General features: G+C 40.2%; 49 protein-coding genes (1 of these 49 running past the window's edge). 5 read left to right on the plus strand and 44 right to left on the minus strand.

Annotated elements, in window-relative coordinates:
• The 16 genes from AAHB15_RS06065 to AAHB15_RS06140 all read right to left on the minus strand — a co-directional run.
• On the minus strand, positions 1-498 hold the 5' portion of the coding sequence (locus AAHB15_RS06065; RefSeq protein WP_342041995.1) for an amidohydrolase. Its footprint begins 690 nt before the window's first position; 498 of the gene's 1188 nt are visible here — the first part of the coding sequence; its start codon is at positions 496-498; its stop codon lies off the left edge, out of view.
• Between the two features lie 54 nt (positions 499-552).
• The gene (locus AAHB15_RS06070) at positions 553-768 is read right to left on the minus strand and encodes a hypothetical protein (protein WP_342041996.1); all 216 of its coding nucleotides are present in this window, start codon (positions 766-768) and stop codon (positions 553-555) included.
• A gap of 311 nt (positions 769-1079) precedes the next feature.
• The gene (locus AAHB15_RS06075) at positions 1080-2015 is read right to left on the minus strand and encodes a dipeptidase (protein WP_335572997.1); all 936 of its coding nucleotides are present in this window, start codon (positions 2013-2015) and stop codon (positions 1080-1082) included.
• An 84-nt stretch (positions 2016-2099) separates the two neighbouring features.
• Positions 2100-2555 (minus strand): SRPBCC family protein, encoded by a 456-nt coding sequence (locus AAHB15_RS06080; protein WP_335572998.1) that lies wholly within the window; start codon positions 2553-2555, stop codon positions 2100-2102.
• A 75-nt stretch (positions 2556-2630) separates the two neighbouring features.
• Positions 2631-3488, minus strand: a complete 858-nt coding sequence (locus tag AAHB15_RS06085) for an urease accessory protein UreD (RefSeq protein ID WP_342041997.1) — start codon at positions 3486-3488, stop codon at positions 2631-2633.
• On the minus strand, positions 3449-4060 hold the full coding sequence (gene ureG / locus AAHB15_RS06090; RefSeq protein ID WP_335573000.1) for an urease accessory protein UreG: 612 nt from the start codon (positions 4058-4060) through the stop codon (positions 3449-3451). Before ureG ends, AAHB15_RS06085 begins: the two co-directional genes overlap by 40 nt.
• A 25-nt stretch (positions 4061-4085) precedes the next feature.
• The gene (locus tag AAHB15_RS06095; protein WP_335573001.1) at positions 4086-4772 is read right to left on the minus strand and encodes an urease accessory protein UreF; all 687 of its coding nucleotides are present in this window, start codon (positions 4770-4772) and stop codon (positions 4086-4088) included.
• Positions 4765-5211: an urease accessory protein UreE gene (ureE, locus tag AAHB15_RS06100; RefSeq protein WP_335573002.1), complete on the minus strand. Its 447-nt coding sequence runs from the start codon at positions 5209-5211 to the stop codon at positions 4765-4767. Before ureE ends, AAHB15_RS06095 begins: the two co-directional genes overlap by 8 nt.
• A gap of 26 nt (positions 5212-5237) precedes the next feature.
• Positions 5238-6950, minus strand: coding sequence for an urease subunit alpha (gene ureC / locus AAHB15_RS06105; protein WP_342041998.1), 1713 nt, complete (start codon positions 6948-6950; stop codon positions 5238-5240).
• The gene (locus AAHB15_RS06110; protein ID WP_098527380.1) at positions 6940-7275 is read right to left on the minus strand and encodes an urease subunit beta; all 336 of its coding nucleotides are present in this window, start codon (positions 7273-7275) and stop codon (positions 6940-6942) included. Before AAHB15_RS06110 ends, ureC begins: the two co-directional genes overlap by 11 nt.
• A gap of 180 nt (positions 7276-7455) precedes the next feature.
• A complete protein-coding gene (locus AAHB15_RS06115; RefSeq protein ID WP_098527381.1) occupies positions 7456-7758 on the minus strand; it encodes an urease subunit gamma in 303 nt (100 codons plus the stop codon).
• Between the two features lie 18 nt (positions 7759-7776).
• Positions 7777-9180: an allantoinase AllB gene (gene allB, locus AAHB15_RS06120; RefSeq protein WP_335573004.1), complete on the minus strand. Its 1404-nt coding sequence runs from the start codon at positions 9178-9180 to the stop codon at positions 7777-7779.
• Positions 9181-9187: 7 nt separating this feature from the next.
• Positions 9188-9727: a (2Fe-2S)-binding protein gene (locus tag AAHB15_RS06125; protein WP_335573005.1), complete on the minus strand. Its 540-nt coding sequence runs from the start codon at positions 9725-9727 to the stop codon at positions 9188-9190.
• Entirely contained in the window at positions 9718-12009 is a 2292-nt protein-coding gene (gene pucD, locus AAHB15_RS06130) for a xanthine dehydrogenase subunit D (RefSeq protein ID WP_335573006.1), read from the minus strand. Before pucD ends, AAHB15_RS06125 begins: the two co-directional genes overlap by 10 nt.
• 16 nt (positions 12010-12025) lie before the next feature.
• Positions 12026-12898, minus strand: a complete 873-nt coding sequence (locus AAHB15_RS06135) for an FAD binding domain-containing protein (RefSeq protein WP_335573007.1) — start codon at positions 12896-12898, stop codon at positions 12026-12028.
• Positions 12891-13955, minus strand: a complete 1065-nt coding sequence (locus AAHB15_RS06140; protein WP_335573008.1) for an XdhC family protein — start codon at positions 13953-13955, stop codon at positions 12891-12893. The genes AAHB15_RS06135 and AAHB15_RS06140 overlap by 8 nt, the downstream gene beginning before the upstream one ends.
• A gap of 441 nt (positions 13956-14396) precedes the next feature.
• Here AAHB15_RS06140 and AAHB15_RS06145 point away from each other — a divergent pair, with 441 nt between their 5' ends.
• Together AAHB15_RS06145 and ade are read left to right on the plus strand one after the other, a co-directional pair.
• On the plus strand, positions 14397-14867 hold the full coding sequence (locus tag AAHB15_RS06145) for a nucleoside deaminase (RefSeq protein ID WP_335573009.1): 471 nt from the start codon (positions 14397-14399) through the stop codon (positions 14865-14867).
• A gap of 24 nt (positions 14868-14891) precedes the next feature.
• A complete protein-coding gene (gene ade / locus AAHB15_RS06150) occupies positions 14892-16628 on the plus strand; it encodes an adenine deaminase (protein WP_335573010.1) in 1737 nt (578 codons plus the stop codon).
• A 37-nt stretch (positions 16629-16665) separates the two neighbouring features.
• On the opposite strand, the gene AAHB15_RS06155 is transcribed toward ade, so the two are convergent.
• The 7 genes from AAHB15_RS06155 to AAHB15_RS06185 form a co-directional block, all read right to left on the minus strand.
• Complete coding sequence (locus AAHB15_RS06155; protein WP_335573011.1) at positions 16666-17637, minus strand: bile acid:sodium symporter family protein; 972 nt, start codon at positions 17635-17637, stop codon at positions 16666-16668.
• Complete coding sequence (locus tag AAHB15_RS06160) at positions 17631-17831, minus strand: hypothetical protein (protein WP_342041999.1); 201 nt, start codon at positions 17829-17831, stop codon at positions 17631-17633. Before AAHB15_RS06160 ends, AAHB15_RS06155 begins: the two co-directional genes overlap by 7 nt.
• A 378-nt stretch (positions 17832-18209) precedes the next feature.
• Entirely contained in the window at positions 18210-19397 is a 1188-nt protein-coding gene (locus tag AAHB15_RS06165) for an AraC family transcriptional regulator (RefSeq protein ID WP_335573013.1), read from the minus strand.
• Positions 19398-19480: 83 nt separating this feature from the next.
• Positions 19481-21040 (minus strand): histidine ammonia-lyase, encoded by a 1560-nt coding sequence (gene hutH, locus AAHB15_RS06170; protein ID WP_335573014.1) that lies wholly within the window; start codon positions 21038-21040, stop codon positions 19481-19483.
• A 48-nt stretch (positions 21041-21088) separates the two neighbouring features.
• On the minus strand, positions 21089-22462 hold the full coding sequence (locus AAHB15_RS06175) for an MFS transporter (protein WP_335573015.1): 1374 nt from the start codon (positions 22460-22462) through the stop codon (positions 21089-21091).
• Positions 22463-22728: 266 nt separating this feature from the next.
• Positions 22729-23859: an N-methyl-L-tryptophan oxidase gene (solA, locus tag AAHB15_RS06180; RefSeq protein WP_335573016.1), complete on the minus strand. Its 1131-nt coding sequence runs from the start codon at positions 23857-23859 to the stop codon at positions 22729-22731.
• 736 nt (positions 23860-24595) lie between these two features.
• On the minus strand, positions 24596-24931 hold the full coding sequence (locus tag AAHB15_RS06185; RefSeq protein WP_446715847.1) for a YnfA family protein: 336 nt from the start codon (positions 24929-24931) through the stop codon (positions 24596-24598).
• Positions 24932-25096: 165 nt separating this feature from the next.
• On the opposite strand from AAHB15_RS06185, the gene AAHB15_RS06190 reads away from it, so the two are divergent.
• Both AAHB15_RS06190 and AAHB15_RS06195 read left to right on the plus strand, forming a co-directional pair.
• On the plus strand, positions 25097-25486 hold the full coding sequence (locus AAHB15_RS06190) for a hypothetical protein (protein ID WP_335573017.1): 390 nt from the start codon (positions 25097-25099) through the stop codon (positions 25484-25486).
• A 195-nt stretch (positions 25487-25681) separates the two neighbouring features.
• On the plus strand, positions 25682-27043 hold the full coding sequence (locus AAHB15_RS06195; protein ID WP_335573018.1) for an MATE family efflux transporter: 1362 nt from the start codon (positions 25682-25684) through the stop codon (positions 27041-27043).
• Positions 27044-27126: 83 nt separating this feature from the next.
• On the opposite strand, the gene AAHB15_RS06200 is transcribed toward AAHB15_RS06195, so the two are convergent.
• From AAHB15_RS06200 to AAHB15_RS06220, 5 genes are all read right to left on the minus strand, one after another.
• Positions 27127-28794 carry a glycoside hydrolase family 13 protein gene (locus AAHB15_RS06200; protein ID WP_335573019.1) on the minus strand — a complete coding sequence of 556 codons (1668 nt, stop codon included), beginning with the start codon at positions 28792-28794 and terminating at the stop codon, positions 27127-27129.
• 35 nt (positions 28795-28829) lie between these two features.
• Entirely contained in the window at positions 28830-29798 is a 969-nt protein-coding gene (locus AAHB15_RS06205) for a sugar phosphate isomerase/epimerase family protein (RefSeq protein WP_144563328.1), read from the minus strand.
• Positions 29799-29893: 95 nt separating this feature from the next.
• Positions 29894-30922, minus strand: coding sequence for a Gfo/Idh/MocA family protein (locus AAHB15_RS06210; RefSeq protein ID WP_335573020.1), 1029 nt, complete (start codon positions 30920-30922; stop codon positions 29894-29896).
• A 1-nt stretch (position 30923) separates the two neighbouring features.
• Entirely contained in the window at positions 30924-31649 is a 726-nt protein-coding gene (locus AAHB15_RS06215; protein WP_342042000.1) for a ThuA domain-containing protein, read from the minus strand.
• A 113-nt stretch (positions 31650-31762) separates the two neighbouring features.
• Positions 31763-32524: a sugar phosphate isomerase/epimerase family protein gene (locus tag AAHB15_RS06220; RefSeq protein WP_335573022.1), complete on the minus strand. Its 762-nt coding sequence runs from the start codon at positions 32522-32524 to the stop codon at positions 31763-31765.
• A gap of 126 nt (positions 32525-32650) precedes the next feature.
• Here AAHB15_RS06220 and AAHB15_RS06225 point away from each other — a divergent pair, with 126 nt between their 5' ends.
• The gene (locus AAHB15_RS06225; RefSeq protein ID WP_335573023.1) at positions 32651-33424 is read left to right on the plus strand and encodes an AraC family transcriptional regulator; all 774 of its coding nucleotides are present in this window, start codon (positions 32651-32653) and stop codon (positions 33422-33424) included.
• Positions 33425-33764: 340 nt separating this feature from the next.
• Here the strand turns inward: AAHB15_RS06225 and AAHB15_RS06230 are convergent, their stop codons facing one another.
• From AAHB15_RS06230 to AAHB15_RS06305, 16 genes are all read right to left on the minus strand, one after another.
• A complete protein-coding gene (locus AAHB15_RS06230; RefSeq protein ID WP_335573024.1) occupies positions 33765-34841 on the minus strand; it encodes a Gfo/Idh/MocA family protein in 1077 nt (358 codons plus the stop codon).
• A gap of 150 nt (positions 34842-34991) precedes the next feature.
• Entirely contained in the window at positions 34992-35819 is an 828-nt protein-coding gene (locus AAHB15_RS06235) for a carbohydrate ABC transporter permease (protein WP_098530819.1), read from the minus strand.
• Positions 35820-35861: 42 nt separating this feature from the next.
• Positions 35862-37091 (minus strand): carbohydrate ABC transporter permease, encoded by a 1230-nt coding sequence (locus AAHB15_RS06240; protein ID WP_335573039.1) that lies wholly within the window; start codon positions 37089-37091, stop codon positions 35862-35864.
• Between the two features lie 208 nt (positions 37092-37299).
• Positions 37300-38613 (minus strand): ABC transporter substrate-binding protein, encoded by a 1314-nt coding sequence (locus AAHB15_RS06245; RefSeq protein WP_446715845.1) that lies wholly within the window; start codon positions 38611-38613, stop codon positions 37300-37302.
• Positions 38614-38624: 11 nt separating this feature from the next.
• Positions 38625-39638 carry a LacI family DNA-binding transcriptional regulator gene (locus AAHB15_RS06250; RefSeq protein WP_342042001.1) on the minus strand — a complete coding sequence of 338 codons (1014 nt, stop codon included), beginning with the start codon at positions 39636-39638 and terminating at the stop codon, positions 38625-38627.
• A 307-nt stretch (positions 39639-39945) separates the two neighbouring features.
• Positions 39946-41031: a Gfo/Idh/MocA family protein gene (locus AAHB15_RS06255; RefSeq protein ID WP_335573026.1), complete on the minus strand. Its 1086-nt coding sequence runs from the start codon at positions 41029-41031 to the stop codon at positions 39946-39948.
• Between the two features lie 225 nt (positions 41032-41256).
• Positions 41257-45048, minus strand: a complete 3792-nt coding sequence (locus tag AAHB15_RS06260; RefSeq protein WP_335573027.1) for a GH32 C-terminal domain-containing protein — start codon at positions 45046-45048, stop codon at positions 41257-41259.
• Between the two features lie 59 nt (positions 45049-45107).
• The gene (locus tag AAHB15_RS06265) at positions 45108-46232 is read right to left on the minus strand and encodes a Gfo/Idh/MocA family protein (RefSeq protein ID WP_335573028.1); all 1125 of its coding nucleotides are present in this window, start codon (positions 46230-46232) and stop codon (positions 45108-45110) included.
• A gap of 159 nt (positions 46233-46391) precedes the next feature.
• A complete protein-coding gene (locus AAHB15_RS06270) occupies positions 46392-47867 on the minus strand; it encodes a glycoside hydrolase family 32 protein (protein WP_335573029.1) in 1476 nt (491 codons plus the stop codon).
• A complete protein-coding gene (locus tag AAHB15_RS06275) occupies positions 47867-48853 on the minus strand; it encodes a carbohydrate kinase family protein (protein WP_335573030.1) in 987 nt (328 codons plus the stop codon). Before AAHB15_RS06275 ends, AAHB15_RS06270 begins: the two co-directional genes overlap by 1 nt.
• A 94-nt stretch (positions 48854-48947) precedes the next feature.
• Positions 48948-50582 carry an ABC transporter substrate-binding protein gene (locus AAHB15_RS06280; protein WP_335573031.1) on the minus strand — a complete coding sequence of 545 codons (1635 nt, stop codon included), beginning with the start codon at positions 50580-50582 and terminating at the stop codon, positions 48948-48950.
• Positions 50583-50621: 39 nt separating this feature from the next.
• Complete coding sequence (locus AAHB15_RS06285) at positions 50622-51506, minus strand: carbohydrate ABC transporter permease (RefSeq protein ID WP_222429641.1); 885 nt, start codon at positions 51504-51506, stop codon at positions 50622-50624.
• A 24-nt stretch (positions 51507-51530) separates the two neighbouring features.
• Positions 51531-52433 carry an ABC transporter permease gene (locus AAHB15_RS06290; RefSeq protein ID WP_335573041.1) on the minus strand — a complete coding sequence of 301 codons (903 nt, stop codon included), beginning with the start codon at positions 52431-52433 and terminating at the stop codon, positions 51531-51533.
• Positions 52434-52675: 242 nt separating this feature from the next.
• A complete protein-coding gene (locus AAHB15_RS06295) occupies positions 52676-54007 on the minus strand; it encodes an ABC transporter substrate-binding protein (protein ID WP_335573032.1) in 1332 nt (443 codons plus the stop codon).
• Positions 54008-54043: 36 nt separating this feature from the next.
• Positions 54044-55636 (minus strand): response regulator transcription factor, encoded by a 1593-nt coding sequence (locus AAHB15_RS06300; protein WP_342042002.1) that lies wholly within the window; start codon positions 55634-55636, stop codon positions 54044-54046.
• Entirely contained in the window at positions 55611-57407 is a 1797-nt protein-coding gene (locus AAHB15_RS06305) for a sensor histidine kinase (protein ID WP_335573034.1), read from the minus strand. Before AAHB15_RS06305 ends, AAHB15_RS06300 begins: the two co-directional genes overlap by 26 nt.
• Between the last annotated feature and the right edge of the window lie 264 nt (positions 57408-57671).

The raw sequence follows: 57671 nt of genomic DNA on the forward strand, positions 1-57671 counted from the left end.
TAAATGAATCCCGAAAATATGATCTAAATCATCCAGTAAACCTGATTTAATCATCCCTATTGCACCTCCAGGCGGTACCTCCTCAGCAGGTTGATGAATAATTTTAATCTTGCCAGGGATTTCATCCTTGAGTTGAATTAAGCAGTCAGCAAGAATCATCAGATAAGCGGTATGTCCATCATGAGCGCAAGCATGCATGACACCTGGTTTTTTTGATTTAAACGGTACATCTGTTTCTTCAAAAATTGGCAGCGCATCAAAATCAGCACGCAGCCCAATTGTTTTTCCAGGTTTTCCACCTATAATGGTCAGGATAAGGCCATGTCCGCCGCCAACATTGGTTTGTACTTCGACATCTTTACCTTTATAAAACTCTTCAATAAATTTACTTGTATTTTCTTCTTCAAATGAAAGTTCAGGATTTTCATGAAGATATCGACGAATTTCAATCATTTCTTTTTTACGCTCTTCTAACATTTTCATCAATTTGTCTTTCATCTTCTTTTTCCCTCCATTACATTCTTACTCATTTTAGTACGACTAATGGAAACATTAACCGGCCTTTTTGTTGAGTATATTTTCTTTATGTTCTTTTCCTGCATTCTTGGGAACCATTAGCACGATAGAGAATATAGAAAGGATACCAAAAATGACATTGACAATAACTCCTCCTGCTGCAGCAGCTTCTATACTAGCAGCATTTGCAATGGCACCATAAACTGCTGCAGAAATGGCAACACCGAATGCTCCTCCAAGTGAGCTTGCCATTTTGTAAACCCCTGCAGCCTCCTAAACTCCATGTTTTGTAAGTGCAATTGAAAGCCCTCTACGTTTTCCATTCCTTGCCATCTCTTCGTCTGGTCTGTTTTGAACCTGTGTCAAATATTATATTTAAATAACGACATTTATAAAAACTGCTTGAGATGTATTATGTTTACTATATCCTTCGTTTATTTTAAAGAAACAGCCCTTTCCCAAAAAATAGATCGGCAGTTGGGTTAAAAAAGAACAAAAAAGCTTCAAACCCTTCTCTCTCAAGGGTTTGAAGCTCTTAAAATGATGACCTGTTTTAATCCAAATTAACGCCCAATTCCCGGACGGTGATTAAGAAAGTTTTCGCAGGCAAAGCCTCTTACCTCTTCCTCTTTAAAATGCTTCAACAATTCATTAATCAGATTTTGACTCTTAGAGGCATCTTCCAAATTCTTGACAAAGGCAGTAATACCATCAAAATCAGAACCCAAGCCAATTTGCTTCACGCCGCCTAGGGAACAAAAATGATCAATGTGTTTGACCAAATCTGAAATAGTCACTACTCCACTTTCCTTAATAAACGGAGGATTATAAACCACATGGACCAATCCGCCTCGCGTAAACATAGCCTTCGCCTGTTCGTCCGTTAAATTCCGAGGATGGTTACAAAGAGCGCGGGCATTGGAATGGCTAGCAATCGGATACCTTGCTAATTCAATCACATCCCAAATTCCTTTGTCACTCAGATGAGATACATCCGTAAGAATTTGATGTTGATTATTAAACTCAACAATCTCCTTGCCAAACAGAGTCAGCCCTCCTCCGCGCGGTTCCCCGGCACCATCTGCAGCAAGATTTGCTTGGTTCCAAGTCAATCCCACCGACCGAACTCCTAACTGGTAGAGAATATGAAGCTTAGCCAAATCATTTCCGATGGCATCTACACCCTCAAGTGTTAACATCGCTCCTATCTGCCCAAGCTTCAAACGGTCAAAGTCCGACCACTCTTTGATATGGACCATATCTGGATTACGGCCGAGAACTTCCTTATAAAAATAATCAATTTGCTCAAGAGCGACCTGAAACTTCTGATCGCCTTTAATATCCGGCTCAATAAAGATGGCAAAGCATTGGACTTTGACCTGGCCGGCTTGTAACCGTTTTTTATTGGTATTGAGTTCCTTTGCATCAGCAAATCGTAAGGAGCCCTTTGCTTCTTGGAGTTTCATCAAGGCATCGCAATGCAGATCAATAATATTCATATTTTCCAAACTCCTTTTTATGAAGATTTTACCATAACAAAAAAAGGTCAGATATAAAAATATCTAACCCGATTAATAGCGGCTTTAGTTTTCCTCCGCCATCTTTTTCACTTTCGGCAGAACCTTATCCCAAATTTCAGCGCTGGCATCTCGATAGATTTGACCATCTGCCATCGCCGAAAAATCACCTTGGAGAATATGAAGGGTCGTCTTGCCTTCCACTTCATCTAATTGAAAGGTAATTCCATCTTGCTCAGTAACCTTTGGTCTTTCTGCCATTCGAACATCAAAGACAGTAAAACGGAGAAGTTTGTTTCGCAGGGCAGCGGTTACATTCCCTTCAACAATTACAGTTCCGTCCTGGCCTTTCCAATAGACTGGACTTCCTAACTCCCAAGTTGACTCTAGATGAAACTCTGGCCCACCGCTTGAAAACTCGACTGCCCACTGACGATTTAATTCACTAATTGTTAAGACATCCCAAACCTTTGATGCAGGTGCATTAATTTCAATTGTCTTGTCCACAAATAATTTAGTCATCTGGCCCTCCAAAACTGGTAAAGTATTATTTCTATTATAAAGGAAAAATCGGCGGTGGTCCAAACCACCTGCCGATTAATATTTTCTTAGAAAAACAGGATCTGTTTTCAATATGTTCCGTCGGATGGTTTCATGACAGATGGATTGGACCTTTTCAATCCCCTGTGTCGAATTTGCTAAAACTCTCACCGCAAAACCCGGAACGCCCAGCATCGATATTCCGATTCTAGCATCCAGGTACTCATCAAACCTTTCTTGCAGTTCCTCAACCGCAGCTGAATTAATCCGATGATCAATAACGATCAAAGACCCAAAATGAGTATAACCCTCCATCATGCCAACCCCGTCAATATCTTTGTCGGGTTGTAATTTAACATGATCAAAAAGTATCAATCGATCCCCCATGTAAATTTCCATTTTTGACTGGAGGAAGTCATATTGAAAAAGAGTTCCATCAGGAGCCCAGCCCGGGGTAAAAATGTCCGAGCAAAGGAACGAAGCATCTACCTCCATCTTCACCACCATCGTCTGCTTAAAACGAGCGTTCTGATAGGCGATGACAGGGTCTGGCAAATACTCTAAAACACTTCCATTTTTTAAATAGATATTCGTCTCTTGAAAAGCCGGTCGATTTCGTGTTTTATAAATTTTAGTAGAGGATTGGGTTGTCACAACCGCGCTTGCTGCTTCTTCCACCCCAATATTGATTTTATAAGTATCCCCGTCAACGTAGCCTCCACCGGGATTCATGATATAAAAATAGGCCTCGCCGCTTGTGGTAAGGTAAACGGGTCTAGTGATTTTAAAAGCCCCCTCGGAATACGAGTCCTTTAAAATGGTGCGATTCCCTTTTTTGGAAGCTATCAGGCTTAGGTATCCAGTCCACATTTCACCTAGCCCAATCCTACTAACAACGTATTCCTTTTTATCCAATCAATTACCTGGTCAAGGCCTGTATCAGTTTTTAAATTCGTAAAAATGTATGGTTTGGTGCCTCTAGCTGCCTTCGTATCTGATTCCATGACCTCCAAACTCGCCCCCACATACGGTGCCAAATCAATCTTGTTGATAATAAACAGATCTGATTTAATCATCCCTTGGCCGCCTTTACGCGGGATTTTTTCCCCCTGGGCAACATCAATTATGTAAATAGAGAAATCGACCAGTTCCGGACTAAAGGTAGCAGCCAGGTTATCCCCTCCGCTCTCGACAAAAATAATCGAAAGGTCAGGATGTTTTTCCTTTAATTCATCAATCGCAGCAAAATTCATCGATGCATCTTCCCGTATCGCGGTATGCGGACAGCCTCCTGTTTCCACGCCAATTATTCGGTCTCCTGGCAGCACACTATTTTTAATTAAAAATTGGGCATCTTCCTTTGTGTAAATATCATTCGTTACGACAGCCATTTTAAATTCTTCATTTAGATGTCTCGTTAATCGCTCGACCAGCATGGTTTTTCCTGCTCCAACCGGCCCGCCAATTCCTATTCGAATGGGCTCCATCTTCTCCCCTTCTTTCTTTTATTTTTTAGGACATAAATAACCGTACATGCAGCCTCTCATGACGCATTTGGGCAATTTCAATTCCAGGGGCAACTGCACCAAAATCATCATGATCCATTTTGTCTATTTGTTTTACCGTGTCTACAAGATAAGGCTGAAGCTCTAATAGAACTTGTTGACCCGCTGTTTGACCAAGCGGAATACCGCGTACCGCATTTTGAACTAGTGTGCCGACTGTGGAATATAGAAAGGTCAACATAATTTGATATTGGTCTATTTTTAAAAATTGACTAATAATCGCAAATACAATAGCAGGATGTCCATAGGCTTCACCTTGCTTTATTTTCATCTGATAATCTTCTAATACTGGAATTGAATATAAATCCCTGCCCATTTTAATCAGCCTTTCGCCAATTCTCCTATTAGCTTGGCTGGTTTCTTTAGGAATATTTTGTATATAAAGCTTTCGGTCGAGGGCCCAAACCTCCTCAATTTGATTCTGTCTTAAAGCATCAATAGCCAACCGGCAGGCGAGCCCATCAGTTGCAGCAAGTTGTTTTTCTAAAAACATTCTAATCCAACTAAAGCATGTTTCTTTATCATGAATCATGCCTTCCTGTATATAGGTTTCCAGACCAAATGAATGGGAAAAGGCTCCTGAAGGAAAGTTCGAATCGCCAAATTGCAGCAAAGTTAATAGCTGGTTATCCATGATGATGACCGATATGACGGAAAGCCCTTTTTACTTTTCTTATTTGCCTTGAATACGGCACATCTAATTGTTCTAGGAGCTCCTGAACAAGGTAATCAAATTGGACGAGCATATCTTCACCTTCAAATTGAGCTGGCAGATGGCGGTTCCCGAGCTGATGGGCAATCTCCCCCATTTGCTTTATATTCGCAGGCTGAATCACCAGCAGGTCATCATTCATCACACTTATGACGATCATATTGTGTTCATCCATATATAATATATCGCCATCTATAAGATCTTTAGGCTCCTTTAAGCGAATCCCCACCTCTTTCCCATGGTCGGTAGTCACCCGCTGGATGCGCTTCACCAAATCATCGCTTGATAAATAGACCTTTTCAATATGCCTGCCAGAGGATGGGATATCCTCAACATTCCCAACGATTTGTTCAATAATCATTTTTATCCCCCTTTACTGATCCTCTTTTAAAATAAAAAGTAGCGCTGTGCCATCGGTAGAATCTCAGCCGGATCACAGGTCACAAGTTCCCCGTCCACCATGACTTCATAGGTTTGTGGATCCACATCTATTTTGGGCATTTCACTATTTAGCTTCATATCTGTCTTGCTTAAGTGACGAATTCCCTGGACCGGTTTGATGAGCTTTTTTAATCCGAGCTGCTCTGGAACACCAAGACTAATCGCTGCTTTTGACATAAAGGTAATCGAAGTAGAATATTTTGCTTTTCCATAGGAAGCGAACATAGGGCGGTATAATACAGGCTGCGGAGTGGGAATCGAAGCATTTGGATCGCCCATCAAACTGTGGGCAATCATACCGCCTTTTAGTACCAGTTCAGGCTTGACACCAAAAAATGCCGGATCCCAGATGACGAGGTCAGCCAGTTTTCCTGCCTCAATAGAACCAACCTCCTCCGCAATACCATGAGTAATCGCCGGATTAATCGTATACTTGGCAATGTAGCGTTTGACCCGAAAATTGTCGCCCACACCGGTATCCTCTGGCATCTTTCCTCTTTGCTTTCTCATTTTATCCGCAGTTTGCCATGTACGGGTAATGACCTCTCCCACACGGCCCATCGCCTGTGAATCGGAACTAATCATGCTGAATACGCCCAAATCATGGAGAATATCTTCAGCCGCGATCGTTTCTTTGCGAATCCTTGAATCGGCAAAGGCAATATCCTCCGGTACCTCAGGGTCTAGGTGATGGCATACCATCAGCATATCAAGATGTTCATCTAAGGTATTTTTTGTATAGGGACGGGTTGGATTAGTAGAAGACGGAAGAATATAGGGATAGCTGGCAACCTTAATAATATCAGGGGCATGCCCGCCTCCTGCGCCTTCCGTATGATATGTATGGATGACCCGCCCATTGATCGCTGCCAAGGTATCTTCGACAAACCCTCCCTCATTTAAGGTATCGGTGTGGATCGCGACCTGGACATCATACTGGTCTGCAACCCTAAGGCAATGATCGATTGCCGATGCCGTTGTCCCCCAGTCTTCATGAAGCTTTAGGCCAATGACCCCAGCATTAATTTGTTCAATTAACGGTTCTGGTGCTGACGCATTTCCTTTTCCTAAAAACCCCAAGTTCATAGGGAATTCCTCTGCTGCTTCTAACATACGATGGATATTCCATTCACCTGGTGTACAGGTTGTGGCATTGGTTCCAGTCGCAGGACCAGTGCCGCCTCCAATCATGGTCGTAATCCCTGAGGATAGGGCGGTTTCGATTTGCTGCGGGCTAATAAAATGAATATGAGCATCAATGCCGCCGGCCGTGACGATCATTCCTTCGCCGGCAATGACCTCTGTTGAGGCCCCAATAATCATATCCACTTTTTCCATCAGGAGCGGATTACCGCTTTTACCTATATCAGCAATCCGTCCATCACGAATCCCGATGTCCGCTTTATAGATTCCGGTATAATCGACGATAATGGCATTGGTAATCACAGTATCGAGCGCTCCGTCTGCTTGGGTTGCGAGCGGATGCTGTCCCATCCCATCCCGAATCACTTTACCGCCGCCGAACTTCACTTCATCGCCGTAAACGGTAAAGTCCTTTTCTATTTCAATAAATAAATCAGTGTCAGCAAGGCGGATGGCATCCCCTGTTGTGGGACCAAACATATCCGCATATTGCTTTCTCGACATTCTAAAGCTCATGATGTCCCTCCTTTTTAGTTTCTAGAGGACCATTTGTTTGATTATTTAATCCATAAACTTCGCGGCGGCCCGCGAAGGGAACGAGCTCTACTTCTTTTGCGTCGCCAGGTTCAAACCTTACAGCTGTGCCTGCAGGGATATTTAAGTGTTTGCCAAATGTTTGATCGCGGTCAAATTGCAGTGCTGCGTTTACCTCATAAAAATGAAAATGTGACCCTATTTGGATCGGTCGGTCCCCAAGATTGAGCACCATGACCATTGAAGCAGGCCTTCCTTGATTACAAATAATTGGGTCCTTTCTTAAGCGGTATTCACCTGGAATCATACTTTTCACTCCGTAAAATTAGGCGTATTGTAAATTTTTTACACTATTTGTAGAATAGTTTGGTTGTTTCGTAGAAATAATTTAATTTTTGTAGAATTGATCCTAGAAAACGTAGAAAACTCCCTTAGTTTCGTAGAATAACTCACTAATTTCGTTGAATAGCCCTAAAACTCGAAATTTCTATCGAATCGGTTGATGTACGGTTACTAGTTTTGTGCCATCAGGGAATGTCGCCTCGACCTGAATGTCCCGAATCATTTCAGGAATACCTTCCATGACATCTTCCGAGGCTAAAATTTTGGTCCCCGCACTCATTAATTCCGCAACCGATTTACCATCCCTTGCTCCCTCCATAATTTCGTACGTTATAAGCGCAACTGCTTCCGGATAATTAAGTTTTAAGCCGCGGTCCTTCCGGCGCCTCGCTAAATCGGCTGCCACCACGACCATTAATTTCTCCTGCTCCCTCTGGGTAAGTTTCATTCCTTTTACCTCACTCCCTTAGTTCAGGCAGACACCCATTTTGTCATTTGTTACTCCCTTTAGATCGTCATAAATCACCTTGCCACGCAGCATCGTCTTCTTAACCTTGGTTGAAAATAGCCGGCCCTCATAAGGGGAAAAGGCATTTCGAAATCCAAAAGACTCTTTTTCGGCAACAGTCGTTTCATCTAAACAGAAGAAGACTAAATCGGCATCTAACCCCGGACTAATTCTTCCTTTTCTTTCCTCAATCCCAAAGCGGTCTGCGACATTGGAGGTTCCTAAAGGGAAAATCTGTTTAAGAGGCACTCCACGTTTCAAAGCCTCATCCACCATTGCCAGCCACGTAAATTGAACTCCTTGGATACCACCCCAAGCTTCCCAGATCGAATCGGTTGACTTCATGGAATAAAGACATGGGGAATGATCAGACCCAATTGTGTCAATCATGCCATTTGCAATACAGTCCCATAATCCTTCGACAGCCTCACGTGGTCTTAACGGCGGTGCACATTTGAGAATCGCTCCCTCCCTGAGAAAATCCTCTTCATCAAAGATTAAATAGTGGGGGCAGGTTTCCACTGTTACGTTCAAGCCGCTTTTTTTAGCTTGCTCGATCAGACCGACAACTTTTGGTGAACTAATATGAACAAAATGAAGAGCTGTTCCATATTTGGCGGCAAGCTCTAACGCATAACTTACTGCCTTTTCTTCTGCCGAGATTGGTCTGCTCGCTAAATAAGCACTTCGTTCATTCAGCCATGGATGCTGTTTATTAAAAGCTATAAGTCTAGCAATATCCTTTTCCCATTCCGCGTGGAGGGCGAGTACTTTGCCATGGTCCTTTGCCGCTAGCATGGCTTGTTTCAATTCAGTGGGAGATAAGTATTGAAAGTCATCGATCCCACTTTCACTCATAAATGACTTCCAGGCAATCACTCCCTCACTCATTTGGGCTAATTCCTGTCTATTATTTAGGTTAGTACCAGTCATCCCGCCCCAGAGGGCATAATCGATATGGGATAATGACGTTAAATACTCTCTCTTATCAGTTAAATTTTGTAAGCTTATGGTAGATGGGGAACAATTTAGCGGCATATCAAAAATGGTGGTCGTCCCACCCATTGCGGCGGCACGGCTTCCTGTCTCAATCCCTTCCCAATCGGTTCTGCCTGGATCATTAAAATGAACATGGGCATCGATAAATCCGGGAACCACTATGCAGCCACTTGCATCGATAATGTTTTCAGCTATCTCAATCAACGGACCTGCTTCACTTTCCATAAGTGAGACAATCTTCTCGTCGATAATTTTAATGGTTACCTCACGAAATCCTTCTTCAGTAAAGACAAGGCCATTCTTTATCAATAGCTCTGTTGTTTTTTTATCCTCCTTAACTACTTCAGTTAGAGCTTTAGCCATCGGTCAATCACTCCTCGATGTTAGTAACCTGATTTTCTTTTAAGCTTGTAATCGCCTTTTCCACTGCACGAATGATTCCGCCATATCCCGTACAACGGCATAAATTCCCCGAGAGTGCTTCCTGTATTTGTTGTTTAGTAGGGCTGGGGTTTGAATCAAGCAATGCCTTAACAGCCATAATCATCCCCGGGGTGCAATACCCGCATTGAAATCCGCCCTCTTCTAAGAACGCTTTTTGAATCGGATGTAATTCATCCTCCTCTAGTCCTTCTATTGTATTAATGGAGGTATGGTTAGCCTGGTAGGCCAAAACCAGACATGAGTTAACCAATTGACCATTCATATGAACGGCACAAGCACCACAGCGGCCAATTTCACAGGATATTTTTGTGCCTGACAACCCTAAGTCTTCCCGTAAAATATCCAATAGCCTTGCTGCCGGTGCTGCCTCTAACTGATGGAGGACACCATTTATAGTAAGGGTAAGCTCTATTTTAGGGGCAGCTGTTGGCAGGTCAACACTCTGGATGACATGCTTCATATCCATGGTTTCATCTCTCCTAAACTGATAGATTTTAATAAAAATTCAGGAGAAACAGGCAGCTTATTCACCCAGCATCCCGTTGCATCATAAATCGCTCGAACAATCGCCGGCGCAACCGCAACCGTCCCAATTTCCCCTACCCCTCTTGGACCAAATGGGTCGCCCACCGCCAGTTTTTCAATCGCCTCAACATTCGTCTTGTAGGGAACATCACAAATGGTGGGAATAAAATAGTTGTCAAAGTTATCAGTTAGATAGATTCCCTTATCCATGACGGCTTCCTCCATCATGGTATAACCTAGGGCCATTACGCCTCCTCCTTCTATTTGACCTAGATATCCCAACGGGCTGACAACAGGGCCACCTGCTACCGCTTGGTCGATTGTACTCACCTTCACTTGGCCTGTTAACAAATCCACTTCTACGTGAGCGATTACAGCTGCAAAAGCATAAAGATAATGACTTCCTCCCACTGTTGCATCAGGACTCGTTGGAAAGTTAAACGAAGTGTGGACATTAATTGACCGGCCAGTTGGCATCTGATGCGCCAGCTGGGCGAAAGTAATAAAAGGACCCGAAGCATCCATCTCTCCGGCCTTCCAGATTCCCCTTGGTCCCATTTGCAGCTGATCAGCAGAAATCCCTGTAATCATCTGTGCGAGTTCTAAAACTTGCTTCCGAAAGGAATCCTTCATTCTCATTAGTGCCTGCCATACCATACTTGTTGATCTTGAGGCAGTCGATGAACCGCTCACAGGTACCAAAGCGGTATCTCCTATAACAATCTTAATATCTTTTTCTGTACACTCGAATTCTTCTATTAGTAAGGTTTCAATCACGGCCAAAAGACCTTGACCACACTCTTCAAACCCGAAGGCGGCTTCAATTTTCCCGGCCTTTGTAAAAGAAAGCCGGCCGCCGGCAGGATCATTCCGGTCGATTCCAAGTCCGCCTCCATGCATCGTGAGGGCAATGCCAGTCCCTCTCACCTTCCATTTATCGAGTTCCTCCTGCTTCCACCTCTTGGATTTTTCAGCATGGGAACGTTCAATCGCTTGAAGGACATCTGATGCTCCATTCGTAGGAGCTATTTTTTGTCCTAATGGCCCAGGATCATCCGATTTCCTTAAATTCTTTAAACGGAATGTTACTGGATCCATATTCAACTTATTAGCAAGCCGGTCCATTTGCCCCTCTAATGCAAACGTGATCTGGTTTCCGCCAAAGCCTCGGAACTCACCTGATACGCCATTATTGGTAAAAACAGATAATCCCTCTATTTCCATATGTGGGATGATATAGGGACCTGGTGCATGCTCCACAGCAAAATCTAAAACGGCAGGACCTAAAGTGGCATACGCCCCAGTATCAGCGATAATTTTTACCTTATGGGCAAGAATATTCCCCTCTTGATCCACTCCCGTTTTCATCATAATGTTCATTGGATGGCGTTTAAGCCCTGCTCTGACCGATTCCTGTCTGCTGTTATGAATTTTGACAGGGCATTTTGTCGCTAATGCCAGTAATGCCCCATAAGGCTGGATATTTAATTCATCCTTTCCGCCAAAGGAACCACCCATTGGGCTTGAAACTACACGGATATCCGTTTCCGGCATATCCAGAATTCTTGCCAATTGAAACCGGTCCTTAAAACCATGCTGCGTACCTACATAAACGGTTAATTTTCCATCTGGTTCCGGGACAATCACTCCGCCCTCGGTTTCCATATAGGCATGCATTTGCCTTGGCAACTCGTAGGTTTCCTCGACTACAATTGCGCATGTTTGAAAAGCGGTTTCCACATCCCCTTTTTTAAAATAAGGATGATGCAGAATGTTGCCTCCTGGATGAAGAAGCGGTGCATCAGGCTGAAGAGATTTTTCGGGACTATCAACAACTGGCAGCTTCTTGTATTCAACCCGAATTAACCGTATTGCCTGCTCGGCGATTTCCTTTGTATCTGCCGCGACAGCAGCTAGAGCATCTCCGACATATCGGACGCGGTCTTCACATAAAACTGGCTGATCCGGAAAAATAAGTCCAAAACCATTCAAACCAGGAACGTCCTTGTAAGTGACAACAGCCCTAACACCTGGAAGTTGCTCTGCTTCATCGACCGAAATAGATAAAATCTCGGCATGCGGCTCCGTGCTTCTTAAAATTTTCCCATATAACATGTTAGGAAACGTTAGGTCTGTTAGGTATTTCATTCTGCCGGTCACTTTTTCGGGACCATCAGGACGTACCCTTCTTTTCAGCTCTGAAAGGCTAGTTTGTAATGCCATAAGATCCCTTCCTTTTCTAACCAGCAAAGCCAGCAATCTTTGAAACAATCATATTGGCAGCGACCGTTTTTTTATAATCTGCCGTCGTAAACGCATCTGTAGCTGCATTGAATTCATCTTTTATCTTTTGAAAAAGATTTTTTAAGAGTTCATTGGATAATTTGGAACCTTCCACTAATCTTTCAACCCCGGCCAGTCGTTGAGGCGGCGTTGTCCCTCCCCCCGCAGCAAGGCGAATGTACTCGACCTCCTTTTGTTCGTTGAGATGACAGCAGCCAGAGATGGTTACAATACTAGGTGTAAATGCTTCCCTGTATCCAAGCTTTTTATAAAAATAACTCTTCCTTTCAAACTCTTTATTGTCAGGAACATAAATGGCGGTAAGAATTGCAGCATTTGATTTACCTAGACAATCTGATAATCTTTTTAGTTTTGTTTTACCTTCATCATAAAAGGATAAGGTTGCATCGAGGGCCAAAAGGGCAGGAATTATGTCGCCAAATCCTCCCGCAATATTGCCGCCAATCGTTCCACGATTACGAACAGCCAGTGCTGCAACATTTCTTATAGCCTCTGCTAATAAGGGGATATTTTTTAAAAGTGAAGGGTGTTCCTTGCAAGCAGCTAGTGTGGTTAAAGCACCAATCCGGATACCAGCTTCTCCGTTAAAATTGGCTCTCTCACAACCTTGCAATTCTTTAATCTGTTCCAAACTAATTAAATGGCGGGGGCAATCCGTACCTTTTTGCCACTGAGTCTGCATGAGTGTTCCTCCCGCGATAAAGCTAGCAACTTCACCTAACTGTTTTTTTAATTGCCAGGCTGCTGCCAGATTATCCGGAAGCCAAACAGCTGGCGAGTTCAACATCGTTGCTCCCTGCTTACTCATTACTCGACCAGCTCCTTTCCATTACCATCTCAGGCCGCTTTGTCCGCTGTCTCTGAATTAGTTCCGCTACAATACTAACCGCAATCTCCTCTGGACCTTCCGCCCTTATTGGCAATCCAACGGGGCTCTTAATCTCCGGCGGTATTTCTCGGCCATCAAGCAAACGTTGCGTCCTAGCTTTTGAGCCCAGCACACCCAAATATCTTAATTTTTTACCTTTTAGAAGATGTAACAATTCTCGATCCTTTTGAAAATGATGTGTAAGGATGATGACAGAGTCTAAGCTGGATAAAGTCAGCATAGGCACCACTTCATTCGGAAAACCCACAATTAATTGATTAGCCTCCGAAAAATATTCTTCTTTACATAACGCCGAGCGCCAATCAGAGACAAGGACGGAAAAGCCTGCTTGAGCTGCCATATTAACTAATGGAATTACATCCCGGCCAGCCCCAAAAATAATTAACCGAGGCTTAGGTTCAAAGCAATGGATGTAAATATCAGCTGATAATTCTGGTAAATAAGAAATTCCACTTTTCGGTATTTTTTGATGTATATCATTTACGAGCCTTTTTATTTGCAGGGGTACTCTTCCGTGCCACTTTCCAAACAGCTGTTGATGATCTGTGATAAACAAATAGTCAGTAACTGAATTGTCTTTCGCTAATTTTTTTATCACCGTCACACGGTTCCCATTATCTAAATGGAACTTTAATTTACAGAGATGCTCACGAAGACAGGCATCAATCGGTTCCAAGAGAACACTTATTACACCGTTACAGCCTGCCCCCTGCCCCCATGACAGATCGTCTTCGTCCCTTAAATCATAAACAACGGTGTTTGTTTTTCTTTGGTTTATGACTTCTTGAACTCGAAAGGACAAATCCGTCTCAAGACATCCGGCACTTAGAAGACCTATTTGCGTTCCATCACCTCGAAACAGCGTGGAAGCCCCCTCTTTTCGATAAGCTGATCCTTCTACGCGAATAATCGTAGCAAGGACATCATCATTAGCAGACTCGACAATCGCGTCTAGAATCTCATGTATCCCATCCATACAAGACCCCCTTAAATTTATTTATTAATAGACCTCCTAAAAACAACCATGTTCTATCTCTCTAAAATTTGGGCTCAGTTGGATAGGTGAGAATATGTAACTAAGGAAAATGTTAACGTTTCTATCATCAGCTTTTCACTAATAATATCCAAAAGAGGAGATAGCTTCTACATTGGCGTCATATAATCTAACATAAAAAATTTTATTTATCAGAATTAGAAAGGCTGATCCTTTAATCTTTAACAGTTATATCGTTGGCATCCTTTCTTACGATGGCTATTTTGAAAAAGTCTGTCAGAAACCCTTACGACAAAGGAGAAAATATACGTGTGTTATAGAATAATATATCTCAAGCTTAAAAGGGAAAATCTTACTTTCCTATTACAAGGCATAAACCTTTAACGACAAACGTTTAATATAGAGACGATTGGGGAGATTATGATGTCAGCTGATAAATTTATGGTGGTAGCCATTGATGAGGCTCTAACCAATGTGATGACCTGTCATGGTGGACCATTTGGAGCTATAGTAGTAAAAGAGGGGAAAATTATTGGTAGAGGCCGTAATGAAGTTACAGCGTTAAACGATCCCACAGCCCATGCTGAGGTTCAGGCGATCCGCGAGGCCTGCCAAACTCTAAAAAGCTTTCAACTTGAGGACTGTGAAATCTATACGAGCTGCGAACCATGCCCAATGTGTATTGGCGCCATTTATTGGGCACGTCCAAAAGCTGTTTATTATGCCTGCACTAAAGAGGACGCAGCCAAAATCGGCTTCGATGATCAATTTATTTATGACCAGCTCGCATTACCTTTCGAAGCGCGAAAAATCCCTATGAAGCAAATTTTCCCCGCTAATGGCGACCTGCCGTTTAAAACATGGAAAAAATCACAAAATAAGGTGGAATACTAATCTGACAAAAAGAGGATGTTGAAGATGGAGAGAAATCAATTAGAAAGAAGAATCTCTGTGGCCTCTGGAAAAGAACCTGCAGATACCGTCATTAAGAATGGAAAAATTGTTGATGTATTTAACGGAGAAATAATGGAAGGTGACATTGCTATAGTTGACGGGTATTTTGCAGGGATTGGAGTATACAGTGGGAAAAACATCATTGATGCTAAAGGCTGTTATATTTCTCCAGCTTTCATTGATGGTCATGTCCATATTGAGTCCTCAACGGTTACAGCAAGGGAATTTGCTAAGGTCCTCCTCCTCCATGGGGTTACTACCATAATTGCGGATCCCCACGAAATTGCCAATGTTTCAGGGGTGACTGGCATTCAATATATGCTTAATTCAACTGAAAACCTTCCCTTTGACTTTTACTTTATGCTCCCCTCCTGTGTGCCGGCAACAGCCTTCGAACATTCCGGTGCCACACTTACGGCTGAGGATTTAAAGCCTTTTTATCAACATCCGCGAGTACTGGGATTAGCAGAAGTAATGAACTACCCAGCCGTGGTAAACGCCGAACAAGATATGGTCGGTAAAATATCTGACGCCAAACACTTGGGTAAAAAAATCGATGGCCATGCAGCAGGTCTAAAGGCTAATGACTTAAATGTATATATGTCTGCGGGCATTCGAACAGATCATGAAAGTACGACCACAGATGAAGCAAGAGATCGTCTTCGCAGAGGAATGTACTTAATGATTCGTGAAGGCACAGTTGCCAAAGACTTGAATCAGTTAATTTCTGTTGTAAATGAGCGTAACGCCCGCCGCTGTCTATTTGTGACAGATGATAAGCACCTAGATGACCTAGTTCACGAAGGCAGTATTGATCATAATGTTCGACTGGCGATTGCTTCAGGGCTCTCTCCCTTAACTGCTATTCAAATGGCATCCATTAATGCGGCAGAATGTTTTGGTCTTGAAGACAAAGGAGCCATTGCCCCTGGTTACAGGGCGGATTTCATCTTCTTTGATAATCTCGACACCATTCAGATCACCGATGTATATAAAGATGGTCGAGCAGTTGTTAAGAATGGGTTGCTAATCAGTGAACTAGGAAACGCAGATCCTTCGATATCAGTATCAATAAGAGAATCTGTCCGCTTTCATGAGCTTGAAGAGGATAGTTTTCAGATTCTTTTGAAGGAAAAGAAGGCAAATATTATTGAAATTATTCCTAACAGCCTGGTAACGATCCATCAAATTGAAGAAGTAGATACCTGTGAACTTGGTTTGTTTCGACCATCTAAAGAAAAGGATCAATTAAAGTTAGCCGTCATTGAACGCCATCATATGACAGGTGCAATAGGTTTGGGTATTGTAAAAGGCCTGGGCCTAAAATCAGGGGCGATCGCTACCACCATCGCCCATGATTCTCACAACCTAATCATTGCAGGCACTAATAATTATGATATGGTTGTTGCAGCTAACGCGATTAAAGATATGCAAGGTGGGATGGTTGTTGTTAATAAAGGGGAAGTAATTGCCTCATTAGAGCTTTCTATTGCAGGGTTGATGTCTGATCGCCCTTATCAGGAAGTGTACACTAATTTAAATGAAATAAATCTGGCTCTTCGAACGTTAGGAGCGAACGAGCACTTTAACCCCTTCTTAACGCTTTCCTTTTTATCACTGCCGGTGATTCCGGAGTTAAAGCTAACAGATCAAGGCTTATTTCAGGTTTCCACATTTAAGCATATTAGTAATGATGCATAGTAAAAAGCCAGTTTCTTCAAACTGGCTTTTTTAACATCTATAAAGCAATTGACTTCTGATTATTGACTTCCTTTTTACTATAAAAACGCTCAACAAAATGGCCATTTAACGAAGCCAGGATTTGCTGAAATAGCATCGCAACAACAACCGGTACCGCAACTGCTGCCGGAAAAAAGGAGACCGCTAATACTGCACCCGCACTAATATTTCTCATCCCGCCAGTAAACGTCAGTGTAATCACAGTACCCTGTCCCCTTTTCATTAATCGGCCTACAAAGAAGGAAAATAAGTAACCGGTTAAAGCGATGAAAAAGACAATTACTATAATGCTAACCAGCTTAAGATCAATATGTTTCAAATAAGGGGCAACGACCGACCCGTTCAACATCACAACAATACCTAAACAAATCTTTGAAAAAGGAGCAAGGCTTGGCCCTATTTGTTCTTTCACTTTCCCCTTTGATAGCTGGTTTAAAGTCATCCCGATTAATGACGGGATTACCACCATCCCCAACATACCTTTCATAATACTAATTGTATCCATCTCGACTTTTTGACCAATAAATAATGACAGGGTCAAGGGAACAATAATCGGAGATAATAACGTATCGATTAAAATAATCGATAAAACCAAGGGAATATTCCCTTTATAGATCGAAACCCAAATGAAACTCGTGACACCCGTTGGAATCACCATACCAAGAACAAGTCCTGTAATCGTGTATGCATCTCCTGCAAAAGCAACATGACCAATCCCCCAGGCCCATAGCGGCATAAGGACATGTAAAATCAACATCGCTAGGAATATAGGAAAGGGATGAATGATCACATCCTTTAATGATCGGAAATTAGAGCTTAAACTGCCTTCAAAGGTCATAAAGGCAAAAAACCATGGTATTAGATAAGAAAAATCCTTTATATACGTACTAAGAAGTACCCCTAGAATGACACTGACCGGAGTGATGAGTGGCATAATTTTGACAAGTCGCTTATTTAAACTTTTTAGCATATTAGACTCTCCTCCCTAACAAAGGATACCACAATTTCCTTGCAGGAAGGGTAATAATTAGACGTTGCCACTGAAACCTGATTTTTATCCAATACTACATCTAGCCAACCGAATACCTCTTGGTTAAAAAATATCAGTGCCCCGAATTGGCAGTGCTCTTCTGCTGAATCCTCTTCGGTAAACAACATAAACATCTTTTCTTCTCCGATTCCCACTCTAACACAAGCTACTGTCGCCTAGACGTTCCAAGGTGTTAGAAAAAAAGCATCTTATTCCCGGCTGAAATCAGCCTCCCCTAATGGAACCATTTTTGATTTCTTTACAATTTTAAAGCTAAAATATCCAAATAAGAATAAAGGTAGTCCAATATAAGAAACCAGAATCCCGTACCAGTCAATTTTGTCACCGATAAACGCCTGGTAATTGGTTCAAAGCATTGCCACTGCAGGCCGTACTGTTTAGAATGCTGGCGAAGAAGGTCGTTACACTATGGTGCCTTTGAGCCATTCGTTAGTCTTTTTCTCTGTGGTTTATCTTTCTTTAAGGTATGAGGCTGGACACCTAATAAATTTTTATATCTTCCTCTTTAACCGTCGATATTCCGTTGGGCTAGAATTCATATATTTTTTAAATACTCGGCTAAAGTAATTGGAATCATGGAAGCCCACTTGAATGGCAATTTCTTGTACAGGAAAATCCGTTTTTTCCAAATAAAATAAGGATTTATCAATTCTTAGCTTATTAAAAAATTCCATGGCACTCGTTCCAACTTCATTTTTAAAAAGATGGCTAAAATGATATCTGCTTAAATGACAATAATGGGCGATATCCTCTAAAGAAACATCTTTTTGAAGATTCTCTTTCATATAACGAATCGCATGCTTAATAATGGGTGAAACATCACGAATATATATTTTTTCTACCTGTTCGGTTAACCATTTTGCATATTTACTGACTTTTATTACAAATTTATCATATCGAATTGTTTGATACAGATCTTGAATCACATTTGCCGTATTGGTTAAAATCGAGACAGGACTTACTCCAGCTTCTAAAACAATTCTGGACATCATCATAAGCAAGTCAATTAACTCGGATTTAAAAACATCTTCATTATACTTATAAATTTCAGCAACCCTAATCATGATTCCTTTGATTTGGGTCACGGCCCCTTCTGTGTGCCCGATTCTAACTAAAGAAAATAGTTCTGACTTTTCTTTCGTTAAAGGGATCATTAAGGATTCAACCATTTTTTTTCTCATATCTGTGTGAAAAATTAATTTATTCCCTTGAAAAAATCTACCTGACATTGATTTTTTTGCCTCTTCATACGAACAATTTAGGTAAGATGGGTCATTATAAAAATCTCCTATACCAATCGAAACATGTATTCCAATTTTATCGGAAATTCTTTGAATCTCCTCTGCATGTAATAGGACTTCCCTCTTTCTATCCTGTATATTTACCCCATGAAAATCCAGTAAAAGTGCTAGAACCCCCTCTTCCGACCATGCCCATAAAAATGGAATAGGCAAGATGGTGTCTAATTCTTCTATAAGTTTTCTTCCAATATTGATTTTCCATTCAATCGGTTTTCCCTCAGCTAAATCTGGATAGCGATCCACCGAAACTAAAACCACTACATTGGGCTGAATTTTCACCCCAAACCTTTCTTGCAAATCCTTAAAAGGTGCCACATGTACAAAGGTTCCTGAAAGTAGTAACTGTGAAAAAGATATTTGTATCAGTTCTTCGAGCATATCCCAATTCCCCCAAATAACAATGGAAGCTATTCTACTCTAATAAAGATGAGTAAAAAAGCTTCCAATTATTATAGTCATTGTTACCAATCTAGTTTTCCAATTATCAATTCGATAGCGTTTAGGATTTCTCCTTCACGAATTAGGTTGGTAATAAATTGAATATCGGGATAAAAATATCGATCTTCTTCTACAGTCGGAACGACACTCCTGATCAGCTCATAAACCTTTTGGCTGGCGGGTGAAGGTTTTAAAGGGTGATGAAAATCCAAGGCTTGAACAGCTGCCATCAGCTCAAGTCCTAAAATATACTCCAGCTTTTTAGTTATTTGATAAGCTTTTTTTGCTGCAAAATAGGCAAAACTGACAACATCCTCTTGATTTGCACAGGTTGGCGTATTATCTACTGTTGCGGGATGAGCAAGAACCCTTATTTCATTAAGTAGCCCTGCTACTGTATACTGCGGAATCATGTAACCGCTATTTAAGCCTGGTTTTGCTACTAGAAAATTCGGAAGTTCACTTACATGAAAGTTGACGAGCCGATCTAACCTTCTCTCTGAAACCTTTGCGAGATTGGCCATTGCGATGGCTATCGTATCCGCATAGATACCGACAAATGTTCCATCAAAATTCCCTCCCATAAGGGCATCTCCTTGATCCTCTGTGGTAATCAGTGGATTGTCACTTGATGAGTTTATCTCATTACATATAGTAAATTCTGCATCTTTTAAAACCTTTTTTATAGCTCCGTGAACTTGAGGAATACATCTTAGGCTAAGAGCATCCTGTAATCGGTAATCCCGATATTTTTCGGCAATCTCACTGCCTTTCAGCATATTTATAATATTGCGTGCCGTGCCAGCCTGCTCTTCATGTTTCTTAACTGAATGGGTTCGTGGATTAAAGGCTTGAATGGTGCCCTTTAACGCTTCTAAAGACATGGCACCCACAATATCAGCTGTTTTTGCTGCTTGAATACTGTTATAGAGAGCTAATGAAGCTAAAGCTGTGACTGATGTCGTTCCACTTATAAGTGCTAATCCTTCCTTACAGCCCAATGAAACAGGCTGTAAACCAGCTTTTTCTAAAGCATCACTTCCTCGAATAAGCTCACCATTGTGCCATGCTTTTCCTTCCCCAATTAACACTAAGGCCATATGGGCTTCCGGAGATAAATATCCAACCGATCCTTCTCCAGGGGCAAAAGGAACAATTTGATGATTGAGTAGCGACCTTAAAAGTTCTAAAGTCGCTAACTTTACACCAGAGAAACCATTTCCTAAATTAACTAGAATCATGAATTGGATGGCTCTTACCACTTCTTTTTCTAACGGAGAACCAACAGATACTGCATGAGAACGAATGATATTTTTTTGAAGGGTCTCGGTATCTTCTGAGGAGATATTTTTTGTTATGTTACTACCAAATCCCGTTGTGACCCCGTAAATAACTCGTTCTTCATCCAAAAACTTTTCAATGACCGTTCGTGAAATATTTACCCGGTTACGGTAATCATGCGAAAATAAAACCTCTGCATCGTATCTAGAAACAGCAATGATTTCATTTATGGAAATTTCTCCATTGCCCAATGTAACTTTTTTTATTTCCCTTGGGTGGATGTTTGATTTGGTAGTAATCATTTTCCTTACTTACTCCTTTCGTGTTGCGATATAACCAAGAAATGAATGTTATCTTCCTATTTCAACACTCTTTCCCTCTCTATTTATGCTAAAATCAACATCTAGATTTGGATCACTCGCTTCATTCAAGCCAAGTGATTTCGTTTCTGGTGCCCATGCAATCGAGACAACCGTTCCGATTAATAAGATAACGGACATGGAGATCATCGATGTTGTCATTCCAAAGGAGCTTACACTAATCGGTAATAGAAATGTTCCAATTGCTGAACCGATTCGGCTTATCGCTGTAACAACACCAACGCCTGTACCGCGAATTTCCGTTGGGAATAATTCGGCTGGATAGACAAGTGTAAGATTTGAAGCCGCAGACATGACAAAGGTGAAAATGGAAAAAGCAATGATAGCAAAACCATGCGATCCTGCTGGTAGAAGACTTAAAATAAATAAGGATAGAGTCAAAATAATAAAGGTATAAATGGTAAAACCGCGGCGTGAGAGCTTCTCTGTACACCATAAACCAGCGATTGCACCAACAAGAAGGAATAGATTTAATAGCATATCAACCATAAAGGTTTCTTCAAATCCCAATTTTTCTAAAATTGTGGGAAGGAAAGTATAAATGGCAAAGTAAGGGACTACCTGACATACATAAAATAGGCCACCAAAAGCAGTCCGTTTCCAAAGATGTTTGTTGAAAAGATCCTTGATTCCATAATTAGTGGTGACTTCTTGCGCAATATTTTCCTCCATTACGGCATGAGGTCCAATATATTTTCTCACGATTTCTTTTGCCTCTTCTTCTCGGCCCATTTTTACAAGCCATCTTGGTGATTCAGGAGTTCCAATACGCATGACTAAAACAATTGCAGCAGGAAGCACTGCACTAACAAGCATCCAACGCCAGGAATCGGGGCCCATCTTTCCAAGGTAATATCCTATAACATTAGAAAGAACATAACCAACTGTCCATAAAACATTTAATGAGGATAATAGAATACCTCTGTACTTTCTGGGCGCAAATTCCGCAAGTAAAGTAGAACCTACTGCATAATCCCCACCAAGAGCAATACCAATTAATATCCGTATTATAAAAAGCGTTACTGGATCATTTACAAAAAATTGCAAAGCAGATGCTACTGTTATAATAACAAAATTGGATAAGAATATTTTCTGCCTTCCAATTTTATCAGAAAGCCCACCGAGCAAAAGGCTTCCAAAAAATAATCCAATTAAGGCAGAACTTCCAATTAAACCATTCCACAAAGGACTAAGATGCATTTGCGGACCAAGGAGGCTAAGAGCCATTCCAATTATCCCGAGAGCATATCCATCAGAAAAATTGGATCCAAAGGTCAGTGCTGTAATCCTTATATGAAACTTATTTAGCGGTGCGTCGTCCATCCTATAGGTTTGTTCATTCACCAGTAATTCTCCTCCCCAAATTTCGAATTTTCACATATTTGGTCTTGAATAAATTATTTAACGGCTCAATCTCTCCTCCTCTTAGTTAATTAATGCGCTTTCAATTGATTGAAAATTAAGTGATTAATCAATTAGTGTGATAAAGTGATTATATCTATATTTAAATCATTTGACTCTAGAGGATATTTCGATACATTAGCACATTATTGCTATTTTTATTAATCCTTTTTTCACTACATATAAATAGACGCACTTTAAGACGTCTACTACTTAAATCTCTTTATTGAAAAATTAGTTAGATCGTAATAAGATTTTCCTTTTGTAATTACCTGGCTAATTACCTCACCAACAACACTTGCAAATTTAAAACCATGACCAGAAAAACCAGCGGAAATAAACATATGTGGATACTCGGGATGCTGGTCTAAGATAAAATGTTCATCGGGCGTTACCGTATAGAAACATGTTTTTCCTGCTGCTAAAGGCCCATTCGCTGAAGGCATATATGTTCCTAAAAATGAATGAATCTCTTTTTCATCATTAGGCCCATGAGGTCTTACTGCTTCATCCGGGTCAACCTGTACTCCTCCATCGTGGCGGCCGATTTTAATTCCACTACTACCAATACTCGGAAACCCGTAATAATGGGCATATAGTAAATCAACCGTAAAAGCCGGGAATACACTAAAATCATATAATTCTGGGTCACACTTAAACCATGAAACAGTTTTCCTAATTGGCTGAAGCGGAAGATCCAATCCTAAATCATTTAACAGTTTCCCCGACCATGCACCTGCACTTACAACCACAAAATCTGTATGGTAGGCATTATTCGCTGTTCGAATAGTTGCTCCATTCGAATAAACTTCAATCTTTTCCACCTTTGTAAATGGCAGTAAGGTCATACCATTTGCCAGTCCTAAGTCTCTAAAAGCTTGGATGCATTGTTCACTAAACAAAATTCCTGACCTCGTTTCAAAGCAGCCGGTAAACCCTTCTGAGAATGTAAAACCGGGCCATCGATACGCCATTTCCTCACTTGATAAGACTTCAAAAGGCAAAGAATATTCCCTACCACTATTTATTGCTTCCTTTGTGAAGGAGGATCCTGGTGCTCCAGCGCATAGTACCCCTGTTTGCAAAAATAATTGCTTGTAAGATTCCTCCTGAAGTTGTTCCCATAATTCATGCGCTCTCAATACAAGTGGTACATACTGATTCCCTTCACCATACGCATGTCGAATAATTCTTGTTTCACCATGATGGCTACCCTTATCATGCGGTGGATTGTGAAGATCAAGAAGTAATGTTTTTATTCCTAACTTGGATAAATAATAACCAGCAGCCATTCCCATTGATCCCGCCCCAATAATAACCACTTCATAATGATTTCCCATATAAGCGCCTTCTTTCTTTAAATTTTCGTTATATAATTCTGTTTAAATTCATCCAATTTTTTTAAAATGATAAATATCTCCTACACTCTCTCTATATAGAAAGGAAAATCTCCCAATTTCTCTTGTTTTCTTCAAATTACGTAGTAATCCGTTTTAAATTCATTTGCAGTTTTGGTATAAAAGTGTATTCAAGGATGATTTTGGGAGCAAGGTAAAAAAAGACCTATAGCTACCAAACTACCCTTACCTAAAAGATGGGTAAAATGTTAAAGTATGGTCACACTGGTGGATCTCCACATTTCTCATTCTCACAGAGTCTTTGCTCCAAAATTCCTTCGTCCAACCTTTCCATGTGGTGGATGTCAGTCATTTGCCCGACAGGCCCCTGCCCATATTTTAGTTGTTTGACTGACTATTCCGTGCTTCAAATGTTTAAAACAATTAACCTACAACGCCCGGAATTTGTTCAAGCAGTTTATCTATATTAGATTCCAATTCTTCGAACTTTTCAATTATAAGTTCATATTTGTCTATTAAAGTGCAAAGCTCTAATTTTGCCATATCAGAACCCTTATGGAAATTAGGATTTTGTTTATCCCTCTTGAGTTCCGCATTATAATATCTCTTTCAAATTCAGTAAAGGCTGAGAAAAAAGTAAATATTAACGTATCTATCGGAGTATTATCAATAACACCTATATAGTAAAAATTCAGCGTTAATCGAAAAAAATACCATTTCAATGCCTAGGAGCCCAAAGTATCACCGTAACACCAATCAAACAGATCACCGCACCAATCCAATCGTATGTATCAGGTGTCTTTTTATCAATTCCCCATCCCCAAAGTATCGCCAGAATAATAAAGACTCCCCCATAGGCAGCATATACCCTTCCAAACGAGGGAAACTTTTGAAACGTAGGAATAACCCCGTATACCACTAATACAATTCCGCCAATAACTCCATACCACAATGGTTTGTCCTCACGCAGCCACTGCCAGATCAAATACCCCCCGCCAATTTCAGCTAGTCCAGCAAGAATGAATAATATAATAGCCTGACTAATCATCATCATCCCCTTTTTATCAATAAATTCGTTATTCGTTTTTGTTTCAACCAGCATGTAAATAGTACATGCTTTTTGTATTCCCCTTCCACCTATACACAATAGGAACAAAAGACCCTTTTATTTCATACTTTTATATTGCCTTGTTTTTTTGATTATGGAAGGAGCGTCAGCATGTACCACAACCCTTTTCATTATTCGGTTGTTCCTCATATGCCGGTTTATCCAATATATACTGTAAACTATTTAAGCCCCCGTTCCTACCCCCCCGTCAATACGAAGATATTTGAGGAATCAGTCAAAACGTATCGTCTGTTAATGGAGCAAGGAAGTATCCTGTTAGATCGGTTAGGAAATGCTCCGTTCGCAGGGAAAGTAATGGCTGCTGCACAACAAGGAAAAAATGCGGAAGTGGATCGATTAATTAAAACCATAGGACTAAAAATCCCTGTTATAGTGAAATTTACACCTACTGGCGTTACCTTCACCCTATCAACACTTGGTACTCAGCATGATCCGATCAACTGCTGTACTTTAACGATTGCAATGAAGTGGGGGTACTAAAACGTCAACATTGTTTCCAGTTTTGCTGACCGTTTCAACTAGGTGGTCAGCTATTTTTTCTTCTCGTCTTATACAAGCCTAATGCGAATATGGTAATAGAGACCCTTAAGAATTCCCACTATTTTTATAAGACTGTTGGGTGTACAATGGAATTTACATTTTAATAAGTTAATAGACAAAAGGAGTATAAGAAATTTGGAGGAAAAATCGTATAAATATAAAGAACAATCACTTTTTAGTATCTCTTGGCCACTGTTTATTGAACTCTTGCTGCATATGGGAATCGGTATCATCGCCACCTTCATGTTGGGCCATTATTCCGATTCAGCAGCTGCCGGTGTAGGGGTTGCCAACCAGCTTTTAAATATATTTATCCTCGTGTTTAATGTAACTTCGATTGGTGGTACAGTCTTAATCAGCCAAAGCCTTGGTGCAGACCGTTTAAAACAGGCCAGAGAGTTATCACGTACCATATTTGGACTAAACGTGTGGTTTGGTATCGTCGTGTCTGTCATCGTTTTTTTCTTTGGGAAACAGCTTTTACAACTTTTCGATATTCAAGGGAACGTATTTGATTACGGATTAACCTTTCTTCGGATTTGTGGTATTTCCCTCTTTTTTGAATCCATCTCCCTTGCGCTAAGTGCCGTCCTGCGGAGCCATGGGTATACAAAAGAATCTATGCTCGTCACGATGATGACTGATTTTATCAGTATTGTTGGAAACGTCTTGGCCCTCACAGGCATTTTTGGTTTACCGGTTACGGGGGTGACAGGGGTCTCCTGGGCCATTGTGCTTGCACGTGCCTTTGCGGTTATCGCTTTACTTTACCTTGTCTTTAATCGTCTCGCTTTAAACCTCACCATCAAAGATATTATAAGTGCGAAAAAAGAGGATATTAAAGGGCTGCTAGGGATTGGGATCCCCTCCGCAGGAGAGAATCTGTCCTACCAATTCTCACAGCTGATTATTACCAGCTTCGTTGTCTCCATGGGTACTGCTTCCCTAACGGCACGTGTATATGTGTTAAATATAAACTATATTTGTTTTCTGTTTACGGTCGCCATTGCCCAAGGGACACAGTTATTAGTTGCTAGATACATTGGCGGCAGGCAGTTTGACCAGGCTTTAAAGCGGGGGATTCGGACCTTAAAAATTGCCATGGCTGCCTCAACAGTAACATCCCTAATAATTGCCTTAATCGGATCGCCTATATTGGAGACTTTTACAAAAAATCCTGAAATTATTGCTGTGGGTCTGCCCGTCTTATGGGCAATCGTCTTTGTAGAACCCGGCAGGGCGATGAATATTGTTTTGATGGGTTCGCTTAAATCGGCGGGGGATGTCCGTTTCCCAGTGGTTATCGGCATCTTGTCGATGTGGGGCATTGCCGTTTCACTAAGTTACCTCCTTGGTGTCCATTATGGTCTGGGATTACTCGGTGTCTGGCTGGCTCAGGGTGCAGACGAATGGCTGCGGGGCTGTTTTGCATTAAAACGCTGGATGATGAAACCATGGGAACACAGGAAATTAGCAAAGGCGGAAATTTCTATTTAAGACAGCTAAATCTGAATAAAAGCTATCAAAAAAGACGCTTCGAGTCCGAATCGTCTTTTTTAATAGTGGGTTAAGGGACCTTATTATAAAAAATATACCCGTGTTTCATAAGGCATTAAGGTAAACTCTTTTCTTAATTTCTTGTCTGCTACATGATAATTATTTAATACTAGTTCAGAATTCGTGTAGGAGACACTTGCCGGCACTTTAAATCTTGTTGGTTTTTCACTAAAATTGTTAATCACAATCGCTTTTCGGCCGCCCTGACGGCGGGTGTAGACAAATAATCGCTTATGATTTGGTAACAGTAACTCATAGGTTCCATAAACAAACAGCGGGTTATCTTTCCGCAACTGAATCAACTTTTTATAAAAAGATAGAATTGAGTCAGGATCATTTATTTGAGACTCAACATTAATCTCTTTATAGTTTGGATTTACCCCTAACCATGTTTGATTAGCAGTCGTAAACCCTCCCATATTGGAAGCGTCCCATTGCATCGGAGTCCGAGCATTGTCACGGCACTGTTTCCAAATAATCTCCATAATCTCATCGTGAGAACGCCCTTTTGCCGTTTCCACTTTGTAATAGTTAACCATTCCAACATCATTATAATCTTCAATCGATGGGAACTGGACGTTAGTCATCCCAATTTCCTGACCTTGATAAATAAACGGTGTACCCTTCATCAGAAAGTATAACGCACCCAACATTTTGGCGCTTTCCTTCCAAAGCTTGCGGTCATTTCCCCAGCTAGAAACCCGGCGCGGCTGATCATGGTTTTCAATGAATAAGGCGTTCCATCCCTTACCTTCTAATCCTTTCTGCCATTTGGTCAGATTCTTCTTCAATGCACGTACATCCACACGGTCATCTGCATCCTTATCCCAGAGACCCAAGAATTCAAATTGGAAGATCATATTGAAGTACCCGTTGTCTTCACCGACCCATTTATCCGCATCGTCCAACCCAACACCGTTAGCTTCCCCAACCGTCATAATATCGTAGTTTTTAATCGTTTTTTGTGAGAATTCGGTTAGGAATTCATCAATCCCTTCCACGTTCATCATTTTCGGAAAGCATGGGACAAAGTCTAGATTCTCAGGGTTCGGCATATCGGGGAATCCCGGTTCTTTTTTTATGTGAGAAATCGCATCCACACGGAATCCATCTATTCCCTTATCGAGCCACCAATTGACCATGTCATATAATGCATTTCTGACCTCAGGGTTTTCCCAATTTAAATCCGGCTGGCGTGGTGAAAAGATGTGCATGAAATATTGTTCAGTTTCTTTATCATATCTCCATGCCGGCCCACTAAAAATGGATTCCCAGTTATTTGGTGCCTTTAAGCCTTTTCCATCTCGCCAAATGTACCAATCGCGCTTTGGATTATCCTTGGAAGAGCGGGACTCAATGAACCAAGGATGCTCGTCACTTGTATGATTAATAACCAAATCTAATATTAATTTCATCCCGCGTTGATGAACACCTTCAAGGAGCTCATCAAAATCTGCCATCGTTCCAAACTCGTCCATAATATCTTGATAATCGGAAATGTCATAGCCATTATCATCATTGGGAGATTTGAACATTGGCGATAACCAAATCACATCGATGCCAAGCTCTTTTAAGTAATCTAACTTGGAAGTGACACCCTTTAGATCGCCAATCCCGTCACCATTGCTGTCCACGAAGCTTCTAGGATAAACCTGATAGGCCACGCTTTCTTTCCACCACTTTTTATTCATATGGCACCTCTAATCTTAGATGTTTTTCTTAGGAGTTATACCCACCACATTTGCGAAACAGGCTGTTCAATTAAGACAGATTTCAAATTGTTTACAGCTCGCGTAAATCCTTCCTCTATAGACATGATTGGATCTTCATGCTCGATACTAACGACATAATCATAGCCATATGTGCGAAGGGCGCTCATCATGTCAGACCATTCTTTTAAACCATGTCCACAGCCAACCGAACGGAACGTCCACGCCCGCGAACGTACTTCTCCATATGGCTGCATATCTGTTAACCCATACATATTCACATTTTCTTGATCAATGTATGTGTCCTTTGCATGGAAATGATGGATTGCATTTTCTTTTGCTAAAATCTTAATTGCAGCTACAGGGTCAATTCCTTGCCACCATAAGTGACTTGGGTCTAAGTTAGCTCCAATCGCATCACAGGTTTCTTCACGTAATTTTAACAACGTATATGGGGTATGGACTAAAAAGCCGCCATGGAGTTCAAGCCCGATTTTCACATTATTATCCTTTGCAAACTGGCCAACTTCCTTCCAATATGGAATGAGCTTTTCTTCCCATTGCCACTTCAGAACATCGCCATATTCATTTGGCCAAGGGGTAACAGGCCAGTTAGGATACTTTGCACCTTCATGGTCGCCAGCTGTACCTGAAAAACAGTTAACAACTGGTACATTCAGTAACGATGCCAGTTTAATTGTTTTTATAAGTGTTTCATGTGAGCTTTGAGCAAATTCTTTTTCAGGAGAAATCGGATTGCCATGGCAGCTGAACGCACTGATGATTAATCCGCGGTCCTCCACTTTTTGAATATATTCACGTCTTGCATTTTCGTCTTCTAGCAGTAAATCTAAATCGCAGTGGTTGTTTCCAGGGTAGCAGCCGGTACCAATTTCAACAGCATGTAAGCCCGCTTTTTGAACAGTATCCAACATTTCCTCGAATGTTTTTTCAGCAAATAATACGGTAAAGACGCCTAGTTTCATATTAATTTCTCCTCACTTTTATTAACGTTATATCTATCACACTAAATAGTACAGAGTTGACCGCTATGTTTGCTGCCAACTCTAGTTTTTAATAGTTATCTTACTTTAACAATTTGCTTCGTTTCGTTTGACTTAAGTGCTCCTAGAATTACATCTAGTGATTTCATTCCTTCTTCACCAGTTACAGCAGGCTCTTCATCTAGCAGAATAGCATTTACAAAATGTTCGATGACATGGGTATTGTTTTGACCACCCGCATCATTTGATTGAATTTTCCCTAGTTCATATTTCACTACTTCGCCATTGCTATATTGAACAACAAGAGAATTTATTGGATCATCTTCTAAGCGAAGGATTGCCTTCTCACCGTAAATAATGGTAGAGTTATCTTCCTTGCTGGTATAAGCCCAGCTGGCGGCAAGTGTACCGATGATGCCGCTTTCTGTTTTCAATACACAAACGGCATTATCATCCACATCAGCAAAATCCTTTGCATTCGTTTCAACAAAGGCACCCACTTCAACAATTTCTTCCCCTAATATATACCGCAATAAATCGGTTTTATGGACACCTAAGTCACCCATAGCACCGACAAACGCTTTTTCTTTTTCGAAAAACCAGCTTTCTTTTCCGTCTACACTCCAGCCTTCAGGGCCGCCGTGACCAAACGCTGTACGGAAGCTGTAAATTCTGCCGGCTTCTCCGTTTGCAATCAACTGGCGGGCTTTTTGATGGGATGGAACAAAACGCTGATTATGACCAATCATTAATTTTTTGCCGTTTTTTTCAGCTGCTGCAATCATCGCTTCAGCTTCTTCTTTAGAGGTTGCCATTGGCTTCTCGCAAAGGACATGAAGACCTGCCTCTAAAGCAGCAATGGTGATAGGAGCATGGAGATAGTTTGGTGTACAAACACTTACCGCGTCCACCTCACCACTTTTCAGCAACTCGTTATAATCTGTATAGGAAAGAACAGCGTATTTTTCGGCTACTTCGATTGCCCGCTCTTGATTGATATCGCAAACGGCTGTAAGCTCTACATTTGGATTTACTTGATATTCTGGTAAATGACGATGCTGGGCAATACTGCCGCACCCGATTACACCTACTCTGATCTTTTTCATATTAGTTTCCTCCCTTAATTTCCTCTAGTGGTTTAGCATTTCCGTATACCGGCCGTTCTCGTTTAACTGGCTGCGCCCATTTAACAGCGTTAATAATCACTCGCTGAATTTGTTGATTATGATAGGTAGGATAGGTTTCATGACCTGGTCTGAAATAAAATACTTTTCCGTTTCCGCGCTTGTATGTACAACCGCTGCGGAATACTTCGCCGCCTTCAAACCAGCTAGTGAAAATTAGTTCATCTGGCTGCGGGATATCAAAATGCTCCCCGTACATTTCCTCATGCTCTAACTCGATATATTCAGGGATTCCTTCTGTAATTGGATGACTCGGACTTACGACCCAAAGGCGTTCCTTTTCGCCCGCTTCGCGCCATTTTAAATCACAGCTTGTTCCCATTAAGGTCTTAAAAATTTTCGAAAAATGCCCGGAGTGAAGGACGATTAGCCCCATTCCATCAAGGACGCGCTGGCGGACCTTCTCAACGATTTCATCGTTTACTTCACTATGAGCGACATGCCCCCACCAAACTAATACATCTGTGTTATTTAAAACATCATCCGTCAAACCATGTTCGGGCTCATCAAGAGTAGCTGTTCTTGTATCAAAGCCTTCAGACTTAAGGAATTCAGCGATGGCTCCATGGATACCTTTGGGATAAATATCCCTTACGACTGGATCTTTTTGTTCATGACGGTTTTCATTCCATACAGTTACGTTCAACATGTTTGGACACTCCTTCTCGTTGTTCACTTTATCTATTATTTTAGAGAATACCAGAATAATTGAAACTGCTTACATTGACAAATAGGGTGAAAAATATTGAACAAAATTATTTACTAGAGACGCGGAAGCTTTGTTTTCAAATAATTGATACTAATTTCAATACTTTCAAGTGGTGTACGCCGGCTAGCATCCTGCTCTACAACCCACCATTGAATATCAACTTGTTCGCCCTTATTAAGCACAGCTTCTAGGTCAACGCCGCCTGTGCCAAGTTCAGCGAAGAATTGTTCTTCATCGGTCGTCATATCTTTCAAGTGAATTAACGGTGTTCGATTTTGATATCGTTCTATCCACTCTGCCGGCTTTTGGCCCGCTTTAGTCAGCCAGTACACATCAAGCTCTGCTTTTACCATGTCAGGGTTTGTTTCTTCAAAAATCGCTTCAAGTGCCATTCTGCCATCAGATAAGCGCTCAAGTTCAAAATCGTGATTATGATAGCAAAGGGAAATCCCTTCTTGACGACAAATCTCACCCGCATGTTCTAAAAACGAAATAAGGGCTATGTAGTCACTTTCACTGCGTCTATCTGGCATTAAATATGGACAAACAACATACTTACTTCCTAATATCTTTTGATCTTCAATGACCTGTGCCAGATTGTTTTCTAACTGGTCAAGCGGCACATGACAGGCAGCTGTTTTAAGTCCAAGCTCATCTAATAACTCTTTTATTTCCATCGGAGTTAATCCATGGTAACCAGCAAGTTCAACACCATCAAAGCCAAGCTCTGCCACTTTTTTTAGGGTACCTGCAAAATCTTTTGCACTTTCTTCCCTTAATGTGAACATTTGTACCGCTACTGGAATTTTTCTCATCCTTAGTCCTCCATTTCTAGAAACCTAGCTTATTTGATTACATCTTATATTTTATTTCTACTACTAAACATAGATGATATAATTAAAACATCTACTATTCTGCTATCTTTTTCGAAGAGGAAAATTATGACCACAAACATACTTTTTTGCGGCTATTCCTATCATACAAAGGGATATCACTCCCAACATAAATCCGGATACCCATCCTATCTTTTTCGACTACAAACAGAAGGGCTATGCGAGGTAGTCGTAAAAGGAACCAAAATGGAACTTAAGAAGGGGGATCTCCTTCTAATTAAACCAGGCGATCATTACGAACTACTTGTCAATGAAGGGCAAATTAGCGGAGACTATCACATCGGATGCGAGGGAGCCTGGCTCGACGAATGGTGGAACCGTTCCGCTAAGCCTCCCGTTTCCCGTATTGAACTGGATGAAAAACTGCTGCTCCTATGGCGTCAGATTATAATTGAAAAAAGGCGTCCTGGTTCCAATCAGAATGAGGAACTTGCAGACTATCTGGTCCGGGCACTTTGTTTAACGCTTGAACGTGCTGTCAGTGAAACAGTCCCTTCCTTTCATTATCCATATCCAGTTACACGGATGATGAGGTACATTGAGGAGCATGCGACAACTCAGTTTAAAGTTGAGGATGTAGCACGCCATTCAGGACTGAGTGTCTCCCGGTCGGTTCATCTTTTTAAAAGCAGTGTGGGAAAAACCATCATGGAATACACTCAGGAAATCCGCTTATCCGCTGCCCTTGAACGGATGAAGTACACTGCACTAACACTCGAACAAATCGCTGAAGACTGTGGTTTTGGCACCTATCCCTATTTTCATAGAGTGTTTAAAAAGAAGTATGGTGTTGCTCCTGGTATGTACCGCCGGCTTGAATAATATATAAGAAAAGCGCAAGGCGCTTAGACTTCGGCGACAAGCACAAGACGAGCCGGCTGAAAGGTTGTTCTTTAACCTTTTGGACGGATTGATCTAAATGTGGAGGCGACTGTTCTGGGACTCTAGGCTAAGACGCACTCTGTAAGAAGGCGTTTTTTCCTTCTTCAGGGGGTGGCTTAGACTTGCGTCCCAAGGAGCCGCAACTGGATAAGCTTGTGACCTCGAGCCGATGGCGCCTGGAGCTGGACAATTCTCGAAGGCGAAATTTATACTTTCTTATCTTTTGAAAAGGACTAGAATACACCAGTTTTCTAGCCCTTTCCATTTCTTATTAACTAACTTAATTCAATTTTGAAGGTACAAGATCAAAGTCTTTAATGACTTGGTTAGTTTCGGCTGATTTAAAAATCGTTTCCATTAATCGTAGGACACGTAAAACTTCCTCGTTTTTCACGATTGGTTCGGCATTCCCTGCGACTACTGAAACAACATTTTCATAAAAGCTTTCCATTGTTTTTTCTACTTTAGGTAAATCAGATGTACTCACAGCTTTTTCAGACGGAGGTGCCATTGTCTTCGTTAAGCCCTGTCCAGCTTTAATCGGTTTAGGGGCTTCTACTTCGCCCAGAGTCTGAGTGACAATTTTACCATTAATATCCCAATCGTTAATGACTACTGTACCTTTGGTTCCTTTTGTATACCAACGCGGAAGTTGAATGAAGTTGGTTGTTCCAACCTCTATCAATGAAGTGATACCGTTTTCAAATGTAATAAACACCTGAAATCCATCATCTACCTCGTCCCCCAAAATGTAACTTAAATTAGCAAAGACACTCGTAATCTTGCTATCAACCATAAATAAGAGCTGATCTAATAAATGGACACCCCAGTCAAGAAGCATCCCACCGCCATATTCTTTCAAGTGACGCCAGTCTCCAGGAATACCATTTGCTCCTTGAACCCGTGATTCGATATGAAAAACTTCTCCGATGATCTGTTCGTCGTAAATCTTTTTCATCGTTAGGAAGTCTTCATCCCACCTGCGGTTCTGGTGGACAATAAAGGCACGGTCATTAATTTTTGCCGCTTCCATAATCTCAAGCAACTCTTCACTGTAAATAGTCACCGGCTTTTCACAAATTACATCCTTACCTGCGTTCAAAGCTGCGATGGCAATTTCTTTATGTACATCATTAGGGGTAGCAATTAGAACAAAATCAACAACATCGTCAGACAAAACAGCAGATAAACTTTCATAGACCTTGTAGCCTTCTGCTAAAGAAGCTGTTCTTCTATCCTCAGATATGTCATAGGTTCCAACGACCTCAATGTTTTGGTTGTCTTTTAATAGCTTTGCATGATAGCTCCCCATACCACCATAACCAACAATAACTAAATGATAGTTTTTATTCGTCATCTTATTTTCTCCTTTTTTGCACCTATTCTCCTACAGGCATTTTTGGTATTTTCATAAACTTATAAAAACATTTCTTATTTGATTCCATCTTATTATGAATATGTGAATTAAAACATAGATTATATAGTTAAAAGATGAACTATTTTGCTATTATTCTTTAACTGAACCCGAGGTTAAACCGGATACAATTCTTCGTTGAAAGATTAGCACCATAATAACCAGTGGAACACTTACAACAACTGTAGCAGCTGCAATCTCACCCCATGGAATGGTAAATTGCCCCTGAAACATTGCAATCCCAATCGGCACCGTCTTATACTTATCATCTGTATTGATGGTAAGGGCAAAAAAGAACTCATTCCATGCTGCAATAAAAACAAGGATAGCGGTTGTAAATATTCCTGGTACAGCAAGCGGCATGATGACCTTCCAAAAAGTTTGCATTAAAGTAGCTCCGTCTATTTTTGCCGCCTCTTCAAGATCTAGCGGTATTTTGCGGAAAAAGGTTACTAATATCCAAATAGACAACGGCAGCGTAAAGGTTGAATAAGGAATAATCAATCCTAAATAGGAATTGGTGAGTCCAAGGTTCTTTAAAAAGATATAGATTGGTGTAATGGTTGCGATTTGTGGAAACATAGAGACAGATAGTACAATCCCAAGAATAAAAGTTTTTCCTTTAAATTGAAGCCTCGCAATGGCATAAGCAGCAAATGACGCAACTGTAACGGCATACACAGTTGTAATAGTTGAAACCACCGTACTATTCCATAAATATCTTAAAAACGGATGATCAAAGAAAACGGATTTATAATTTTCCATTGTCGGATGGGAGGTGTAGGGAGTAAATGCCTTGTCCCCGAACAATTCAGTAGCTGGTTTTATTGAACTAATCAGCATCCATAAAAATGGAAACATTACAACAAATACAAACACGATAAGAAACACATAAAAGAATGGGCTTGCTTTTTTCTGCATGTTAAGATTCCCCCCTAAAAAATGGTGTACTGTCGAATTCCCTTATCTGTCATTTAGTAAATCTCTGCCCAAAAACTTGATATAAATCATTGAAATAATGGCTACGCATATAAATACAATGACAGAAAGGGCAGAACCGTCACCAAAATTAGTTTGAGAAAACATCACCTTATAAGCGAGGATAGAAATGGTTTCAGTAGAGTTAGCTGGACCGCCGCCGGTTAGAACGTAAATTAAGTCAAAAACGCGAAAAGCGTCAAGTGTTCTAAATAGCAGTGCAACAAGTATGCTTGACTTTAACAAAGGCAATGTAATTTTGATAAATTGCTTCCATTTACCTGCACCATCAATGGAAGCTGCTTCATAAAGTGAGTCTGGAATGGTTTGAAGCCCGGCCAATAACAGCAAAGACATGTATGGAGTGGTCTTCCAGACATCAGAAAAGATGACTGAAAACATGGCACCGGTGTCAGTTACAAGAAGTTTTTCCATCTTATCCACCAACCCGATATCTGCAAAAATTTTGGCGACAATGCCATTTTGCCCATCATATAAAAACTTCCACATAAGGGCGGAGACGGCGGTCGGAATGGCCCAAGGAATCAGAATGCTCGCCCTAATAAGCCCGCGTCCAATGAAAGCCTTATTAATCAAAAGGGCAATCGCTAGTCCAAGAACAAGCTCTACTAAGACAGAGATAATCGTAAATGTAGTAGTATTTCCAATCGCCTTCCACATTCTGCTAGCTGTTAAATTATCTTTGTAATGTTGCAAACCAATAAAATTAGGCTGAATAAGCGCATCTCCATATCCTGCTGCTAAACCCAGGAGTTTCTTTTCTTGAGTGAACTTAACATTGAAGGACAATTTCTTCATTTTATTATTAATAATTTCAGAAGTATTTTCATATTCTTTAGCCAATTTTTTATCAATTTTTGCGATGCTAAGCTCAGAGTTCACCTGTTCAAAATTCATTAACTTATCGTTTACGGAATCATATTTTGTGCTGATTTCAGATCTGCTGCGAATCTTCTTATCTAATGATTGCAGTTTGTCTTTTATGGATTGAAGCTCCTCGGCGCCATTCCCACTCTTAATTTCAGTGTCAATGGTTCCGATTAAAAAAGGATAGTTATTCAGATATCGTTCTAGGTCAAGATTATAACTTAAATGGACTTCCGATTTAGTGGGATTGTTTAATCTTAAATCAAATAAACTGAAATAAAAGGATTGCAAGACGGGCCAAATGGCAATGAGGAAGATTAAAATCATAGCAGGTGCCACAAGATAATACCCGGCCGTTTTCTCAGTAAAGAGTTTTTTTCTTTTCTTCTTCGGGGTAATAGAAGTCCTTCTAACCGATGCTTTATAGTCATCTGTTTCTACTTTAAGGGCACTATTTTTCACGTTAACCCCTCCTTTTTTAGGGATTTAAACGGATTAGCCCCTCAAGGAGAAGGCTAATCCTGGCTTTTAAATATTATTTATTAAGGGCTGCCTTCATTTCTTTTTCCATATTTTGAGCTGCTTGTTCAACAGTTTGTTCCCCTGCAATTGCTTTTGAAATATTAATTTGAATGATCTCTGAAATTTCTGGATAATTCGGAGCGACTGGTCGAGAAACGGCTGCACTTAAACCATCTACGAAGCCTTTATCAGCAAAAGTTGGGTTCGCATTAAGAATCTCTTGATCTTGGTATAGCTTTGTAATGGTTGGAGCATGTCCACCGTAGATTGCATCAATCTTTTGACCCTCAGCTCCCGCCATGAACTTTAAGAATTCCCAAGCTTCTTTCGGATGCTTTGAATACTTATTGATACCAGCCATCCAACCACCTAGTGCCGCAGCAGATCCTTTGTCACCTGCTGGAAGCGGAGCAACACCTACCTGACCTACAATCTTGGACTTCTCTTTGTCATTTGCACTAGCATATTCATATGGCCAGTTACGTAAGAATACTGTTTGTCCTTCAATAAAGGCTTGGTCTGATTCAACCTCAGTAAAGGTTGTGACATTACCAGGTACTACATCAGACTTGGCCACTTCAACTAATTTCTTTAAACCTTTGATGGCTTCTGGACTATTCACGGCTACGTTCCCATTTTTATCGATAAACGCTCCGCCATATGAGGCGACAAATTCTACAGCATTACACACAAGTCCTTCGTATTGTTTCGATTGAAAAACATAACCAAATTTTGTGTTGCCTTGTCCCTTCTTGTCTTTTGCTTTTGCCAATAACTCATCCCATGTTTTTGGAACTTCGTCTTCTTTAACTAAGTCTTTTCGATAGTATAGTAGACCTGCATCAACAAATTTAGGAAGAGCCCATTGTTTCCCGTTAAACTGAGCTGCACCAAGAGCTCCTTGGTTATATTCATTTAGGTCAATTCCATCCTGCTGGATAAAACGGTCAAGTGGAAGCACATAGCCCGCCTGAGCAAATTCCGCAGGCCAAATTACGTCCATATCGATAACATCAATTTCAGAAGACTTTGCATTAAAAGCCGTTATATATGCATCATGCTGCTTTCCGGTATCAGAGGGCATTTCTCGGAACTCAATATCAATATTTGGGTGTGTTGCTTCAAAAGCCTCCACCACTTTTTCAGTTCCCTTAGTTACATCCTTCCCGCGTGCATAGACAATTTTTACTTTTTGCTCAGTAGCTGTCTTTGTTTTGTCGCCAGCTGGCTTTTCCTTTGTGCTGGTTTGATCGGAACTACAGGCAGCAAGTGCCAAGGATAATGTAGCAAATACGGCTAGAAGTTTTGCTTTTTTCGACTTTTTCAATGTTATTCCCCCTATATTGAAATCGATTTCAATTTTGACATAGTTGAATCTCTAATTACCAAATCATAGGGTAATAGAATCTCCTGGTGGTTGACTTCTTTCTTAAAGGCAATGAAATCAATCATTACTTCCATTGCTGTCTTTCCAAGTTCTTCGATTGGTTGTCTAATCGTTGTGAGAGCCGGCTCTACCACCCTGGCAATCGGCTGGTCATCAAAACCAATGATGGCGATATCATCAGGAACATTTTTACCTAACGCCTTGGCTGCCATAATCATTCCGGCTGCCACCTGGTCACTCCCTGTAAAAACGGCTGTAGGTGCTTCTTTTAAATTCATAATCGTTCTTAATACCCTTTTACCGTCTTCGATGTCGAATACATTAGAGAAGATCCAGTCCTCTTGAACCGAAATTCCTGTTTCTTCAAGTGCTTTCCTGTACCCGGCCTGTCTATCTTTTGCTAAATTACTTTTATCGCCACAGGTACATGCAATTCTTGTATGGCCTTGTTCAATCAAGTGCCGTGTTCCTATGTAGCTAGCCTCAAATTGATCCATACGAATGATTGGCACCTTTGTGTTTCTTTCATATTCATTGCATAAGACCATGGGGCCAAACGCTGAATATGGCTCAATTTGTTTCCACTCGTTTTCATAGGAAGTTAAGATTAAACCATCTACTTGTTTTGTTCTTAATAGCTCTAGAAAATCCATTTCCTTCTGTTTGCTATACCTCGTTTGGCAAATAAGTAACTGAAGATGGTTCTTAGTTGCTACCATATCCATCGCTTCCAGCAAATAGGCGAAAAATGGATTTGTAAGGACTGGAACTAGTATGGCAATGGTGTCTGTTCTTTGGTTCCGGAGACGCTGAGCAGTTGTATTTGGAACATACTTTAACGACTCCATTGCTTCACGGACTAACCTTTTCTTATCTTCTGTAACATTTGGATGGTTGTTAAGCACCCTTGAAACGGTAGCTCTTGAAAGCCCTGCTCTTTTTGCTACATCGGCAATTGTTGCCAAACAAAATCCCCCCTTTTCCCTCCTTTTAAAAGATATTCTCTCTAGTTGTAATCGATTTCAGTAAGCGATTACATTTTTACTTTAATAGATTATCCTTCCAATTTCAATACATATTTCCAGAAAATTTATAGATTTCTAAAAAATATTTTCTTGCTTTAAATCTAGCTAGTAATAAAAGAAAATGACCCCAGTTTGATAACAAACAAACCAGGGTCATTTTCTATTAATTACCATTCTACTAATTTTGAATATTCTTCTTGCTACTGATTTTAAAAATGGGTTGTAAGAGTTCCTTCCAGCTGCTTGTTTATTTATTAAAATAAACGGCTTCTCCAGTTTGCGCCGATTTATAGATAGCTTCTAAAATTTCAGTGACTACTAGTGCCTCTTCAGGTTTTACGACCGGCTCGGTATCATTTAAGATACTTTCAATCCACAGTCTTGCCTCTAGTTCGGCTGCACCCTCCGTTTCCCCGTCATAAAAATCAACACCTTTTGCATCTAAATTGATGTGATTTGTATACAACTTGCTGAAATCTTCCCCATTGATGCGAAGGCCATCCCACATATCTGCTCCGCCTTCAGTCCCGCACAGCGTACATTTGGCTTCTCCTGTCTGCAGCATATTAATGGCCCAGCTCGATTCAAGCATGATAGTGGCACCATTTTCCATCGTAATATAACCGAAGGCTGAATCCTCTACCTTAAACTTCTCTGGATCCCATGATCCCCAGGCATTTGCTGCATCTTTCTTCTGCCCAAGCTTATGGAATGTACTTCCTAAAACTGCTTTGGGCTTATAGTTGTTCATCATCCACAGGGTTAAATCGAGCGCGTGCGTTCCAATATCGATTAACGGGCCTCCGCCTTGCTTCTCTTCATCAAGGAATACTCCCCATGTTGGCACCGCACGACGGCGAATCGCATGGGCCTTCGCATAATAAATCTCTCCTAGATCTCCTCGTTCGCATACCTTTTGCAGATATTGACTGTCAGTACGGAAACGGTTTTGGTAGCCGATCGTTAATTTCTTCCCAGTCCGCTTGGCTGCCTCTACCATTCTTCTAGCATCTGCTGCTGTTTTGGCCATCGGTTTTTCGCACATTACATGTTTGTCCGCTTCCAATGCCGCGACGGTGATATCGGCATGAGAGTCATTAGGAGTACATACATGGACTACATCGATGGTCTCGTCATTTAACAGTTCTTGATAATCCACATAGATCGCAGAATCTTCGATTCCATATTTTGAAGCTGCCTCAACAGCACGATCCTCTTCAATATCACAGAAAGCCACCATTTCAATCTGTGAAAGCTTTGCCAAGCTTGGCAAGTGCTTTCCCTTTGCAATTCCACCGCACCCAATGATGGCAACGCGTAATTTTTTTGTCATGTTCTATTCCTCCCCAATCCTATTTTCATCATCCGTATCTTACTATCCCTATAAAGAAAGCGCTTAAAATCATAAACTTATCTTATATCGTATAAAGATAATAAAACATAGACCATCTAATGAAAACATATACTATTTTGCTATTTTTGTATCAAGCTTACTACGAACACAAAAGAAAAAAGCATTCCGTGCGGTACGCACTTCGAATGCTTTTCTTTTGGAACTTTATCTAATTGCAGATGAAAGGGTCCACTGCTGGCGCTCCAAATCTGGATTCCGATCGTTTAGTGTCAACAACCCCTCTTCGGATATTTCAAGTGCCCTCCCGTTATGAACAGATGTAATGGTTACAGTTCCATTCTCATTTTTTGTAAGAATCCAGCGCTGATTGTTATAGCCTAGATAATTATAGAGCTGAATTTTATTTTGCCCCGTATCAAGGTCAAGTGCCCTGCCGCCCTCAGTACGTATCGAATAAGAACCATATTCGTCACCAGTTGGAATTAAAGTCCAATCTGTAGCTTTGTCAGCATCAGTTATTGTCACAGGCTCACCGTTCTGAGACTTAGCAGTATAAATCGCTTTGCCTGTTGCTATATTTGTAAAGCTTGTAACGGTTAAGTTTGCTTCTGACAGATTACTGACATTGACATTCTGATAGGAAGCTTGACCTCCAAATACGTTTAAACCAAAATGGCCTTCTGCATAGGTCCCATCCTGTAAATCGATAATTTTCTGGCTATCTACATGTATCTGGATGTGAGGACCTTTTGCCTCGATTTTCACCTTATACGTTTTTCCAGGTTGAATGAAGGCAGGGACTTTCGCTATGACCATACGGTCCTCAAAGCCACCGTCAATCTTGTAAAATAGACGAAAAGCCTTCATATTCGGATCAAGGTTGAGGTAATAACCACTTCTTCCGTCTTCACTTGCCCGGAAAAGAATAGAACCTGCTCCTCCTGATTGTCCCAGCATCATATCTGTTTCATACGTAAAGTCTCCCGCTGTTTCCTTGGCCATATAGTTGGCATCACTTGTATACGTACCACGAATTCCATTTTCGGTGATGGTCCAGTGGGAGGAAGACAGATCTGATTTCCATCCAGTCAGATTCGTATAAAATTCACCATCGTAGACTCTTACCACAACACTTGCAGAAGCTTTTCCATTTGGTAGATAGGCGGTAATGGTCGCTTCACCTTTGCTTCCTGCTTTAAGCACGGCTTTGGAGTTAGCTGCAGAGGCAACCTTCACTACATTCGGATTACTCGATTTCCACTCAATTTGCTTAGTTCCCTTTCCTTTTCCATTTTTCACGGAAGCAAATAAAGTAAGAGAATCACCAATATTCATCTCTTTTTGATTTGAATCCATAACAATACTGGTACCCTCATCACCGTATGGCCTCCAAGTATTGGATAGCGAATGGACTTTTAAGGATAAAACATTCACCTCTCCACCCTTTGTGTAGAAGTTCATGCTTCGACTTGATGGATCAGGGAAAATGACATCTGAAAAAACTACTTTTCCATCATTAGCAAATACTTCAATCGAAGATTCATCTACAAATATATTCATTTTAATACGTTTATTATTTGGTTTTAAAGGAGCTTCATGTAAAGTAGAAAAAAGGCTGGAGAAATCAGTCTCTCCTGACTCGGCACGATCAACAAATAATTGATTCTCCTCTGTTTTATACCCAACAACCGTTTTTTGGCCAGCTCCTTCACGAACATGAAATCCAAATTCGCTTGTCTTACTGTCAGCAGGGATTTCGACCTCTACTTCTATTTCGAAGGCTCCTGAGGAGATTCCCTTCAATAAGTTGGAAGCATTGGTCGAATTGACTACCTTATTTTGCGCCTGAAATAGAGTACTGCGAATGGACTGCAGCTCTTTAATCGGTGCTTGTGCAAGTCTGATTCCATCAACAGTTTTCACCAATCTTACTTCTCTCGGAATCGTCAGTTCTCCCTTCCAGCCCGTCGTTGGGAAAGCAAATGGATAATCCCAGTTGGTCATCCACGCCAACATTACACGGCGGTTATCAGGCATATTGGCAAAGGACGTCGACGCATAGAACTCCTTCCCGTAATCCGTTTTTAGTACCGCACCCGCTGGATTATCATTAATAAATCTTCCCTCAGCTGTTAGATTACCAATAAAATACTCCGCATCGGATCCTTGTGTCTTCGGATTGGCTCCTGTACTGATCATCAGAACCCATTTCTTCTCCCCTGTACCGTCTACCGGAAGTTCGAAGAGATCAGGACATTCCCAAACACCACCCCGAACATAATCTCCATAACCAAAATTATCGGTAAGCTTCCAATCTATTAAGTTAGTTGAAGTAAAGAAGCGAATGTGGTCTCCTCCAGATACAACCATAATCCACCGATTGTTTGTCTCATCTCGGACCACCTTTGGATCACGGAAATCCCACCCGCCGAGATCGTCACCATTCTTACCCGGATTCTCGATAACGATGGGGTGCTCTGTTGAATATTTCCAGGTACGCCCTTGATCGGTACTATAGGCAAGACCAACCCGCTGATTCCCATTAGGTCCATCTGGGTTAAATGAAGTATAGTAGGCAATCAGCCCTTTACCACCAGCATTAGTAAATAAACCGGAGGCATTTGTTACATCTGCTATGGCAGAACCAGACCATACATGTCCGTAATCATTCCATGGCAACGCAATAGGAAGGCGCTTCCAATTTATCAAATCTTTACTTACTGCATGAGCCCAAGTTCCTCCATCTTGATGGAATAAGTGATATTCCCCTTCGTAATAAACGAGTCCATTCGGATCACTTACAGATCCACGAGCCGGAGTATAATGATAATCTGGCCGATATTTTTCCGTATAATAGCTTGATGCTGGAACAAGATAAGTATCTTGGAAGTATGCAGTCCCTGATACAACGGTAAAACCAGCAAAGCCTGTGCTGTAACTCGTATCCGTCGCATTTACTGCTGCATCCGTATACCCATCAACATAAAGTTCAATTTGATTGCCGTTTGTGATAATTTCAAGATGGTGTATAGTACCTTCTTGAGTTTTATAAGTGCGGTCTGATGTTTTAAGTACAGTACCGTCGGCTTTCTCCAATTGAGCTTTGACCGAGTTTCCTTCTTTGATAAGTACCGCTTGATAACCCGTAGTTCCTTGCTCATTTGTACGAAATAAAAGGCCAGCTTCCGCTAGATCTTGGTCAAATGATATATTTCCTTCAAGAACAAAGTCGCTTTCACTCTTAGTATAGATTTGTTTAGCTTTCCCCCCATCAACGGCAATTCCCTTCAACCCTTTGATGTTTGGTTCCCAGCTTCCTTCCTTATATTGAGAAGAGCCTAGATTGCTAGATAGTTTGCTAACGTTTACATTTTGGAATAAGGCAGATCCATCCCATACGTTAAGACCAAGTAATCCCTTCTTATATAGATTGTTATGAACATCAATGACAGGAGCATAATGATCCCCCCAATAAACTTGGAGATGATCACCAACCGCCTTTACCTTCAGATGATAGATCCCTCCTTCTTGCAGGTTCACTTGGTGTTCGACTTTTAATCTCGACTCATCACGAGCATCACGAAGACGAATAATCCCCGCATTTGGCACGATTTGCAGCATGTACGAGTCCCAGCCATCTTCATTCGATCGAAATACTAAAGTGGCGTCTGCGTTCTTGTCGATGATTTTTACATCTGCTTCATAAATAAAATCTTCAGATGTAACACCCGATATCGCCATGACATTTTCTTTAGGTTCTGAAGTGAGCAACAGTCCCTGTTCTGTGTCTTCTATTGTGCCTTTTCCTTTAACTTGCCAGCCTGATAGATTCGTATTTGCTTTGGTTAGGTCTCTAATAATAGGTGACTCCTCCCCTATTTCATTCGATCCAGTTGCCCTGCCAATCATAGGATAAGTAAAAATTGTTCCCATTGCAGTCGTGATAAGTACGATTGACAATAAAACAGAGGTCCATTTTATCAAAGTCGATTTCATCCTTTGCCCTCTCTTTCAAATACCATCAATTTACGATTCATATCTTTATTAGAGTTCGATTATAATTCCACTTTTTGGGATTCCATCTCATCAAAAACTGTATCTTCATACTTGTGTTTTTTACCGTTAAGGATGTCTTTAACTCTGACAGGCTGGCCTATTGTTGCGGATTCTAGTGCAGCAAATACAACGCCTAATGCTTCTAGGCCTCTTTGAGCACTAGAAATAGGTGTCTTATTTTTAACTATAGCATCCCATAGTTCTACATAGGAGTGGGCTAATGGATGTTCAACAATATCCGATGCATATCTTTCAATTAGCTCTGGTATTAAAATTCTTTTTCCATCTTCAAGTGCTACATGCTGTCCCGGACGGAGACATCCTTTATTCCCATAAATCCACACACCTCCGGTTCTTTCACCCTGAGCCGATGTGGCACACATCCAATGTCCAAGTCCTCCATTTTTAAATTTGAATACTGTAACTGCCGTATCTTCTCCAGTAGGTTTAATTGTCACTTCACCATTACTTAATTCTTTTTCAAAAATTTCTGTATAGGCAAAAACCTCATCAATCGCACCATTAATTTCTGTAAAAAAGTGTGTTCGATGTACACCATGATCATTAATCCAGCCAGCTCCAGCCTTCCCCTTCATATGCCTCCATGGAGTATTAGCGAAAAATCCTCGATTTAAGGAAACAGTCGCATAATCCATAATTAAAGAAACCGATCCTATCATGCCATCTTTCACAGCATTAACCATGGCTACATTTGCTGCGCCTAATACACTTGGTTCTGAAACCGTTAGGACAGCATTATACTTTTTGGCATCAGAAATCATTTTCTGACCAAAAGACGGGGAAATGGCTAACGGCTTTTGCATTTGCACATTTACTCCCGCAGCAAAGCAATCTTCAGCTACTGAATGATGCAAATCATGATTAATCAAAACAGAAACGGCATCTAATTGTTCTTTTTCTAACATCACACGATAATCAGAATATACAGCAGGGCGTTTACCTAACCTTTTTTCCACCTCTATAGAAAAATTTTCAGCTCTTTCAACTTGAATGTCACATATTGCTGACAATTCAAATGTTTCCAGTCCTTTGTTCTTTAACTCCGCTAATCCTTCAACATGCTCAATTGAAATAACTCCACATCCAATAAAGCCTAATTGCATGAAATTCCCTCCTATTAAGTGTTTTATACTCAATTAATGGCTGAAAAAGGGCAGGTTCACTCAGGTTGAAATCTGCCCTTACTCAAATAATTCATTTACATTTAATTTGAAATAACAATTAACTTCAGCAGTTCAGAAAAACAAGACTGGATGTAGTCATTAAAAAATCGAAGCCAATTGAACGATGACTAACGAGGCTAATTTAACTTTCTTATTTGTGGTATATAATTCAATCCCTGTGCTTTTAGGATCAGGGAAGATTAAATCCGTGATCACCACTTGGCCATTGTTCGCAAAAATCTCGACGGATGAATTATCCACAAAAATGTGCAGTTTCAGTTGATTATTCTCTGTCTTCAATGAGGCTCCATGCATACAAGGAAAATATTCGTTAAATTCAGTAACCCCCGAGTTAATCCGATTAACAAATAGGAATTCATTTACAGTGTCATATCCTATAATGGTTTCCTCAGAATCAGATTTTCGGATTTTGATACCAAATTCTGTTGCAGACTCAAGTTCAAATTCAGCTATAATTTCTGACTGTTCTCCAGAAACGTCAAGTGATACATGTTTCCCTGGTTCAATGAAGAGCTGATTCCATGACCGTTTTTCCCGTCTGATTTTTTCAAGCTCAGCCACTGGAGTTTGAATAAGTCTAACGCCATCAGAAGTTTCTTTTAATGTTAACTCCCTCGGAAGGGTCACGGCACTTCTCCACCCGACGGTTGGTGTTTCATTTGCATATTTCCAATTACTCATCCAGCCAATAAAGATCCGCCGTCCATCTTCATGCGAGATATCAGACCAAGTTACACCGGCATAATTATCTCGTCCATAATCCAGCCAAAGAACTGTGTCATCCGGATTCTCGTTTGTAAACGATATACCATCAAACTGACCTATAAAGTACTGCGTTCTTGATCCTTCAATATAAGCGGAGTCGTTGCCAATACTAACGATCATTACCCACTTGCTGGTATTTTCAACTCCGACAACTGGTAATTTAAAGATGTCAGGACACTCCCACACACCAGCATGGGACCCGGACTGTGCACCGAATTCACTTGCAAACTCCCAAGACTTTAGATTGTGTGAAGCATAGAACCTAATATGGTCCCCTGCAGCAAGAATCATAATCCACTTATTGGTCTCCTCATGCCAAAATACTTTTGGATCACGGAAATCAGTAATTGATTCCTCCACTAAGACGGGGTTTTCTTCGTACTTAGTCCAAGTACGTCCACGGTCTGTGCTATAGGCAAGACTCTGCCTTTGTCTTGGACGGTCTGAATCCGGATATTGGTCCGCATGTGTAAAAATCGCTACCAGACCAGCGGCACCACCAAAAAAACCAGTTGAATCATGCCAATCGACTACCACACTGCCAGAAAATATGTCTCCATGCTCGTCAGGTGCCAAGGCGATGGGAAGGTGTTCCCAATGAATTAGATCCTTACTTACCGCATGGCCCCAATGCATGGGACCCCATGTCGTTCCGTAAGGATGGTGCTGATAAAACAAATGGTACTCCCCTGCATAATAGACCATTCCATTTGGATCATTCATCCAGTTGGATTCTGGTGAAAAGTGATACTGCAGACGAAACTTTTCTTTCACATCAATTTTGTTCATTATGATTCGATTCTCCTTTGATAGATAAATTGTCTGATTCGAAGATCAATGATTTCTTCCACCGATGGCATTGCCGAGATTGCCCCTTTTTTCGTTGTAGCTAAGGCGCCTACCGCATTTGCAAATGCTGCCATCTCTTCTACATCATTCAAACTCAAATCAGACAGTGATTGATTTTTCTCGATCAGTTGATAAAGAATTCCAGCTAAAAAGGCATCTCCTGCACCCGTTGTATCGATTGACGCTACCTCATAGCCGCTGCATTTCCCCACTTTTTCTCCTAAACGGTAGAAGCAGCCTTCTCCTCCCATGGTAACGAAGATTAATTCAGTATGAAATTGGTCATAGATATAGGCCGTACCCTTATCAGGATCTTTCGTGCCTGAAATAAAATCTAGCTCTTCTTCAGATATTTTTAAGACATTGGCATATCCTAAACCAATAGTAAACATCTCCTTTGCGCGGCTCAAATTCTCCCAAAGATTAACTCTTAAATTTGGGTCAAATGAGATAAGGAGGCCCTTTTCCTTCGCATACTTAATCGCCATTAAAGTGGCAGATGCAGCAGGTTCATCTGTCATTGATATCGTTCCGAAATGGAAGATACGCGTATGATCTAATAACTCTAGATTGACTTCTTGCTCCTTTAACATCATATCTGCCCCAGGATTACGATAAAAACTGAAAGACCGATCCCCTTGTTCATCTAAATGTACAAAAGCTAGTGTTGTATTTATCTCATTCGAGAACACAAGGCCCTTCGTGTTGATGTTATTCTTACCTAATACAGAATGTAAATAATGACCAAACTGATCATTACCTACCTTACCAATAAACGCAGTTTTCTTTCCTAACTTAGCTAGTGCTGCAAGAACGTTTGCTGGGGCTCCTCCTGGATTCCTTTCAAACTGAACTTCACCACTTTCTGATTTCCCTGCTGGCGTAAAGTCTATCAATACTTCACCCAGTGCCGTTACATCGAACATGTCTACTCACCTAACTTTATGAAAAGTAAGCCGAACAGAAACGAAATTCTGTTTCGGCTTGGATGGTCATTCCTTAATTTATTAATCTACTAACTTATTCCCCAGCATTATACTTATCTAATGCTTTTTGTTTAATGTCTAATAGTTTTGGAAGTCCGTTTTTGTCCAATTGTTTTAAATAGTCGTCCCATTGTTTTTCAATACCGCCTTTTAAAATCCATTCCGCTTTCTTTCTTTCCACATATGGTTTTACCACTGTCTCTAGTTGTGTTAATTGATCTTGATCGTCTTTACCTAAGAAAATTGGTGGATAATTATAGGTTGCTTTCATAAAAGGAACATATATTTTATGCAGGATATCAAGTCTCCAAGCGGCATCATCTGGCATGGTGGTTACCGTTCCATAGTAGTTATTTAAAACGGCCAAAGGCCCATCAACATTTGTTTTTTGCCTTATATCCCAAGGTGAAGCGGAACCAAGCGGTAAATGTTTTAGAGAACCATTGCTGGTAAGTTCAAAGATATTTTGTTGCTTCTTATCTCCATAAGTACCCCAGTTATTTTGTACAGATTGAATTGGTTCATAAGCCTTATCAATCCATTTTGCTGTTAATTCAAGATTCTTGTTTGCACTTGTTACTACCATTCGGCCCCTATCAAAACCATATCCATTGGTCCTTGCTACATTGATCTGCCCATCTGGTCCTTTTAATGGAGGAAGTGGAACATAATCTTCATTATTACCAGAAATATTGGCTCTGTCCCACGTAAAGTATAAGCCGTAGCGACCGTTTTTCCCTTTGGCCACATACGTATTCCAATCTTGCGTAAAGGCCTCCTTATCGATTAAACCCTTTTGTTGAAGCTGGTGAAGCCATTCAATTCCCTTTTTATATCCCTCTTGGTTTGCTGTATACATGACTTTCTTATCTTCTGATACTACATAATGATCATAGTTATCGCCTGACCCGAAGGCACCTAAGAGCATAGCCGGATCTTCACCGCCATGGTTGATCATGAACGACAACGGAATGATATCATTTTTCCCCTCTGGCTTCTTTTCTTTAAACGCAATTAAAACTTTTTCTAACTCATCAGTAGTTGTCGGCATTTTTAAACCTAACTCATCTAACCATTTCTTATTAATCCAAGGTATGTCATCTAACGCTTGAATCGCTTCTTTCCCACTGCCAAGTTCCTCGATCCATGGGAAAGAATAGATATGTCCATCCGAAGCAGTGATTAATTTTTTATATTCCGGGCGAGTATCTAGAACTTTCTTGAAATTTGGCATATATTTATCAATTAGTGTTTCTACAGGGACAATAACTCCTTGTTTCGCGTATCTAAGGATATCATTATCACTTAAACCAGCGTGAAACACGGCATCCGGCAGGTCGCCGCTAGCAAGTTCTAAGTTTCTTTTATCTCCAAATTGTTCCCAAGGATAATTCGTCCAATCGATATGAACATTTGTATCTTTTTCTACTCTTTTCCAAATTAATTTATCATTTGGATCCTTTGGCGCAATTGGTGAACTTTGTGTTAAAAATTTTAGTGTCACCTTTTTATCTAATGGAAAATTGACATTTTTCAGTTCATACTTTGGTGATGAATTGGCCCCATCTGCCTCTTTTTTCGAACTAGCCGAATTCGAACAACCTGAAGCTAGTAAACTTGTAACAAGTGCAGCTGTTAATAAAAAACTCATTTTTTTCTTTTTCTTCATAATCCCTTCACCCCATTTAATAGTTTTTAAATTAATTTCTTAACCCTTTATTGAACCCACCATTACTCCTTTTTCAAAGTACTTTTGGAAGAATGGATAAATTATTATTAGCGGCAAACTGGAAATGACAATACTTGAATACTTGACCATTTCCGCAATTTGCTGCAGCTGGGCTGTGTTTTGTGCGTCTTGAATCATGCCAGGTCTAGGCTGCATTTGAACAAGAATTGATCGAAGGACAATTTGTAAGGGCTGTAAATTCTCGCTTTTTAAATAAATCATGGCATCAAAATAAGAATTCCACTGTGCGACAAATTGATATAACACTAATACCGCTATGATTGGTTTACTTAATGGAAGCAGTATTTTAAAGAAAAACTGGATTTCCGATGTACCGTCAACAATAGCGGCTTCTCGTAATTCATCTGGGATGCCTTGAAAGTAGGCTCTTGCTAAAATAATGTTCCATACATTTACAGCACCTGGTAATAAAATGGCCCAAATCGTATCCAGCATATTTAAATTTTTGACTAGCAGATACGTTGGGATTAATCCCCCGCCAAAAAACATCGTTATAATAAAGAGAGTCATCATCAGTTTTCTGCCGACAAAATCCTTCCTTGACAATGGATAAGCGGCGAATAACGTGATTGTAACTGAAATAATCGAAAAAGCCGTGGAGTAAAAAAGTGAATTCCTAAAACCTATTAATAGTGATCCATCTTTAAATACTCGTGAATATCCCTGAAGTGTCCATTTGGATGGATTAAGGGTAATCCCACTGTTTAACAAAGTTGCTGGATTTGTAAACGATGCCAAAATGACATAAATTAATGGGATTAAAATAGCAAATACGATTAAGGTCAGGATAATCCCGTTTGTTGTTAAGATGACCTTATCAGCCCTCGTTTGATGCTTAAACATACCTCTCACCTCTATCTAGTAGATTTATATACCTTCTCCTTCATTTAACCGTTTGACGATTTGGTTAACGCTGATTAGTAAGATGACATTAATCACGGCGTTGAAAAGGCCAATTGCTGTTGAGTAACCATAGTCCCCCATCTGCAAGCCAATTTTATAAACATAGGTAGGCAATATTTCAGATGTAGGAAGGTTCATTGATGTTTGCAATAAATACGCTTTTTCAAACCCAAGGCTCATGATGTTTCCGGCAGCTAAAATAAATTGAATCACCATAATCGGTTTAATTGTTGGCAAATCGATATGACGTATTTGCTGCAATATATTAGCTCCATCTATTTTTGCAGCATCAATTAAGTCTTGGCTTACATTGGAAAGTGCTGCTAAATAAACAATCGAGGCCCAACCCGCAAATTGCCAAATATCACTTATAATATAGATCGACCTGAAATAACTAGGTTCTGTCATGAAAGAGACACTGTCTCCACCCAAAAAAGTGATGAAACGATTAATAGGTCCAACCGGTGATAGGAAAATGAAAACGATCCCAACTACAACAACGACTGAAATAAAATTTGGAGCATATAAGACTAATTGAATATTTTTCTTAATGGACACTCTTTTGATTCGATGAATCATAAGTGCTAGAATAATAGGTACAGGAAAGCCAAATATTAATCCAAAGGCACTTAATTTTAGGGTGTTCTTTAAGAGATCCATAAAATCTGGGGTGCTCATAAACTTCTCGAAATTCTTCCATCCAATCCACGGACTACCCATAATTCCTTGTAGTGGATTAAAATCTTTGAAGGCAATAATGGCTCCGTACATGGGTACGTATTTAAAAATAATAAGCAGGATTAAGGCTGGAAGAACAAGGAGATATAATTGATAATTGTTCTTCATATACTTTAAATTCCTCGACATTTTGGTGCCCACTTCTGCTTTCCTTACTTCGTTTGAACCATTCTCTACCTTTTGGTATATCTGTTCCACAATTGCTTCCTCCTCTCAGGGGTATTTTCTTCTTCTGGCTTTACTTTAACAAAATGACTCCTATGAATATTTCAATATTTTCGGTTTAAGGTATTTAATATTTTCGGCACTTCGAAACCGGTTACAACTTGAACAAATAAAAAAACCTCTAGTTTTGAACTAGAGGATACCTTTTATGGGTTCTGTATTTGTTTTAGACTAGTGTTAATTTTCTCCACGGCTTCCTTTGCAGAAGCCCCTACATCATTTCCACCAAGTCCAACCTCTTCAAATAAGGTCTTTAGGGCATCGCTGATCACAGGATAAGCCGGGGTAACCGGGCGGTTTTTAGAAAATTTTTGTGCTTGTTGTAAAAAGATATTTTTAGGATATTGATTAAATTCAGGAAAGTCTTTCGCAACAGAGTATCTAGCAGGTATATCACCTGTTTCCTCGACATAGATTTTTATCCCTTCATAACTTGTAACATATTTGATAAACTCCCAAGCTTCCTTTGAGTATTTAGTTTTGGAGGAGATACCGAGGGCCCATCCTCCATTTGGAACAACTTGATACTTCTCTTTTGGCAAAGGGGCAACTCCAAAATCTTCACCTAATTTAAACTCAGAACTATTTTCCAAATCCTTCAATCCCCAAGAGCCAAGAACAGTCATCGCGAGTTTCCCTGTTATAAATGAGTCTGGCGGTAATTCAAAACCGGCAACTTTATCTTTATAATATAAATCTTGATAGAATTGCAGGGCTTTTAATGCCTCTTTTGAATCCAAATACCCGCTTGCAGTTGTACCATCTGGACTTAGCGCGTCCGCTCCAAACTGCCAAAGGAGAGGCATTTTAAAATAAGCAGGAGACTCGCCATCATTAAAGCCATCTGCAGGATCAATCCCATACACTCCCTTTTCAGGATGGGTTAGTTTTTTGGCAATCTGCAGCACTTCCTCCCATGTCATTGGCTTATTGGGATCGCCTGAAGGAAAAGGTATGCCTGCCTTTTTAAAAAGCCGCTTATTATAAAATAATGCAATACTAGATTCAACGAGAGGAGCCAAGTAAATGTCCCCCTGAAAACTCATTCCTTTTAATGTCGATTCAGGGATATCCTCAATATGTCCCTCTTTTCTCATATATGAATCGAGTGATAATAATGAACCTGTATTGGCATAAAGAGCCAAGGTCGGGCTGTCAATTGTCAGCACATCCGGAGGGTTTCCAGTGGCAAGCTCGGTTCGCAGTCTTATTTCATAATCACTATAAGGAAATGATTTCATATGAACTTTAATAGCAGGATGAGCTGCTTCGAAAGAAGAAACTAATTTTTCATATGCTCTATTTTCTGCTGCATTTCCATTATTGCGCCAGAAGGTTAGCACGATTGGGTTGGTTTTATTTGGTTTTTCAACATTTTCTGTTTTACTGCTAGAGAATGTACCAAGGAAAGATAGCGCATACAAGGAACTACTTATAAGTAAAATGGTAAAAGTAATCAAAGATAACCATTTTTTCATCTACATTCCCTCACCTTCCTGCTTTAAAAAGTCAACTTATGAATCTAGTGAGTTTCGGAACTCAACAGGGGTTTGTCCAAAATACTTTTTAAAAACGGTACTAAAATACCCTGAGTTAGAAAAGCCAGTCAAGTTTGCCACATCAATTATTTTAAGCTGTTTATCTTCCAGGAACTGCCGGGCCTTCTGTAGTCGTAATTGAACAAGATAATCGCTGAAATTCTGTCCAACAGTATGTTTAAACGTTTCGGATAAATGTGCACTATTGATATGGAAGAGTTCCGATAGCATGGAAAGGGAAATTTCACTTGCGTAATGATGTTCCAAATATTGCTGAACACTAGCTACGATAACTTTTCCGTTCGAAAAACGCGCTACACGGACCTTCTCGATAATTAGCTTCGCTAATTGAAGAAGATGCTCAATTACTTTAGTTTGCGAATTGAGTTCCCAAATGCTTTGCTGACAATTCCACATTATCTTTTGAAAATCATTTGTTTCCATATTATATTTTCTTGCGAGTGAGCCTAACAAAAATAACACACGATTAGCAGCAAAGGTAAAGGACATAATTGAGAGGTTTCTGTCCCCTTCCAATAAAAAGTATATATTCTCTTTAAATGCCTCGTAATTGACACTTTCAATTCCATTAGTTAACTTTCTTTCAATCTCAGGTGAAAACTCAAATACTTCGTCTTTTACATTCGACCCATCCAACACTTGTGATTGTGAGCCTAGTTGACTTTGACTCCATGCAAGTAAACTAGAGATATAACCAGTCTTAAAATTTGTAATTCCACAAGTCACATTTCCTATTCCCACAACCGTTTCTAATTTCAAGAGTCTCTTAATCGTCTGTTGTATTTCTTTTACTAGCTTTGAAGGACTGTCTCTATTGTCGGAATCGAGAATCTGTAAAAAGTGAATCATATTTGCATAACTAGGGTCATAAAACGAATACGTTTTGGGATGATCTTTTGCAATTTCCTTACATAACATCTGAAAGGGAATCCATAGTTTCTTTAATCGATTCGGGTTGCATTCCTTCTCTCTTATTTCCACCGTAACAAATTGTACCTCAGCGTTTTCATTTACTAGATCTTCTAACTGCAATTGGAGCAATCTCTCTGTTACCATGTTTAGCTCTAGCCATTCCTCTTTTACAAGGTAGAGTAAATATTGCTCCTGTACTTCTTGAAGCTGAGAATGAACAAGCCTGCGCAATCGAGCCGATTCCGCTTGGATTCGCTTCTCTTCTTCCACTTCCTTGCGAATCTTACTCAATACCTCTACTAATTCATCAGGGGCAACAGGTTTCAACAAATAGTCTTTTACCCCTTGTTTCAATGAACCTCTTACATATTCAAAATCAGAATAACCCGATAAAACAACTACCCTTACGTTCGGAAATTCCTGCTGACAACGTTTCGCTAATTCAATTCCATCCATAATCGGCATCCTCATATCCGTAATAACCACATCGATATCCAAATCCCGAAGTACTTCAAGCGCTTCTGCTCCATTGGAGGCCTCCCCTGCAATTTGGAAGCCTTCTTCTTCCCAGTTCACTTTCATTCGTAAGCCTTTACGAATTTGAATCTCGTCATCTGTGATGATCACCTTCAACATGCCTATCACCCCGATCTGTATTGATACATAACGTAATCCGTGTGCCTGCATTCTTTTCAGATTCAATCGTATAAGAGAAATTTGGACCATAGTAGAGCTTCGAGCGACTTAGTACATTCCTTAGTCCAATGCTGCTTCCTTTACTCATGAGGACACTATTTATATCATTTTTCGTTTCGACGCTCATTAAATCGGAGATCACTTCTTCAGACATTCCGATCCCCTTATCTTCAATAACAATAAATACTAAATGATTACTTTGCTTGGTTTTAATGAAAATTTCTGCGGATGTCTTTTCAATAAAACTATATTTCACTGCGTTCTCGACGAGCGGCTGCAAAATAAATTTAATAATAGGAAGACTCCTTGTCTCCAAATCTTCTTCAATCTCAATTGATATAGCTTCTTCATATCTTAGCTTTAATATTTCAGTGTAACTGCGAATATACTTTAACTCTTCTCCCAAATTTACTACATCACTGTGCGTGTTCAAGGAATATCTCATCATTCGGCCTAAGTGAATACTTACATCCATAACCTGTTTATTTTTTCCTTGCATTGCTAATCCACCAATAATTTCAAGCGTATTATTTAAAAAGTGTGGATTGATTTGTAATAACAAGGCTTTATATTCTGCATCTTTTTGGCGTAAATTTGCCTCATATTCGGTTTCAATTAAATTCTTCAACCGATCAATCGTCTGATTAAAAACTGTTATTAGGTAACCCACTTCATTATTTGCTGATTTTATTGTCGGCATAAAGCTTTTTGCACCGGAAAAATCACCTTTTTCTATATACCTCATTGCTTTTGCCAACTTACCTAAAGGGCTAACAATATTCGAAGAAATCATGTAAGAAGCTACAATCGTTATTAAAAACACGATGGCACTAGTTAACAGCAGGTTCCGTTGTAAACGCGTGACCTTAGCGAATAATTCAGACTTAGTTACTTCACTAATTAAAATCCAATCGCCTACCCCTAACTTTTGATAGAAAACTAAATATTTTTCTCCATGATCATCCGTTTCGACTATTCCTTTTTGATTTTTATCATCACTTAATTTAATTAAGGTTTGTTTCAAAACCTTTTTAGGAGTTTGAATCTTTCCAGGAAGGATATTTTCGCCATTATGATTGATCAAATAAGCATGTCCGTTTTTTCCAATCTTGGTTTTATTCAACGATGTTTCAAGCAATTCTGAAGGAAAATTCACCTTAATCATTCCATACGAAACAAATGTATTCATATCGAAGAGGGGTAAAATATAGCTATTAATGTTACCTTGAGTTGGCTGAAATGGATCAATATGCGACTTAATATATCGCTGTTTATCTTGAGAATAGTCTTTATACCAATCTACTTGATTTAAGTTTGAGATATTTCCCCAGGTCCCTGTGCCATCATTCAAAACTACTGAAATCGACATGCCATTTGAATTGTTTACCATCATCGACGATAACAACATTTTGAGCTGATTCTTCTGTAACAGCCTCTGTCCATCGGTAATATTGGCATTCTTGCTTTCTAGTTTGATCCATTTTTGTGTCGTTTGGTTCACAAGTACCTGATTCCCTAAATCTTTCGCTTGCGTTGTGATAGAATCCATAAAAAGAGAATATTGGTCCATAGCCTCCACTGTCAGTTCCTGAGTCTGTTCCTCAATGATAGATGTAAACCAGCTTGGGATAATAAAGGACAATATAATTAACGGGATTGTTAATAAACAAGTAAATACGATAAATAAACGATTACGTAAGGAAAAAATCATATCAGTCCCCCTGAAGGCTTAAGTAAGCCCTTACAGTATTATGTATTTTTTCTAATCTAGTTGTATTATTAATTCAATTTAACATATCCTTTCTCATCATACCATTGTAATTTAATAGCTATATTAGTAGTTTTTCTCCTAATATTTTTTATTAACTGAAAAAATAAAAGTGACCCAAAAGGTAAAACAATCCTTTTGGGTCTACGGAATAATATTTTTTTTAAAAGCAGGTAACGAATTCGCGAATAGAGCTTATTGGCTACC

Origin of the sequence: Bacillus sp. OTU2372 (genome assembly GCF_038440275.1) — a bacterium.
In the GTDB taxonomy this organism is placed as follows: domain Bacteria; phylum Bacillota; class Bacilli; order Bacillales; family Cytobacillaceae; genus Neobacillus; species Neobacillus bataviensis_B.

Coding starts and splice junctions, on each gene's coding strand:
- hutH (WP_335573014.1), bottom strand. CDS start 21,040: ATGATTACTACCAAATCAAACATCCACCCAAGGGAAATAAAAAAAGTT.
- AAHB15_RS06280 (WP_335573031.1), bottom strand. CDS start 50,582: ATGAAGAAAAAGAAAAAAATGAGTTTTTTATTAACAGCTGCACTTGTT.
- AAHB15_RS06305 (WP_335573034.1), bottom strand. CDS start 57,407: ATGATTTTTTCCTTACGTAATCGTTTATTTATCGTATTTACTTGTTTA.
- AAHB15_RS06145 (WP_335573009.1), top strand. CDS start 14,397: ATGTCAGCTGATAAATTTATGGTGGTAGCCATTGATGAGGCTCTAACC.
- AAHB15_RS06235 (WP_098530819.1), bottom strand. CDS start 35,819: ATGCAGAAAAAAGCAAGCCCATTCTTTTATGTGTTTCTTATCGTGTTT.
- ureG (WP_335573000.1), bottom strand. CDS start 4,060: ATGGAGCCCATTCGAATAGGAATTGGCGGGCCGGTTGGAGCAGGAAAA.
- AAHB15_RS06160 (WP_342041999.1), bottom strand. CDS start 17,831: ATGTTTATGTTGTTTACCGAAGAGGATTCAGCAGAAGAGCACTGCCAA.
- AAHB15_RS06135 (WP_335573007.1), bottom strand. CDS start 12,898: ATGAGTAAGCAGGGAGCAACGATGTTGAACTCGCCAGCTGTTTGGCTT.
- AAHB15_RS06225 (WP_335573023.1), top strand. CDS start 32,651: ATGACCACAAACATACTTTTTTGCGGCTATTCCTATCATACAAAGGGA.
- AAHB15_RS06190 (WP_335573017.1), top strand. CDS start 25,097: ATGTACCACAACCCTTTTCATTATTCGGTTGTTCCTCATATGCCGGTT.
- AAHB15_RS06125 (WP_335573005.1), bottom strand. CDS start 9,727: ATGGATATGAAGCATGTCATCCAGAGTGTTGACCTGCCAACAGCTGCC.
- AAHB15_RS06260 (WP_335573027.1), bottom strand. CDS start 45,048: ATGAAATCGACTTTGATAAAATGGACCTCTGTTTTATTGTCAATCGTA.
- AAHB15_RS06220 (WP_335573022.1), bottom strand. CDS start 32,524: ATGAGAAAAATTCCAGTAGCGGTACAAATGTTCACATTAAGGGAAGAA.
- AAHB15_RS06185 (WP_446715847.1), bottom strand. CDS start 24,931: ATGATGATGATTAGTCAGGCTATTATATTATTCATTCTTGCTGGACTA.
- AAHB15_RS06290 (WP_335573041.1), bottom strand. CDS start 52,433: ATGTCGAGGAATTTAAAGTATATGAAGAACAATTATCAATTATATCTC.
- AAHB15_RS06155 (WP_335573011.1), bottom strand. CDS start 17,637: ATGCTAAAAAGTTTAAATAAGCGACTTGTCAAAATTATGCCACTCATC.
- AAHB15_RS06255 (WP_335573026.1), bottom strand. CDS start 41,031: ATGACAAAAAAATTACGCGTTGCCATCATTGGGTGCGGTGGAATTGCA.
- AAHB15_RS06070 (WP_342041996.1), bottom strand. CDS start 768: ATGGCAAGCTCACTTGGAGGAGCATTCGGTGTTGCCATTTCTGCAGCA.
- AAHB15_RS06075 (WP_335572997.1), bottom strand. CDS start 2,015: ATGAATATTATTGATCTGCATTGCGATGCCTTGATGAAACTCCAAGAA.
- AAHB15_RS06095 (WP_335573001.1), bottom strand. CDS start 4,772: ATGGATAACCAGCTATTAACTTTGCTGCAATTTGGCGATTCGAACTTT.
- AAHB15_RS06295 (WP_335573032.1), bottom strand. CDS start 54,007: ATGAAAAAATGGTTATCTTTGATTACTTTTACCATTTTACTTATAAGT.
- AAHB15_RS06270 (WP_335573029.1), bottom strand. CDS start 47,867: ATGAACAAAATTGATGTGAAAGAAAAGTTTCGTCTGCAGTATCACTTT.
- ureC (WP_342041998.1), bottom strand. CDS start 6,950: ATGAGCTTTAGAATGTCGAGAAAGCAATATGCGGATATGTTTGGTCCC.
- AAHB15_RS06140 (WP_335573008.1), bottom strand. CDS start 13,955: ATGGATGGGATACATGAGATTCTAGACGCGATTGTCGAGTCTGCTAAT.
- AAHB15_RS06275 (WP_335573030.1), bottom strand. CDS start 48,853: ATGTTCGATGTAACGGCACTGGGTGAAGTATTGATAGACTTTACGCCA.
- AAHB15_RS06285 (WP_222429641.1), bottom strand. CDS start 51,506: ATGTTTAAGCATCAAACGAGGGCTGATAAGGTCATCTTAACAACAAAC.
- AAHB15_RS06115 (WP_098527381.1), bottom strand. CDS start 7,758: ATGAAACTTACCCAGAGGGAGCAGGAGAAATTAATGGTCGTGGTGGCA.
- AAHB15_RS06110 (WP_098527380.1), bottom strand. CDS start 7,275: ATGATTCCAGGTGAATACCGCTTAAGAAAGGACCCAATTATTTGTAAT.
- AAHB15_RS06265 (WP_335573028.1), bottom strand. CDS start 46,232: ATGCAATTAGGCTTTATTGGATGTGGAGTTATTTCAATTGAGCATGTT.
- AAHB15_RS06165 (WP_335573013.1), bottom strand. CDS start 19,397: ATGCTCGAAGAACTGATACAAATATCTTTTTCACAGTTACTACTTTCA.
- AAHB15_RS06230 (WP_335573024.1), bottom strand. CDS start 34,841: ATGACGAATAAAAACTATCATTTAGTTATTGTTGGTTATGGTGGTATG.
- ade (WP_335573010.1), top strand. CDS start 14,892: ATGGAGAGAAATCAATTAGAAAGAAGAATCTCTGTGGCCTCTGGAAAA.
- solA (WP_335573016.1), bottom strand. CDS start 23,859: ATGGGAAATCATTATGAAGTGGTTATTATTGGGGCGGGATCAATGGGA.
- AAHB15_RS06210 (WP_335573020.1), bottom strand. CDS start 30,922: ATGAAAAAGATCAGAGTAGGTGTAATCGGGTGCGGCAGTATTGCCCAG.
- AAHB15_RS06240 (WP_335573039.1), bottom strand. CDS start 37,091: ATGATTTTAATCTTCCTCATTGCCATTTGGCCCGTCTTGCAATCCTTT.
- AAHB15_RS06215 (WP_342042000.1), bottom strand. CDS start 31,649: ATGTTGAACGTAACTGTATGGAATGAAAACCGTCATGAACAAAAAGAT.
- AAHB15_RS06200 (WP_335573019.1), bottom strand. CDS start 28,794: ATGAATAAAAAGTGGTGGAAAGAAAGCGTGGCCTATCAGGTTTATCCT.
- AAHB15_RS06205 (WP_144563328.1), bottom strand. CDS start 29,798: ATGAAACTAGGCGTCTTTACCGTATTATTTGCTGAAAAAACATTCGAG.
- AAHB15_RS06300 (WP_342042002.1), bottom strand. CDS start 55,636: ATGTTGAAGGTGATCATCACAGATGACGAGATTCAAATTCGTAAAGGC.
- AAHB15_RS06080 (WP_335572998.1), bottom strand. CDS start 2,555: ATGACTAAATTATTTGTGGACAAGACAATTGAAATTAATGCACCTGCA.
- ureE (WP_335573002.1), bottom strand. CDS start 5,211: ATGATTATTGAACAAATCGTTGGGAATGTTGAGGATATCCCATCCTCT.
- pucD (WP_335573006.1), bottom strand. CDS start 12,009: ATGGCATTACAAACTAGCCTTTCAGAGCTGAAAAGAAGGGTACGTCCT.
- allB (WP_335573004.1), bottom strand. CDS start 9,180: ATGGCTAAAGCTCTAACTGAAGTAGTTAAGGAGGATAAAAAAACAACA.